Annotated in this window: 44 protein-coding genes and 1 pseudogene (2 of these 45 cut by a window edge); 28 read left to right on the forward strand and 17 right to left on the reverse strand. The window is 36.8% G+C overall.

The window, feature by feature from the left end:
- Both APR43_RS01480 and APR43_RS01485 read right to left on the reverse strand, forming a co-directional pair.
- Positions 1-794, reverse strand: partial view of an NAD(P)H-quinone oxidoreductase gene (locus APR43_RS01480; RefSeq protein ID WP_053471267.1) — the 5' portion only. 181 nt of this gene lie to the left of the window's left edge; only the first 794 of its 975 coding nucleotides appear in the window; its start codon is at positions 792-794; the stop codon falls past the left edge of the window.
- Entirely contained in the window at positions 791-1,363 is a 573-nt protein-coding gene (locus tag APR43_RS01485; RefSeq protein ID WP_053471268.1) for a hypothetical protein, read from the reverse strand. The genes APR43_RS01480 and APR43_RS01485 overlap by 4 nt, the downstream gene beginning before the upstream one ends.
- A 130-nt stretch (positions 1,364-1,493) precedes the next feature.
- On the opposite strand from APR43_RS01485, the gene APR43_RS01490 reads away from it, so the two are divergent.
- Positions 1,494-2,384 carry a LysR substrate-binding domain-containing protein gene (locus tag APR43_RS01490; RefSeq protein WP_053471269.1) on the forward strand — a complete coding sequence of 297 codons (891 nt, stop codon included), beginning with the start codon at positions 1,494-1,496 and terminating at the stop codon, positions 2,382-2,384.
- A gap of 210 nt (positions 2,385-2,594) precedes the next feature.
- On the opposite strand, the gene APR43_RS01495 is transcribed toward APR43_RS01490, so the two are convergent.
- Both APR43_RS01495 and APR43_RS01500 read right to left on the reverse strand, forming a co-directional pair.
- The gene (locus APR43_RS01495) at positions 2,595-3,596 is read right to left on the reverse strand and encodes an NADP-dependent oxidoreductase (protein ID WP_053471270.1); all 1,002 of its coding nucleotides are present in this window, start codon (positions 3,594-3,596) and stop codon (positions 2,595-2,597) included.
- Between the two features lie 5 nt (positions 3,597-3,601).
- A complete protein-coding gene (locus APR43_RS01500) occupies positions 3,602-4,405 on the reverse strand; it encodes an enoyl-CoA hydratase/isomerase family protein (protein ID WP_053471271.1) in 804 nt (267 codons plus the stop codon).
- 78 nt (positions 4,406-4,483) lie between these two features.
- Here APR43_RS01500 and APR43_RS01505 point away from each other — a divergent pair, with 78 nt between their 5' ends.
- The 6 genes from APR43_RS01505 (at position 4,484) to APR43_RS01525 (ending at position 11,711) form a co-directional block, all read left to right on the forward strand.
- Entirely contained in the window at positions 4,484-4,927 is a 444-nt protein-coding gene (locus tag APR43_RS01505; RefSeq protein WP_205720322.1) for a winged helix-turn-helix transcriptional regulator, read from the forward strand.
- Positions 4,928-5,170: 243 nt separating this feature from the next.
- Positions 5,171-5,347 carry a hypothetical protein gene (locus tag APR43_RS24370; RefSeq protein ID WP_165590682.1) on the forward strand — a complete coding sequence of 59 codons (177 nt, stop codon included), beginning with the start codon at positions 5,171-5,173 and terminating at the stop codon, positions 5,345-5,347.
- 202 nt (positions 5,348-5,549) lie between these two features.
- Positions 5,550-6,167, forward strand: a complete 618-nt coding sequence (locus APR43_RS01510; protein ID WP_053471272.1) for a TetR/AcrR family transcriptional regulator — start codon at positions 5,550-5,552, stop codon at positions 6,165-6,167.
- Positions 6,168-6,223: 56 nt separating this feature from the next.
- Entirely contained in the window at positions 6,224-7,555 is a 1,332-nt protein-coding gene (locus APR43_RS01515; RefSeq protein ID WP_053471273.1) for a TolC family protein, read from the forward strand.
- Positions 7,556-7,566: 11 nt separating this feature from the next.
- Positions 7,567-8,652 (forward strand): efflux RND transporter periplasmic adaptor subunit, encoded by a 1,086-nt coding sequence (locus APR43_RS01520; protein WP_053471274.1) that lies wholly within the window; start codon positions 7,567-7,569, stop codon positions 8,650-8,652.
- 8 nt (positions 8,653-8,660) lie between these two features.
- Positions 8,661-11,711: an efflux RND transporter permease subunit gene (locus APR43_RS01525; RefSeq protein WP_053471275.1), complete on the forward strand. Its 3,051-nt coding sequence runs from the start codon at positions 8,661-8,663 to the stop codon at positions 11,709-11,711.
- Positions 11,712-12,149: 438 nt separating this feature from the next.
- On the opposite strand, the gene APR43_RS01530 is transcribed toward APR43_RS01525, so the two are convergent.
- From APR43_RS01530 to APR43_RS01550, 5 genes are all read right to left on the reverse strand, one after another.
- On the reverse strand, positions 12,150-13,001 hold the full coding sequence (locus tag APR43_RS01530) for a hypothetical protein (RefSeq protein ID WP_053471276.1): 852 nt from the start codon (positions 12,999-13,001) through the stop codon (positions 12,150-12,152).
- A gap of 111 nt (positions 13,002-13,112) precedes the next feature.
- Positions 13,113-13,763 (reverse strand): DUF4145 domain-containing protein, encoded by a 651-nt coding sequence (locus APR43_RS01535; RefSeq protein WP_082356396.1) that lies wholly within the window; start codon positions 13,761-13,763, stop codon positions 13,113-13,115.
- A 243-nt stretch (positions 13,764-14,006) separates the two neighbouring features.
- On the reverse strand, positions 14,007-14,825 hold the full coding sequence (locus tag APR43_RS01540) for a DUF4393 domain-containing protein (RefSeq protein ID WP_053471277.1): 819 nt from the start codon (positions 14,823-14,825) through the stop codon (positions 14,007-14,009).
- A 794-nt stretch (positions 14,826-15,619) separates the two neighbouring features.
- Positions 15,620-16,777, reverse strand: coding sequence for a serine hydrolase domain-containing protein (locus APR43_RS01545; RefSeq protein WP_053471278.1), 1,158 nt, complete (start codon positions 16,775-16,777; stop codon positions 15,620-15,622).
- Positions 16,778-18,117: 1,340 nt separating this feature from the next.
- Entirely contained in the window at positions 18,118-19,626 is a 1,509-nt protein-coding gene (locus tag APR43_RS01550) for an ATP-binding protein (RefSeq protein WP_053471279.1), read from the reverse strand.
- 222 nt (positions 19,627-19,848) lie between these two features.
- On the opposite strand from APR43_RS01550, the gene APR43_RS01555 reads away from it, so the two are divergent.
- Together APR43_RS01555 and APR43_RS01560 are read left to right on the forward strand one after the other, a co-directional pair.
- Positions 19,849-20,358 (forward strand): response regulator, encoded by a 510-nt coding sequence (locus APR43_RS01555; RefSeq protein ID WP_053471280.1) that lies wholly within the window; start codon positions 19,849-19,851, stop codon positions 20,356-20,358.
- 147 nt (positions 20,359-20,505) lie between these two features.
- Entirely contained in the window at positions 20,506-20,697 is a 192-nt protein-coding gene (locus tag APR43_RS01560) for a cold-shock protein (RefSeq protein WP_053471281.1), read from the forward strand.
- A gap of 189 nt (positions 20,698-20,886) precedes the next feature.
- Here APR43_RS01560 and APR43_RS01565 read toward each other — a convergent pair whose 3' ends face one another.
- Positions 20,887-22,395 (reverse strand): ATP-binding protein, encoded by a 1,509-nt coding sequence (locus APR43_RS01565; protein ID WP_082356397.1) that lies wholly within the window; start codon positions 22,393-22,395, stop codon positions 20,887-20,889.
- Positions 22,396-24,504: 2,109 nt separating this feature from the next.
- Here APR43_RS01565 and APR43_RS01575 point away from each other — a divergent pair.
- From APR43_RS01575 to APR43_RS01610, 8 genes are all read left to right on the forward strand, one after another.
- A complete protein-coding gene (locus APR43_RS01575) occupies positions 24,505-25,410 on the forward strand; it encodes a helix-turn-helix domain-containing protein (RefSeq protein WP_123924562.1) in 906 nt (301 codons plus the stop codon).
- 202 nt (positions 25,411-25,612) lie between these two features.
- On the forward strand, positions 25,613-26,647 hold the full coding sequence (locus APR43_RS01580) for an efflux RND transporter periplasmic adaptor subunit (RefSeq protein ID WP_082356398.1): 1,035 nt from the start codon (positions 25,613-25,615) through the stop codon (positions 26,645-26,647).
- A 22-nt stretch (positions 26,648-26,669) separates the two neighbouring features.
- Entirely contained in the window at positions 26,670-29,810 is a 3,141-nt protein-coding gene (locus tag APR43_RS01585; protein ID WP_052483761.1) for an efflux RND transporter permease subunit, read from the forward strand.
- A 76-nt stretch (positions 29,811-29,886) separates the two neighbouring features.
- Entirely contained in the window at positions 29,887-31,155 is a 1,269-nt protein-coding gene (locus tag APR43_RS01590) for a TolC family protein (protein WP_053471286.1), read from the forward strand.
- An 85-nt stretch (positions 31,156-31,240) separates the two neighbouring features.
- Positions 31,241-32,074 carry a universal stress protein gene (locus tag APR43_RS01595; RefSeq protein WP_053471287.1) on the forward strand — a complete coding sequence of 278 codons (834 nt, stop codon included), beginning with the start codon at positions 31,241-31,243 and terminating at the stop codon, positions 32,072-32,074.
- A gap of 267 nt (positions 32,075-32,341) precedes the next feature.
- Positions 32,342-33,340, forward strand: a complete 999-nt coding sequence (locus tag APR43_RS01600; protein ID WP_053471288.1) for a beta-ketoacyl-ACP synthase III — start codon at positions 32,342-32,344, stop codon at positions 33,338-33,340.
- 150 nt (positions 33,341-33,490) lie between these two features.
- Positions 33,491-34,357 carry a phospholipase A gene (locus APR43_RS01605; RefSeq protein ID WP_053471289.1) on the forward strand — a complete coding sequence of 289 codons (867 nt, stop codon included), beginning with the start codon at positions 33,491-33,493 and terminating at the stop codon, positions 34,355-34,357.
- A gap of 238 nt (positions 34,358-34,595) precedes the next feature.
- A complete protein-coding gene (locus tag APR43_RS01610; RefSeq protein ID WP_053471290.1) occupies positions 34,596-35,858 on the forward strand; it encodes an NAD(P)/FAD-dependent oxidoreductase in 1,263 nt (420 codons plus the stop codon).
- Positions 35,859-37,231: 1,373 nt separating this feature from the next.
- Here the strand turns inward: APR43_RS01610 and APR43_RS01615 are convergent.
- Positions 37,232-37,684, reverse strand: a complete 453-nt coding sequence (locus APR43_RS01615; RefSeq protein ID WP_053471468.1) for a carboxymuconolactone decarboxylase family protein — start codon at positions 37,682-37,684, stop codon at positions 37,232-37,234.
- 68 nt (positions 37,685-37,752) lie between these two features.
- Positions 37,753-38,328, reverse strand: coding sequence for a Crp/Fnr family transcriptional regulator (locus tag APR43_RS01620; protein ID WP_053471291.1), 576 nt, complete (start codon positions 38,326-38,328; stop codon positions 37,753-37,755).
- Between the two features lie 315 nt (positions 38,329-38,643).
- On the opposite strand from APR43_RS01620, the gene APR43_RS01625 reads away from it, so the two are divergent.
- The 4 genes and pseudogenes from APR43_RS01625 to APR43_RS01640 all read left to right on the forward strand — a co-directional run bounded on the left by APR43_RS01625 (position 38,644) and on the right by APR43_RS01640 (position 42,485).
- Positions 38,644-39,801, forward strand: coding sequence for an OmpA family protein (locus tag APR43_RS01625; protein WP_240514910.1), 1,158 nt, complete (start codon positions 38,644-38,646; stop codon positions 39,799-39,801).
- Positions 39,802-40,001: 200 nt separating this feature from the next.
- Positions 40,002-40,578, forward strand: a pseudogene (locus APR43_RS24770) (carbonic anhydrase); the annotation flags it as partial.
- Between the two features lie 232 nt (positions 40,579-40,810).
- Positions 40,811-41,263, forward strand: coding sequence for an Hsp20/alpha crystallin family protein (locus APR43_RS01635; protein WP_053471293.1), 453 nt, complete (start codon positions 40,811-40,813; stop codon positions 41,261-41,263).
- Between the two features lie 67 nt (positions 41,264-41,330).
- Positions 41,331-42,485 (forward strand): cation:proton antiporter, encoded by a 1,155-nt coding sequence (locus tag APR43_RS01640; protein ID WP_053471294.1) that lies wholly within the window; start codon positions 41,331-41,333, stop codon positions 42,483-42,485.
- 795 nt (positions 42,486-43,280) lie between these two features.
- On the opposite strand, the gene APR43_RS01645 is transcribed toward APR43_RS01640, so the two are convergent.
- Positions 43,281-44,789, reverse strand: a complete 1,509-nt coding sequence (locus APR43_RS01645) for a sensor histidine kinase (RefSeq protein ID WP_053471295.1) — start codon at positions 44,787-44,789, stop codon at positions 43,281-43,283.
- Positions 44,790-45,251: 462 nt separating this feature from the next.
- Between APR43_RS01645 and APR43_RS01650 the strand changes: the two genes are divergently transcribed.
- The 5 genes from APR43_RS01650 (at position 45,252) to APR43_RS01670 (ending at position 47,567) form a co-directional block, all read left to right on the forward strand.
- Positions 45,252-45,917, forward strand: coding sequence for an IS6 family transposase (locus tag APR43_RS01650; protein ID WP_053471296.1), 666 nt, complete (start codon positions 45,252-45,254; stop codon positions 45,915-45,917).
- A gap of 61 nt (positions 45,918-45,978) precedes the next feature.
- Positions 45,979-46,233, forward strand: a complete 255-nt coding sequence (locus APR43_RS01655) for a hypothetical protein (protein WP_053471297.1) — start codon at positions 45,979-45,981, stop codon at positions 46,231-46,233.
- Positions 46,234-46,374: 141 nt separating this feature from the next.
- Positions 46,375-46,812, forward strand: coding sequence for a DUF1810 domain-containing protein (locus APR43_RS01660; protein ID WP_053471298.1), 438 nt, complete (start codon positions 46,375-46,377; stop codon positions 46,810-46,812).
- 152 nt (positions 46,813-46,964) lie between these two features.
- A complete protein-coding gene (locus tag APR43_RS01665) occupies positions 46,965-47,267 on the forward strand; it encodes a hypothetical protein (protein ID WP_053471299.1) in 303 nt (100 codons plus the stop codon).
- A 9-nt stretch (positions 47,268-47,276) separates the two neighbouring features.
- A complete protein-coding gene (locus APR43_RS01670) occupies positions 47,277-47,567 on the forward strand; it encodes a hypothetical protein (protein WP_053471300.1) in 291 nt (96 codons plus the stop codon).
- An 88-nt stretch (positions 47,568-47,655) separates the two neighbouring features.
- Here the strand turns inward: APR43_RS01670 and APR43_RS01675 are convergent, their stop codons facing one another.
- From APR43_RS01675 to APR43_RS01695, 4 genes are all read right to left on the reverse strand, one after another.
- Positions 47,656-48,360, reverse strand: coding sequence for an SOS response-associated peptidase (locus APR43_RS01675; protein WP_240514911.1), 705 nt, complete (start codon positions 48,358-48,360; stop codon positions 47,656-47,658).
- A 212-nt stretch (positions 48,361-48,572) separates the two neighbouring features.
- Complete coding sequence (locus APR43_RS01685; protein WP_053471302.1) at positions 48,573-51,626, reverse strand: DNA polymerase III subunit alpha; 3,054 nt, start codon at positions 51,624-51,626, stop codon at positions 48,573-48,575.
- A gap of 4 nt (positions 51,627-51,630) precedes the next feature.
- Positions 51,631-52,812 carry a DNA polymerase IV gene (gene dinB / locus APR43_RS01690; protein ID WP_053471303.1) on the reverse strand — a complete coding sequence of 394 codons (1,182 nt, stop codon included), beginning with the start codon at positions 52,810-52,812 and terminating at the stop codon, positions 51,631-51,633.
- A gap of 390 nt (positions 52,813-53,202) precedes the next feature.
- Entirely contained in the window at positions 53,203-53,439 is a 237-nt protein-coding gene (locus APR43_RS01695) for a DUF6965 family protein (RefSeq protein ID WP_053471304.1), read from the reverse strand.
- A gap of 934 nt (positions 53,440-54,373) precedes the next feature.
- On the opposite strand from APR43_RS01695, the gene APR43_RS01705 reads away from it, so the two are divergent.
- Both APR43_RS01705 and APR43_RS01710 read left to right on the forward strand, forming a co-directional pair.
- On the forward strand, positions 54,374-55,825 hold the full coding sequence (locus APR43_RS01705) for a DUF1254 domain-containing protein (protein ID WP_082356399.1): 1,452 nt from the start codon (positions 54,374-54,376) through the stop codon (positions 55,823-55,825).
- Between the two features lie 1,756 nt (positions 55,826-57,581).
- Positions 57,582-57,671: the 5' portion of a hypothetical protein gene (locus APR43_RS01710; protein ID WP_123959090.1), read on the forward strand. Its footprint extends 2,172 nt past the window's final position; 90 of the gene's 2,262 nt are visible here — the first part of the coding sequence; its start codon is at positions 57,582-57,584; its stop codon lies off the right edge, out of view.

Below are 57,671 nucleotides of genomic sequence, written 5' to 3' on the forward strand. Positions count from 1 at the left end.
TCTCTTGCGCGTAGTGTACTTCCGGAGATCGTGATTCTTTTTACCATTAACTGCCAAATATCAAGTTCTACGTCTTTTCCATTCTCCGCATTAATATGAATAAGTCTTCCGTCTTCGTTTAAGACGTTGAGATTTTTTTGAAAATAAGGTCCAGCTATCATATCAAGAATTACATCTGCGCCTTTGCCTTTTAAAATTTCTTCGAAATCCTCTGTTTTATAATTAATAGAAAGATCAGATCCCAATGCATCACAATACTTTGCTTTTTCCTCTGAACCAACTGTTGTAAAAACTTTTGACCCTAGAGCATGAGCAATTTGAATAGCTGTAATTCCGATACCGCTGCTACCTCCGTGAACTAATAGGGATTCACCAGCTTTGAGTTTGCCTCGATCAAAAATATTAGACCAAACTGTAAATACCGTTTCAGGCAGACTTGCCGCTTCCACAAAATTTAAACCCTTAGGAATAGGCAGGCACTGACCTTCTTTAACAGCAACATATTCAGCATAGCCACCCCCGGCAAGAAGGGCACAAACACGATCTCCTTTTTTCCATTGCGTAACTTCCGGACCGCATGCTGCAATTATACCAGACACTTCAAGACCCGGAATTTCATTAGAAGTGCTATCTGGAGCCGCATATTTTCCCTTACGCTGGAGAATGTCACTTCGGTTGATACCAGATGCTTTTACTTGAATTAACACTTCATTTTTAGAAGGAATTAAATCAGTAACTTCCGTTAGCTGCAAAACTTCAGGATCTCCAAATTTTGTGATTGTAATAGCTTTCATAGTCTAATTTGTTGAAAAGGTAGATTATATTTTCCAAATAAAGCTTTGTTCTCAATGCTTTTTGCAAACAGAGGTGTTTCTTCGTGGTTGTGGGTGTCAGAGGCTTCTTGTCTTGCTTTTGCAGCTTCCGCTAAAGAAATTCCGTTTTCTTTGATGAAATTTAAAAATTCAGGTGTAGCTGTTGCATGAATGGTGTTGGTGAATTTGGAAGTTTTGTCGTCGATTCTTTCTGCTTTTAATTCCCAAAGAACCTGTACTTTAGATCTTCCGCTCGCTGTAATAGTATCAGAAATAGATAACATGCGGCAATAATCGGCACGATATTCATCAAAAATATAATGCTGTACAACAAGTGCAGTTCCGACGTATTCTACATTGATAGACATTGGTATCCCTTCAAAATTTGAAGTAATTCCCGCTGCAATATGGTTCACAGAACAGCGCTGGTATTCGGCATCTGGCAGATTTAGAAGCCAGTCTGCTATATTGATTTTTTCAATTGGGGCATTCATTATTGCTGAAACAATTGAAGCTGATAATGCATTTTCGGGTGTTTGTACGATTTCCATCTTTTCTATTTTTTAAATTAATTTATGTCAAAGTTCGACAATGTAAACCAATCGTGGAAATGGTATTTTTAGATGTAAACGATCGAAATTTTCGATTTATAATAGTATTTTTATAAAAAAATTAGAAAAGATGGAACTTCGTCAATTAAAATACTTTGTCCGCGCGGCAGAACTTTTAAATTTCACTCAGGCAGCCGATGATCTATATATTACTCAAAGTACATTATCACATCAGATAAAAGAATTAGAAACGTCACTAAATGTTCTTCTTTTTGATAGAATAGGGAGGAGAGTTAAACTGACAGAGTCAGGAGAAATAATGCTTGAATATGCGCGAAGAACGATTCGACAGGCAGAAGAAGCAAAACAGGTTTTAATGGATTTGAATAACCTTAAGACAGGAAAAATAATTATTGGATCCACTTACGGTCTTGTAAATTTACTATTGCAATCAGCGACGGAATTTAATGAGGAATTTCCCGATATTCAGATCCAGATTGTATTGGGTTCTACATCAGATTTAATGCAAAAAATACGCTCGTACGAAATTGACTGTATGCTTTCATTTATGCCTTCGTCTGAGGATAATCAGCTTGATGTGATGCGTCTTTTCTCTGCGAATCTTTCATTGATTCTTCATACATCACATCCGTGGAGTAAGCTTAAAAAAATCACATTTCAAAAAATTGCAGAATTACCTTTAGTGCTGCCTTCGCAAAGTTACAGCATCAGGAATTTTCTGGACGAAACACTTCTAAAAAATAATATGCAATTAAAAGCAAAAATAGAAATCAATGATATTCACAGTTTATTGGATCTGGTTAATTCAAAAAAGTGGTGTACCATATTAATGGATACTTCCTTGTTTCATTTTCCGGAACTTGTTGCGGTCCCAATTGAAAGTAAAAATATTACTCGTGAAGCAACTATTACATTTCCTTCTGGAATTTATCGCAAAGCGTCACTTATATTTTTTCAAAATTTAATCATGAAAAAAATGGTAATGCATAATTTAGTTTAAAAAAACAAATTGCTCCGCCATTAGAGCCTTTTTTAGAAACCCTTTATATTGCTGAGGTACAGGTTTTCTCATTATGATGTGCCATGATTCTGCTACAAAATTTTGACGTATAATATCTTTTTAAAAAACCGGATTAACTTTTTATGGCAAAAAATGGAGGCAACTCCAATTTATAATTGCGTCAAAAACTGAGGCAACTCCATAACACTATTATTTTACTTTTACCACAACCTTTCCTTTTGCATGTCCGCTTTCCAGATAATTAAAAGCATCATTGGTCTGCTCAAAAGGAAAAATTTTATCTACAATTGGTTTAATAATTTCTGAGGCAAGTAAATCAGCAATTTGTTCTAATTGTCTTCCGTTCGCCTTCATGAATAAAAAGGAATAATTAACATTTAAATTTTTAGCCCTATTACAGATTTTCAGGCTGGTCAGCCAAATAATGAATCGTATTATTGCTGATGCGCCTATTGATTTTGCAAACTCTGGAGTTGGAGGTCCAGAAATTGAGATAATACTGCCTCCCGGTTTTAAAATTGTCAATGATTTTTCAAGTGTTTTAACATCCTGGCTGTTAAGTACCACATCATAATCTTTAAGAATATTTTCAAAGTTATCCTTTTTGTAATCTATTATAATATCAGCTCCAAGGGCTTTCAGCATGTCAAAATTCTTTTCGCTGGCTGTCGTGGCGACAAATGCCCCAAGATGTTTGGCAAACTGAATTGCTATTGTACCAACTCCGCCAGAACCTGCTTGAATAAAAACTTTTTGGCCTTTACGAAGTTTCGCTTTTTCGACGAATGCCTGCCATACAGTTAGTCCGACCAATGGAATTGATGCTGCCTGCTCCATTGATATATTTATAGGTTTTACTGCCAGATCATTTTCATTAACAGCAATATATTCCGCGAAGGAACCGATATGAAAATCGGCTGCTCGTCCAAAAATCTGGTCTCCAATTTTAAAGCGACTGACTTTAGAACCGGTTTCTACTACTATTCCTGCAATATCATGACCTAATATTAAAGGTAATTGGTAAGGAAGGATTAGCTTGAAATCCCCGTTTTTTATTTTTAAGTCCAGCTGGTTGATGCTGGCAGCATGAATTTCTACCAATACCTCATAATCTCCAATTTCAGGTATTTTTACTTCGCTGAGTAATAATTTTTCTGTTTTGCCGTATTTAGGTAAGATGTATGCTTTCATATTTTTTAGATGTTATCAGCAAGATTTAGTTCCAGATCACCATTCTGCTGAAGTCCTTTTTCAAATAAGCTTTTAATACGGCCACGCGCTTCAGGCTCCTCGAGTGAAGCAAAGAATTTAACCTGTGTGTCTAAAATTTCTTCGTTTGAAGGAAGTTTGGCTCTTTGGTTCATGATTTGCTTTATGGCAGCAATTGGTTTTTTGTCAAATGAATCTATGCGCTTTGCAAATTTTTCAACATATTCATCCAGTTCAGCGTCTGGAATTGATCGGTTTATCCAGCCGTAGAAAGCGGCCGTATCTGCGTCATAATCGTTACCGCTTAAAATAATTTCAAGAGCTCGGCTGCGTCCTGTAAGCAGATGCAGGCGTTCAAGTCCTCCGCCACCAGGAAATGAACCGATCCCTATTTCTACCTGAGCCAAGAATGCGTTTTCCCTGCTGGCGAAGCGTATATCAAATGCTTGTGCAAATTCACTTCCAAGTCCTCTGGCACGGCCACGGATGGAAGCTATGGTTACAAAAGGGGCAAGTTCCAGTCTGCGTGCAATATCTGGCCAGGCTATAGAAAGGCCTGTTTTTCCGGTTCCTTTTGGAAAGTCTCCAACATTTAGCAACTCGACATGAGCCACAAAAAAGTCTGGATTTTCACTCTCAAATACTACAACTTTTAGGTTTTCATTTGACTCCAGTTCGTCCATCACGGTCATTAACTGTTTAGAAAATTCGGTATCAAACATGTTAATAGGAGGATTGTTGAAACTGATTTTCCAGTATCCATTTGTAATTTTGTGTGTGGTAAAAATCATAATTTAGTTGTTTTGGTTAATTTTTAGTAATTTTACTTGCAAATTGAAAGCACAAATATAATTAAATTTACTTGCAAAATGCAAGTAGTTGAAATAATAATGAAAGAAATTAAAAAAAGGTCGGGCTGTCCAGTGAGCAGTTCACTTGATTTGTTAGGAGATAAATGGTCACTTTTAATTGTTCGAGATCTGATGTATTATAAGAAGTGCACTTATGGTGATTTTCTAAAGTCGGATGAAAAAATTGCGACTAACATCCTTGCCACAAGATTATCAACTCTTGAAGACGCAGGGATCATTGTAAAGCTGGATCACCCCGAAAGCAAAGTGAAATTTTTATATCAACTCTCTGAGAAGGGCATTGATCTGCTTCCGGTATTAATCGAGATGTATATCTGGGGCGAAAAGTATTTTATGCTTTCTGAGCATCACATTGAATTTTTAAAAGAAATCAAGAAAGATAAACAGGCTTTTATAGATAAGCTGACTGACAAAATGAAAAAAGCGATTGTGTCAAAATAATGATAATCAGGCAGATGAGATGGAAACTAAAATTATTTTGGAATTATTGTATTTAGTATAAAAATTACGATAAACCAAAAGAGAAAAAAATCCTATATCCTTAACGGGATTTCGAACCATCGTTCAGCTTCGATTAATTCTCTTATAGCACCACTTTAAGACTGTTTATTTCAAACAGACTAAGAATTTCTTGTGAAAAAATCGAACCACAATTATTAGGCTGTAAAGGCTTGAAAAATCTATATGTTAGCGTATAAAAAAAGAGACAATCATTTACAGATAATTGGAAGCAGAATAAAAATATTTGAATTATTGCCGCCGTTGGTAAAAACAAATATGTCTGAGGGAATGGAAGGTAAATCGATAACACCAGATGTGCTAATTGATGCTTTGATAAAAGGATTAAAAGACAATACGTAAACTATTCGTGTTGGCGATACAAAAGCAATTTATCTGTTAAATAGATTTTTACCAAAGTTAGCTTATAAGTTATTGAATCATAAAGGTATTACGGCCAGATTGCAATCTTAATTGGTATAAAAATATTTAACTGAATAAAAAATGAACATCGTTCATTTTATTTTATATCTTTGTCCGTAGTAAGCCTTGAATAAAAATAAGTATGAGTACAATTGATAGAAAAGCAAAAGAAAAAGAAGCTTTAAAAGCCCTGATATTAAAAGGTGCTAAAAAGCTTTTTGTTGAAAAAGGAATTGAACATACTACAATAAGAAACATTGCTGAAGAAATTAATTACAGTGTAGGCACTGTTTATGTTTATTTTAAAGATAAAAATGATATTCTCCATGATCTTCATACAATAGGTTTTCAGGAATTAGATAGTTATTTTATGGAGTTATATACTATAGAAGATCCGAAGGAAAGATTAAAGAAAATGGGATTTGCCTATATCAAATTTGCCATCGAAAATTCTGAAATGTACGATTTGATGTTTAATCTAAAAGCTCCAATAGAATTCCTGAAAGACTCCGAGAATGAAGATTGGGATGAAGGATGCACAGCATTTGGATTAGTTAAAAAAACTATTGAAGAATGTATTAACAAAGGTTATTTTAAAGGCCATAGTGTAGAGCCGCTGGCATTTATGGTTTGGAGTTTGGTACATGGTATGTGCTGTCTGGAAATTCACCAGAGAATTAAAAATGTAAATTTTACGAATCCGGATACCATTTTGTATGACGGATACAATGAATATTTAAAAATGATAGAAAAGCTTTAAAAATTTTTTTGCTCAAAAAAATGAACAGTGTTCAAATAATAAACAATGTACAATAAATGAAAATTAAACTAACTTTTGCAATACTCTGTCTAGGATATTTAGGGTATGCACAGAACAAGCTGGAAACTTATATACAGACCGGCTTAAAAAATAACGAAGTAATCAGGCAGCATAATTTTGACATTAATAAAAGCATGTATGCCTTAAAAGAAGCACGAGCTTTATTTTATCCAACAGTTTCCCTAAACGGAAGTTACACCAAAGCAGAAGGCGGAAGGACAATCGATATTCCAATTGGAGATATGCTAAATCCGGTGTATAGTACTTTAAATCAGATTACCAATTCTAACGCTTTTCCAATGTTAGAAAATCAGTCGGTCTTGATAAATCCGGATAATTTTTATGATGCTAAAATTCATACCACGATGCCATTGCTGAATTTTGAAATTATTTATAATAAAAGAATAAAAACCCAGCAGACGACGCTTCAAAAAATAGAACTCGAAATCTATCAAAGAGAGTTAGTAAAGGAAATTAAAATTGCTTATTACAAATACCTGCAATCGGTTGAAGGAATTAAGATTTATGAAGATGCCCTGGCTTTGGTAAAAGAAAACCAAAGGGTAAATCAGGCTTTATTTAAAAATGAAAAAATAAACCGGACTGCCGTTTTACGAAGTGAAAATGAGGTAATCCGCATTCAGGCGAATTTAGAAACCGCCCGACAAACCAGTAATAATGCAAGATCATATTTTAATTTTTTATTGAATCAAAAACTTGATACCGCAATAGAAACTGATCAGAGTGAAGCACCGCCAATAGAAGTACTTTCAGAAAATACCCAAAATAGAGAGGAGTTGCAAAAGCTCACTCAGGCAAAAGAAATAAACGAAAATGTAAGCAAACTAAACAAATCGTACTGGCTGCCAAAAGTAAGTGGTTTTGCCGATTTCGGAATTCAGGATTTTGATTTTGAAGCAGATAAAAACTCACGCTACTATTTTGCCGGAGTGGCGCTGGAGTGGAATATCTTTTCGGGCAACAAAAACAAATGGAAGCTGAAACAAGTTGAAGAAGACAGTAAAAAAATCATTTCACAAACTGATAATGTAAAACAGCAGTTACTGCTTCAGTTTCAGGTTTCACAGAACAATCTAAAATCGGCTTTAGAGCAATTCAATGCTGATAAAAATCAAAAACAGTCGGCCAAAAAATACAATGACGACATTACCAAATTATACAAGGAAGGTCAGGCAATATATATAGAACTGCTGGATGCACAGAACCAATGGGTAAATGCGCAGCTTAACACTAATATTTCGCTTTATAACTCCTGGATTGCTTTTGCAGAATTAGAAAGAGCCAACGCAACTTTTACTTTTAACTAAAAATAAAAAACATGAAATTAACGATTCACAATTATCTAAAAAAACATATCGCAGCCTCCAAAAAAGGGTTGATTATATTGCTTGCTTTAACGCTTTTTTACGCCTGTAAAGAAGAAAAAAAGGAAAATTCGCCCTTTGAAAGCGCAGATGTCATCCCGATTAAAACAGCTCCGGTCGAATCTTTTGCTCTTAACAATACCATAAGCGCATCAGGTTTAGTAACAACAGAAAATCAGGCCAATTACGGATTTAAAATAGGAGGGATCATCAGTCGTATTTATGTGGAAGAAGGCCAGTTTTTTAAGAAAGGGCAGCTTTTGGCATCATTAGACGAAACAGAGATTAATGCAGGATTGAACCAAACCGATTTGAATCTCAAAAAGTACGAGCGTGATTATAAACGAGCAAGCAATTTGTACAAAGACAGTGTGTATACATTAGAACAGCTTCAGAATACAAAAACGGGTCTTGACATTGCTAAAAAGCAGAAAGATGCAGTGGCTTTTAATGCACGTTATTCTAAAATTTATGCTGCGGCAGATGGTTTTGTTTCGAAAAAAATAGCAAACGAAGGAGAAGTAGTTGGCGCAGGATCGCCAATTCTAGCTATAAATGAAACCAGCCAGAACAATAATTATCTGCTAAAAGTAGGATTGACAGACAAAGAATGGGCCGCGGTAAAAGTAGGGCAGAAAGCCACTGTGACGCTTGACGGTTATCCTGATGAAAAATTCGATGCCTTTATTTTTAGAAAATCGCAGGCGGCAGATGCGGCATTGGGCTCCTTTCAAGTCGAATTAAAACTGAGCCTTAAAAAAAGCAAACCAGCGGTGGGAATGTTTGGAAAAGCCGAAATAAAGGCAGAACAATCAGAAGATTTCATCATCATTCCGTACAATTCGCTTATTGAAGCTGACGGAAACAAAGCGTTTGTTTTTATCGTGGAAAACAACAAAGTAAGACGCCAGTCCGTGACCATTAATAAATTTGAGAACAATAAAGTATTCATAAAAGAAGGTCTTCAGAAAACAGATCAGATTGTGATCTCCAACAGTGCTTATCTCAACGAACAATCAACTATCAAGATCATTAAATAATCAGTATTATGAAAATAACAAACTTTGCTGTTAAAAATTATCAGTTTACACTGATTATCTTTCTGCTGGTTGCTGTGGTAGGCTATCTTACGCTGTTTACCATGCCCAGGGCGGAAGATCCTTCAACACATCCGCCGCAATATTTAATTACGGTAATTTATCCCGGGACAAGTCCAAAGGATATGGAGGAGCAGGTTGTAAAACCAATCGAGAATAAAATTTACGGACTTGAAAACATCGAAAAAATATTAACCACAGTAGAAGACGGTGTTGCTGCTTTTCAGGTAAAATTTAAATACGGAGTAGATGTTGATAATAAATATCAGGAGATTTCGACGGAAATGAATGCCCTTAAAAACAGCGAACTTCCAAAAGATATTTATCAGATAAAAACCGAAAAAATTGCTTCTTCTGATGTGAAAATCCTTCAGATAGCGTTGGTTTCAGAAAATGCATCAGACAAAAAACTTCGTGATGAAGCGGATAAACTTAAATCTAAAATTGAGAAAATTACCAATCTGAAAGATGTAAAATATGCTGGAATTCCCGAGCAGGAAATTCGTATTGATTTACAGCTTGAAAAGTTGGCCCAATTAAAAATTCCGTTAAATGTAGTCATGGCAAGCCTGCAGAGCGAAGCGGCCGATATTCCAGGAGGAAGCATTGATTTAGGCAGTAAAGTATTTAATGTAAAAACCAGCGGTAAATTTAAAAATGCGGACGATGTATCCAATACAGTAATTTACAATGCTAACGGTAAAATAATCTATATGAAAGATGTAGCCGAAGTAGGCTACAAGTCGCAGGTTGTCGATCATATTACCCGCATCAACGGACACCGATGTGTACTGGTTACAGCAGGTATGAAAGACAATGTAAACATTACAGATGTGCAGAAAGAATTCCTGCCAATTGTAGATGAATTTTCTAAAGAATTACCCTCAAACATCAAATTAGTAAAAAACTTCGATCAGGCGAATATGGTATCGCAGCGTTTGGGACATTTAGGTTTTGATTTTACGCTGGCAATTGTTTTGGTAATTGTGACATTACTTCCATTAGGCTTAAGAGCTTCGGGAATTGTGATGATTTCCATTCCGTTATCGCTCGCATTGGGATTAATTGCAATGAATGCTTTTGGCTTTTCTTTAAATCAGTTAAGTATTGTTGGTCTTGTGGTAGCTTTAGGATTGTTGGTGGATGACAGTATTGTGGTAGTCGAAAACATAGAGCGATGGCTGCGGGAAGGACATTCTAAAATGGATGCAGTCCTTAAAGGTACCAAACAAATCGGAATTGCCGTTGTAGGCTGTACTGCAACACTTATAATTGCATTTTTACCGCTGGCTTTCCTGCCGGATGTTTCGGGAGAATTTATCAGAAGTCTTCCAATGGCAGTTATTACCAGTGTACTGGCATCGATGATTGTAGCTTTAACATTGGTGCCGTTTTTAGGAAGCCGATTTTTAAAAACGCACGATCATGCGGGAGGAAATATTTTTCTTCAGTATCTGCAAAAATTCCTGACCAGAGCGTATCGTGATATTATGCCCAAAGCATTAAAATATCCTAGAACAACTATTGCTATTTCTATAGTTTTAAGCATCACTGCTTTTGGATTGTTTAAAGTAACGGGTTTTAAATTATTTCCGACTTCAGAAAAACCGATGTTTCTTATCAATATAAAAATGCCCCTTCAGGCCAATATTTCAGAAAGTGACCGTGTGACCAAAATTGTAGAAGCAGAGCTTAAAAATCATAAGGAAATTGTGTATTACACTTCGAACGTTGGTAAAGGAAATCCGCAGATTTATTACAATGTGCATCCCCAGGACAGAAAACCCGATTTTGCGCAGATTTTTGTCCAGCTCGAAGATGAAGCTAAACCATCAGAGAAAACAGCCTTGATTGAAGAACTTCGAAATAAATTTAAAACGATGCCTTACGCAAAAGTGGAGGTCAAAGATTTTGAACAGGGAACACCATTAGAAGCTAATATTGTCGTAAGATTATTTGGTGAAGATCAGGAAGTGTTACGCAAGCTTTCCTCACAGGTAGAAACTATTCTGAGAAAGCAGGAAGGAACCGTGTATATCAACAATGAACTGAATACGTATAAAACTGATGTTAAAGTTAAAATCAATAAAGAAAAAGCCAGAACATTGGGCGTATTGACCAGCGATGTAGATAAGGTAATCCGTCTTTCGGTAGCAGGATTAACAGTCGGTGATTATATAGATGATAGGGGAGATGCCAGAAATGTTACGCTGACATTGCCCCGAGATAAATTTTCGAACCTTGACGCTTTGAAAAACTTGTACGTAAATAATCTTCAGGGAACTCCGATTGCCCTAAACCAGATTGCTGAAATTTCGTTTGAAACTTCTCCAACGGCGATTAACCATTTTAATAAATCACGCTTTTCAAAAGTAACCGCTTTATCGGCAAAAGGGTATTATGCCAATGATTTATTGACACACATAGTTCCAAAACTGGATCAATTGAAAATGCCAAAAGGATATTACTATAAATTATCAGGTGAAAAAGAATCCGAAGGCGATGCGCTGGGCGGTAACTTTCTGGCAGTAATTATTTTGAGTACCTTTTTGTTTGTGGCGGTTTTACTGCTACAGTTTAAAACTTTTAAAGGAATTATTATTGTATTATCTATTATTCCGCTTGGGATTTTAGGTGGCGTGCTATTATTGCTTCTCAATGGAAGTCCGATGTCTTTGGTTGCTATAATCGGTTTTATAGGTCTCTCGGGAATTCAGGTAAAGAACTCTTTGCTGCTGGTAGATTTTACCAATCAGCTAAGACAGGAAGGACATTCGATCGATGAAGCTATTTCAATTGCAGGAGAAACGCGTTTTCTGCCTGTAGTGCTGACTTCAATTACTGCAATCTGCGGTTTGATTCCGATTGCATTAAACTCAAATCCTTTGATTGCACCATTGGCAATTGTGTTAATTGGCGGTTTAATCAGTTCTACAATATTATCACGAATTGTAACGCCTGTGATGTATAAATTGATTCCTCCTAGTATTGAAAAGATGTAAGAAGAGAGAAAAGATTTTTTTTGAAATTAAGATAATTTTTAAAGCCGGCAGCGTGTTTTAGACTGCTGGCTTTTTTTCTTGAAAAAGATTGATAAGGGAAGACAGGAAATTATCAAATTTTGAAAATGTAAAACTTAATTTCAGCTCTGTTCTTAGTGTTCGAATCCTGTTAAGTTATCGAACGCTAAAATTTAAATTTATCTTGTTTTTCATATAAATACTGTTTTTCTGAAGTTTGTTTCTTTATGAAGAAAATAAAGCAAAAACGAGTCAAACTCATTTATTGATAAGGGTTAAATAAAAAAATGGCGCCAATTGTCTTCAATTGGCGCCATTTGGCTTTGTGACCTCGACTGGAAACAAACCTTATGTGTAACGTGTTGTAAATCAATGTATGTATTCATGTGTTGGGAAGTTTGTGGGAAGTATAAATCCAAATTACTTTTTTTTCGATGGCACAGTTTTAATTACTTCTTTTACCTTTTTAATACTATTTGTTTTTATTTTTCCTTCAGTTTCTTTTGATGCACTTTTTCTGAATTCTTCACTAGGCCAAATTTTATCAAGTTCCTTTTCTAAAACTTCTGTTAATTGTAAGCAATATTCGTATGACATCAAAAAATACTGCATATCAACTGGTAAGTATTTTCCACTATTAACTCTTGCTAAAACTCCAGCTTTTGTAGTATAAATATCGTTTGCCATACCCATATTATGGATATGAATATCTCTAGTTGCCTTTAATTCAATAAATCTGTGAAAAACTGGGCTTTCTAATAAATTAACTCCAGTGTACGTTTCAAATTCTTTAGCGTAATCTCTAGGCGATTTGTATGCTATTTCATTTAAAATACTATCAACAATATGTATTTTTGCTTCTTCAATCGAATTAGATAATAAAATACTATTTATATCGACTGATTTTTTTGATGGAATTTTATTAGGATATTCTATTAATATCATTCTTAAAATATCATTTAGTAATGCTTCCAAAAGAGTAACTAACTGTAAAATACTATTAAGAGGGAGAGAATTAGTACCTAAATGTCTATATTTTTTGAGAAGTTCTTCCTTTGTATATTCTTTTGGCTTACTCATCATAGGTGTATGATCAGCATTGAAACCTAAGGGATATGCTATCGGAATAGTTTTTCCTTCTTCAAGTTCATTAATCCAGCTTATATTTTGCTCGAATGATAATATTGTTAATTGTGCCATTTCGGCCTGAAGAAATATTAATGCAGTAGCGTTATTAATTAATTCGTTAAGTCTATCACCAAATGTTACCATATTTTTTGTGAGTTTTTAAAATTTATTGTGTGTTAACTATCAACTCAAATTTACTTCTCTTCATAATCTCTTTCAGCCTCCAAACATTTTTTATGTGGTAGTTGAATTAAATTATAAGGGATTATCTCGCTTTTGTATACCATCTAATTTTGATTGTGGTAAAGAATTGTATAGTTCATCTATTTCTTTTGGCTCAGTAATAAGTTTTATGGCTATAAAATTAACTAACTTAAAAAGCTTATTGGCAATCTCTCGATTATCATTCAAATTTAATTCTCCTGGATGAACAGATTCATTACCTATTACCCTTACGCTATCAAGTGCTTCCTGAACCTTTGGCGGTAAACCTTTTGCAACTAAATTTTTGATATCTGTATTTATATCTTTTCCTATTTCACCAAGATGTTTGCAAAGTTTTTGGATACATAGCCTCAATAGTGCAGCTGAACTTCTTGGAGAAAGATTTAACACGTTAGCAGCTTCATTATAATCCTCAATAATATCAGCAGGCAAATCAATATTTGCAGGTTCAACAGTGGAATTTTGAGGATAAATAATTATTTCACCAGCCCACATTGTATTGCCTTTACAGTTTGAACAATATGAGACATGAAAATCTTTAATATCTTGTTGTATATTTCCTCCAATTCTATGTGATATCGTTCCTTTAAAATACGACCAACTTTGATGAGAACATACATGACAATGTGGACAATTAAATGCGGTCAATTTTAACTCTGGTGAAATATATTGAGTTTTCATACTATTTATATTTTTTAATTATTTTGTTGATAATAAGTTTACAATTATGGAAAGTTTTTGATAACAATTTGTTTATGTGTTTTTTATTCTGTCTCTGGCGATATAATATTGCTATACCCTTACTAATAAAAAAGTGTGGGAAGTTAATAAGTTCTGTTCTTTTATTTCTTAATTTAGAATAGTTCTCCATTTCTAAAATTTTCGCCAATATCAAATGATTGTATTGAGAAGTTTTTAGGATATTTATTTTTTTTCAGCGACAACATTATTAATAAAAAGTTGTCCAAAATTTGTTAGTCTAATTAGTTTTCTATTGAAATCTATAAAGCCCTTACCACTTTGTACAATATCTGCTTTTAAGGTAAATAGAGAATTGTCATTTTCTAATCGTTCATAAACTCCCTTTGAAATAATATATTTTCCAACTGGAATTTCTGTAAGCCCAAGTCTGCATATATTATCTATGTAGACTGGTGTTAGATCCGGTTTTTTTAAGTTAGATAATTTCATAAAGTAAGAAAAATTTTTATAGACTACTACTTCTGAATTTGATTCAGGAATTTGGTGTAAAAGATCTATTAGAGGAAATTGGTTTTGAGAGCAAAAAGTTTGTAGAATTAATGCTTCATCACTTGACAAATTTTTGATAATTTCTACGTATCCAGGATGTATTGAATCTGCGGATTTATTATTCATTGCATTAGCTAAAAGATTAGAATATAGTTCCCTTAGATTTAAATCTTCACCAGTGAATCTTAATGCTTCAATTGTAGGGCCTGCTATTGATGGCGAAGGTGTTATTATGTTTTCTTCAGGGACATTTTGTAATTTTTTAGTCACACTTTGAGAAATAAACTCTTCTATTTTTTCATAACCCCATACTAATCCTTTAATTGGTGCTAAGGCAATATTTACTGCTTTTGTGACGGTTTCTAAAGATTTGCCAATTTGTTGAGCAGATGGTTGTAAAGTGTCCTGATATATTGGAATAGCTTTTACTAAACCAGTTACCGCATCAATAGTTGCTTTTACATTTGTTTCTTTATTCTCGTTATCTTCCATTTATAATTTTGATTATAGTTACATGCTAAAATATTGTTGACTAAAATGATTATATTATTTATAAACTTCCCAAATGAAAAATACTGGGAAGTTTGTGGGAAGTAATAATGCAATACATGCTTAATGATTTTTTTATGTTGGATTTAAAGTATTGATATTTAGCTATTTAGTCATTAACTAAAAAATATGTTTGAATCCTGACACAAACAAATAAATCCCTATGTATCAGATACATAGGGATTATTCCATTTTAGAAGTGACAGGGACAGGACAAATTTCAACATCATTTTTGGATGATTTGAAGAAATTGGCTTACTATATGTAATGGTCTGTCTTCCATTGGCTTTGTAAATTTGGTTTAGATGTCCTGTTGGGGATTGATGCAAAAAAATATAAAAACTCAGTTGGTTTATGACAGTAAATTAATATACAATTCTAAAAATATTATAGAGGGTTTGAAAAGAAAGCTTAAGTTGAGATAGGATTGTCTTTCTTTGGCTTTATGAATTACTTGCTAATTGGGGTGTGAACCACCGAAAAAAGATCTTTGAAGATGATATATAAATATTTAAATTTTGTAGAGCCAAACATTGTAAAATTAATGCATCTCAAAAAACGATGATTTTAATTATACGATATATGATTTTTGTATTTAAAAAAGAATTTATCTTTAATTTAGGTCTCTGTTTCTAAATTTTTGAACCTAAGTTTCTTAGGGTTTGCATATATTATGTTTCTGATATTCCAAAATACAAAGTGCCACGATTTTGCCACAAAACTTAATTTACAAGGGTCTACATTTGCTTTGCTTTAATTGTCTTTGCCCAGCTCTGATAGATTGGGAACCAGACACGATCTCCATTAGAACCGTTGCAAAGCATAACGATACCGCTCTTGGTGGGTAGATGTAAAAACATTGCTGCACTCCAGCCTACGTTTTCTCCAGTATGTCCAATTGTTTGAAGATCTTCAAAATTCATGAATCGGTATCCAAGGCCACTTTTTCCTTCGCTCGAATATGGAAAAACAGGTTGCTCCATCAGTTGTATTGTTTTGGGCCTTAAAACTTTATTTAACTTCCGAGAATCAGTTGTAATGGATAGCTCGGCGAAATGTGCTAAGTCCACCACCGTTGTTTGTAATCCAGCAGCTGCTTGTTCTGTAAATATTCTATTTTTTATAGCATTCCCAAGCGTGTCGTACGCGGTTGCACAATTCGCTTTCATGTCTTCCGTCCACTCATAAGAGGTATCAGCTAATCCCAAAGGTAGGAATACATTTTTTTTCATATAGTCGGCAAATTTTTCATTTGTTTTTTCTTCAAGAAATAATTGTGCTAGTGTGTAACCGCCACCAGAATATTCCCACTTTGTTCCTGGCTCATTTATAAGATATACACTTTCACCATTTCTCTTTGTTTTTCCGTTGAGCGATTCTTCTAAGCTTAATAGTTTTGTTCCTTGTTCAAAGCCACCATATCCATGCACAGAAAGACCAGATGTATGGCTGAGAACGCGTCGAAGTGTAACTTTGGATACATCGTATTGGGATTTTGGTAGTTGCCAGCGGGTTAAGGATTGATTAATTGGCTCATCAAGTTGTACCATACCTTTTTCAGTAAGTTGCATAAATCCCCAGGCGGATACAACCTTCGAAATTGAGCCTATGTTAAAAATTGTTTGTGGAGTTATGGGTTTTTTAGTTGCCAAATCAGCATAACCGATGCATTGGATCGATATGATTTTTCCATTTTGGATAATAGCTACGGCTATTCCAGGAACATTGTTCTTTCTGGTAAAATCTAGTGCTAATTTTTGAATCTCTGTAGATAATAAATCTACTTTAATGATTTCATTTTCTTTTGTTGCAGTCTCGGCACGTTTTGTTGAGCAAGAAAAGAGAATTGCAATACAACACGTGATAAGTAAATGATTAAGTTTAGTCATATTCATTCGTGTTAGTTTTTAGATGTGTTACAATATTTATGCATTGGAATATTTCTGGTTTATTGATGATTAAATTTAGGGATAGTCTTGCAATGGTATTAATTAAGCTGACTTAATTTTTCTTCCGCAAAATACATATCTTGACACATTAATTAAAATTACTAGAATTATACATCCAAAATTTAATATATTCAGATTTTAGGAGTTAAATAAATTTCCAAAATGTCTATGTTCGCATCCACTAATAGCCTGCAGATGGATGGCACCTGTTCGCAATTTTCGTATTTGATCTTTATGCATTCTTCCAACTTCAAGATTTCCATCTCAAAGTCAAAAAATAGTCTGGCAGCTTCCCTGTTGCTTTCGGTTCTGACAACTATCCATCTTGGGTCATTTTTGTTTTTTCTCAAAATTAAAGGATTTAAGATTGAATGCTGTATTTGTGGCTCTTCATTGAGGTAGTTTTTACTTCAACCCACTCTGATCTTACAACTTCTGCAAAAAGTAAATTTACTAGATTGGCATGCCATTAAATTGTAAAAAAGCGAATGGACGGCTATTTTTTAAACGAGAGGAAGTAATTCGGTATATTTATCCCTTTCGGAGGAACTTTGGTAAATAATCGCGATGAAATAAACCGATTTTTACCTTACCAGATAAATAATTATAATCGGAAAAAGAAGTAGGAAATACAAATAATTATGAAATATTAAACCATTTTAAAAATAAGATTTGATTATTTTCAACTGCGCAATAATTAGGAAAATTTAGGATGTTTTAAAATAATAATTTTTATTCATTATAGGCGTTTGCATCATGTTGATTTATGCATAATTTTTAACGCTCCACAGGTTTTCGTGTTGATCCCTTGTTTTAGACTGCTGGCTTTTTTACAATTCATTTTTAAGAGTGCGATTCGAAAAAAATAAAAGAAACGAATTAAACTTATGTTGTTAAAAGATATATAACAAAAAAAAGGCGCCAATTGTCTTCAATTGGCGCCTTTTGGCTGTGTAGTGACCTCGACTGGACAAATTTCTATAAATTTTATGGAAGATTTGAAGAGATTGGCTTACTGGATGTAGAGGCTGTCTTTAGGTGGCTTTTGTATTTTGGTTTGGATGTCCCGTTGGGGATTGTTGCCTTATTGTATCAATTTATTTAACGCTTAAGTCAAATACACATCCTGGTAATAATGGAGGTTAAAAAAAATACTTCAAAATTGTAATAATAAAAATCGAAGTGTAATATTTTTAACAAGAACAGATATATCTGGAAATAAAGCCAATAGTTTAGATCGCAATAATATTTCATTGTAATTGTATTCTATGAATCAATAGCTTTTCCTAGATACTTTCGGAAGTCTGTTTAAGAGGAAGGGTAACTATAAATTCGGCACCATTTTCTTTTTCTCCCTTAGCCATTATAGTTCCATTGTGCCTGCTCACTATCTTTTGGCAGAGTGCCAGGCCAATCCCGTTTCCCTCGTATTCATTCTTGGAATGAAGTCTTTCAAAAGCGGCAAATATTTTTTCTGCATCAATAGGATCCAGCCCGATACCATTGTCTCTGAAGGAAATTTCAACAGATTCAACCGAATCGATATTCTTTATAGCCGATGTAATAATAACTCGTGGAGACTGGTTGGTTTTTGTGAATTTGAGCGCATTTTGGATAAGATTGTAGAATAGCTGATGAATAAGAATAGGGGCTCCCTGGATTTCAGGAAGATCACTTACGATTAAAATGGCATTTTTTTCTTTTATTATAAGCTCCAGATCTGTTTTGATGTTCTCCAATAAATCGTTTAGGAAAATCTTTTCAACAGGCTGGGTGCTTTTGTCTATTGTAGAGTAGGCAAGGAGCCCTTCGATAATGCACTGCATACGATTTGCAGAATGGGCAATTTTATTTAAGTGCGTAACAGAGCGGTCCGGCAGCTGTTTTGCGATCTCATTTTTTAACATGTTATTGAAGATCTTAATTTTTCTCACCGGCTCCTGAAGATCATGGCTCACTACATTGGCAAAATGCAGCAGGTCATCATTAGATCGCCGCAGGTCCCGTGTACTTTCCTGAATCTTTCTTTTGAGTTCTGCTTCAATTTCTTTTTGATTATGTATATCCTGAACAATTCCTAGGATTGTTGAGGGATCACCCTTTTCATCTTTTATGATTTTTCCAAAAACCTTAACCCATTTCACCGAGTTGTCTTTTTGTATAATTCTGGCCTCATAGCAGACTACTCCGTTTTCAAGGGCCTCTTTATGGGCTTTTTCCTGAAGGAAGCGATCATCCGGGTGCAGTTTTGATGCCAGTGACTGTACAGTAATTTCAGAGTCGATCGACCATAGTTTTTTAAAATTATCAGAAGTTTTGATCCTGTTTGTTATAATGTCGATTTCATAGCTTCCCATGCCACAGGCTTCTATTGCCATGCTTAGCATTTCATCGGAATTCACTATTTGACTTGTGGCTTCATGTAATTTAGTGACTTCTGTGCAGGTATGTACCACGCCGTAAACAACTCCTTTTTCATTGCGAAGTGGGGTGAAATTATAGTTAAAAAAAAGTGGTGTCCATACTTCATTTATAAGGACATCAATTTTTTTGTCATTGGACTGAAAAGATATTCCCGTTTTCATTACCGTAAGAATTTGTTCGCTAATAGAATCTTTGTAAAAATCCGCAATGATATCGGTAAACTTTTTGCTAATCACGTGCTCCCCTTGATTCCATAAAGTAAGCATGGCGGTATTTGCAAAAGAAATTAGTAAATCGTCACCACAATAAACTGCAGTGGGTATTGGAGTATGTTGTAGTATATCTTGTAGAAAAATTATATTGGTCTGCACATTTATTGGCTTTATGGTTGATACTAAGGTAGTGCGGTGCCCGGCAAGTTATGTTATACAATTTAAGAATAATGATTGTACAACTCCAATATAATTAATGTCCCAGCGGTTATGTTCTGTGAAGGCTAAATCAAAAAATCCCTATATTTTAATATAACTGCTTGTTGAAATTTTTATTAAGCATTTATATAGTACTTTTGGTGATTGTAAAACCGCTTCAATATGACAAGTCCTAAAAATTCTGCCCTAACTTCTGATGATCTGGAAGAAAAAGAGCCGGTAAAAATTATATTGGCCGAGGATGACAAGGATGATCAGGAATTTTTTTTGGAAGCTCTTGATGCAGCAAATATCTCTTCTGAAGTAACTACGGTAGAGAACGGAGAGCAATTATTGAGCACCCTGAGAGATCCGGATGAACCAAATCCTGATATTGTTTTTATAGATATCAATATGCCAGTTAAAGGAGGCAAGGAGGCGCTGGCAGAAATAAAGAGTGATCAAAAGCTAAAGGATATCCCAGCGGTTATGCTTTCGACTTCAAGTCACCCCAATGATATTGAAGAGACTTTCAGCAAAGGGGCAAACCTATATGTGCAGAAACCAAGTTCTTTTACCGGCTTTATTTTGATTCTGAAAAAAGTATTCCTACTGCACTGGACAAAAGTTTTGATAAATCCGGTTAAAAATATATTTTTTGTTTCTGAAAAGAATATTTCCCATAAGGACTAGATAATAGTATTTCTCATTGCGTATTGTAATTATAATACACTTTTATCCTTATTTTTGGGATGCAGAAATAATAGTATAGAATAAAAATCCCAATTTCAGCCAGTTCTAATTTTAATAGGGTACCTTTGGATAATTAAATACATTAAAATGCAAGAAGGTACAGTAAAATTTTTCAATGAAGAAAAAGGGTTCGGATTCATAACTCCTAGCAATGGAGGAAACGAAGTTTTTGTTCATGTTTCAGGTCTATCAGAAAACATTCGTCAAGACGATGAAGTTCGATATGACATTGAAGAAGGCCGCAGAGGTCCAAACGCAGTAAACGTAGTGATAGCATAATATACTATAACAGTTAGCTTATAAAAGGCATCTGCACCCCGCAGATGCCTTTTTTTGTTTTATGGATGTGGTATATTATTAGGATTTATTTTTTAGGAACTCTTCCCGCTGTAAAAGGAAAATTAAAAAACAGAATGTGATTTTTTTCAAAGGATCCATTTTAGTACAAATCTCCTGTATATTTAAATTTTAAATATTAGCTTTGGTCTGTTTCAGAGGTAGTGTAACTGTAAATTCAGCGCCATTATCCTTCTCGCCCGTGGCCGTTATGGTGCCGTTGTGCCTTTTGGCTATTTTTCTGCAAAGTGCTAGTCCCAGACCATTTCCTTCATATTGGTCTTTGGAATTTAATCTCTCAAAGGCTGTGAAAATCCTTTCGGCAAATGCAGGATCCATACCTATTCCATTGTCCTTGATGGTAATTTGCACTGCATCCTCGCCGTTAATAGTGACCAAGGCACTGGTAATAATAACACGCGGAGGCTGGTCTGCTTTGGAGAACTTAAGCGCATTTTGTATCAGGTTATAAAATAGCTGGGTAATGAGAATCGGTGCACCTTGAATTTCAGGGAGCACTGTTGCATTGAGTATGGCGCCTTTCTCCTTGATGATGAGCTCCAGGTCGGTTTTTATGTTTTCGATAACTTCCGACAGGTCAATATCCTCAATAGACTGCTGGGATTTATCGATTGTTGAGTAGCTTAAAATGCCCTCTATGATATTGTTCATCCTTAGCGCTGACTGGTCAATCTTGGTAAGGTATTTTTTGCAGCTCTCATTAAAAACAGTGTCTTTTTCATTTCGAAGCAAGGTATTGAAAATTTTAATTTTTCTGACCGGTTCCCGCAGATCATGGCTCACTACGTTGGCAAAATGCAGCAGATCGTCATTGGATCTTCTGAGCTCCTCGGTACTTTGGGCGACCTGTCTTTTGAGTTCATCCTCAAATTCCCGATGTTCATGGATATCCTGGATAATGCCTATAATGGCCGTATCATTGCCATTCTCATCTTTGATGACCCTGCCGTTAATTTTAATCCAGCGGGAGGTCTTATCCTTGCTTATAATCCTGCTCTCATAAGATACGATCCCTGTACTCAGGGCATCTTGATGTGCTTGTTCGCGTAGGGGTAAATCTGCTGGATGTAGTTTTGCAATTAGCTGCTCATTAGATACTTCCCCCTCAACGCCGACTATGGTGTTGAAATTCCCACATGTCTTTACTTTTCTGGTGGCAAGATCAATTTCATACGTTCCCATGCCCGAGGAGTCTATTGCAATGCGGAGCCTCTCCTGAGCGCTTTGCAGCTGCAGTTTTGCCAGGTGTATATCGGTCACGTCGGCCCCGGTGTTCATTACTCCGTAGATATGGCCATTGCTGTCAGCAAGAGGAATAAAGCTGTAGTTGAAATAGTGTGTTTTAAGTACCCCGTCGATCACAAGGTCTACTTTTTTATCCTTGGCATGAAAGGGTATGCCGGTTTTAAGCGCTGTTGTGGCCTGCTGGAAAAAATCTTCTTTTTTGACCTCCGGAAGTACCTCAAGGTAGTTTTTTCCCAGTACCTGATCGCCTTTTCCCCAGGCTTTGATCATCGCGGTATTAGCCAGTTCTATTTTAAGCTCATCCCCCGAATATACGGCAATTGGCAAAGGGGTATTGTCAACGATATCTTTTAAGAGACTCATATGTCGGTACATGGCAATCGGTTTTTGGTGGTTACGAAGCTAGCGTGTTATTTGGGATTACTATTCATAGAAAATCGGAAAAGTTTTGTACAATTACAACATAGGATTTTTTTGTTGCACTCCATAGAATTTGCTGTCGCTGTATTGCTAAGTTATTAAAAAGCAAATAATTTGTTTAACTTTATTTTGGAAAAAATAAACAAAATCAATCTGTTTAACATCCGGATTACTTTTTATAAATAAATTTAGAATATCGCGCTTGTTTTTTAGTAATCAATATCCGATACAATGAGTAATAGATTGTATTTGGACTATTGCCGCTGTATTCTGGTGTTGTATTTTATCTGGAGAAAATAGTACAGCCATTTTTAATGGGTTGTATAGCTATGATTGACCGATTGGAGCAGCATGTTACTGAATCTTTAATTTATTCTGGTGATTGCATGTTTTTTAATTTTCCCTGATAGCATGGTAACACTTTGATGTAATTGATGCCATTTAAGAAAAAAACCGTTGAAGGGTATTTGATATAATGAAATGGAAAACCCGCCACATACAGTTATGTACATGGCGGGGCGTCCATAAACATAATCTTCCATTTTATGTTTACTTATAATTTTCGTATTCAAAGGTGACCTTTAATAAAGGGATCTTCTTATAGCTTTGATGCTGGTAATTGTATAATACGCATCTGTACTTTCCTGAATTTATAATTTTAAAGAGACTTGAGCGATTAAATAGGTCGAAAATAAAATGATGACTGATTACAAAAAGACACCTGGTGAATCACCTGCGCCTTTATTTTTTTTTATGCTCATCCGTTTATTTTCTCCTTATGGTACTCCCGGAGCCATTTTTCCATTTTCTGCAGTAATTGGATTTCATCTGGATCGCCTAAGGGGTCGGAAAGTCCTGTTATGGTCCTTTGGTAATTGAATTTTTTATTCTCAAAGCAGCAGGTGAATTTTGGGAACTCGTTGTGGGATACCAGCCATTGGTTGCCATCTGCATTTTTTATTTCAAACTTCTTCATTTCTTGTAATCTCCTTTACAGGGGCAGGCCCTGATATGCTCTTGCTGTTATGCGCTTTTTTTGCTGCTGGATTGTAACGGGTAAAAGTAGGGGATTATTGCCCTTATGATGTTATATACTTTACAGGCGGGGTGTTTAATATTATTTTTAGGTTTATTATTGTTTTCTAGGAGCTTTTCCCGCTATGCGTTCCAATCTTTTGTGCCGAAACCCGGCACAAAAGGATTTCCACTGCTATCGGGGCTAAGGGCTGCGGGCCCTATTTTTGCATTTGGAAAAATGTAAATTTGAATTAAATTGTTGAATTTGTAATTTACAGAAGTTTCAAAAATTGAAAGATCTTGACGGCTATAGAAACAGCACTCGATGAACAGCCTAACAAAGGGCCGTTCCTTTTTTACTTATGCTTAATAATATCCTTTTTAGGCTTATCAAACAAGAGATAACGTACTGATTGAGTAATATAAAAATTGAAGGATGTAATATGAAAAATGGCGTCAATTGTCTTCAATTGACGCCATTTGGCTTGTATGTGACAGGAACAGGACAAATTTCAACATCATTTATGGATGATTTGAAGAAATTGGCTTACTACATGTAGCGTCTGTCTTTCATTGGCTTTGTAAATTTGGTTTAGACGTCCTGTTGGGGATTGATGCAAAAAAATATAAAAACTCAATTGGTTTATGGCGGTAAACTAATATACAACTCTACAAATATTATTCGTCTTTGCTTTTTGTGCGAGAAAAAAGATTAAGTCAGAAATAAGCCAATTTCTTGCATGAATTGAACAAGAAGTCAATAGAGCAATCCGTTAAGCTAAAATGCAGTTTAAAAGTAAAAAAAAATAACTTGAGTTCCAGATTTGTTGCATAAAGCTCTAGCATTTATATAGAATGGAACTTGAAGCTTTGAAAAAAATGTACTGTGCCTTTTAATTACCATACATATTAATCAAGCGAAACACCTGTAAAATTCACTTTAATTTTTTGCAGCAAAAAAACATCAACTCCAAATGCTGGATTTTAAAAAATTGCCTTAAGTTTAAAAGTTAATATTTTAACTTTGCTTTGTCATAATTAATAAAAGTGGGCAGATATACAGAAATTCGAAATTACAGCCTGCGGGATATTATTAATATGCTGGGGGAAGAAGCAGCACACGGAACAGAGTTTCATGTGCATTACAATAAAGAGGTTATTGAAGGAAATCCATTTCCTTTTCCTTTTAGAAGCTGCAATACCGCTGTATTGCTCATGCTGGAAGGAAGGATAAAAGTACAGATTGATTTGCAGACCTATATTGTTGGTCCAATGGATACGATGGTACTATCGTCACAGTCGATGATACATATTTTGGAAATTATAGAACCTGTTCAGAATATAGGTTGTGTATTTACGGACGAATTTGCTATGACCAATATGCTTAATTATGAGGATATAAGACTTTTTAGATTAACAGAGCTTAACCAAACCCCAATATTATCACTTACAGAAGATCAGTATAGTATTATTTTCGATATCATGACAAAAATGTATACACTGAATTTGTCACAATCAGAACATAATCTCTATAAGAAGGCAAAAATATTTCACTATTTCAATCTGCTGGCGCTTGAAATGATGGAAATGCACCGAAGCGGAGTAAATCAGGCCAATTTGAAAACCAATAGAAAGAAAGAGATCATTCATGAGTTTTTATCCTTGCTTTCGATTCATGTTCGCAATAATAGAAATGTCAAGTTTTATGCCGATAAACTATTTATAACTGCTGGGCATTTGTCTAAACTAACCAAAGAGGTTACGGGAAACACTTCGCGCGAAATTATTGAGGAAGCAGTAGTCATGGAGGCGCGAAACCTGCTGATGGAAACCTCTCATTCGCTGGCAGAAATTGCTGAAATACTTCATTTCAGTGACCAGTCTTTTTTCGGGAAATTCTTTAAAAAGAAAATGAAAATCACCCCAAAATCATTTCGAGACAAATACAAATAACATTAAAATTAGTGCTGTATTTTTCTTTAAAAACTACCTTTCTTATGCAAGTGAGGCGAAACGCTATTATCTAAAATGATGGTTATAGACCAAAAACGGCTCGGAACAGACCTTTTGTAGACTAAACATTCTATGGAGATTTGCACCATCAGTTGGAATAACTGCATGGACTTTTATTAATCAATATAAAAAAGCAAATTATATGGTAATGTTTAAGAGGAATATCTTATCTATTCTGAGTATTATGTTATTAAGTGCCGGATGCGGTAAAAAGGAAACAGACCAAAACCAGACAGTTGAACCTGTAAAAGTAAGTGTTAGGGAAATTGAACTGTCATCTCAGGCAGAAGTTTTGGATTACAGCGGCACTATTAAAGCAGACAATACTGTTTCTATCGGCTTTAGCATTCCGGGAAGGGTGACTGCTGTTCTGGTACAGGAGGGAGAGCGTGTTGTCAAAGGACAGCTTCTGGCATCAATAGAGCAGAATGCCTGTCAGAACAATCTTATCGTCGCAAATGCAGCCTTGGAACAGGCTCAGGATAATTTCAACCGTCTCGATCAGCTCTATAAAAAAGGAAGCCTTCCCGAACGAGATTATATTTCTGGAAAAACCGGTCTGGCACAAGCAAAAGCCAATAAAGAAACGGCATCAAAAAACATGCACGATACCAAATTGTATGCTTCTTTCTCAGGAATCGTAACCCATAAACTCACCGAGGCAGGTGCCAGCGCAGCGCCTGGAATTCCAGCTTTTACCATTGTAAAAACAGACAAAGTATATGCTGTGGCAGCTATTAATGAAAATGAAATCACTTCATTGAAAATAGGTGCAGACGCCAATATTACAATTCCATCCCTGAATAGGGAAATCAAAGGAAAAATCACCATAATAAATCCGCAGGGCGATGATCTTTCGAAAACTTACACCGTTAAGGTGCGTCTGGAGAATGTCAATGGACAGCTGCTTCCTGGAATGATTGCCGATATCAGCATCAACTCCGGACAGATTCAAAATACAATAATTATTCCTGCGCAAGCCCTAGTGCGAGATCCAGATAATATAAACTACGTGTATATCGCCAAAGAAGGAAATACTGCTTTTAAAAAGAGAGTCAATATATCTAAAATAACCGGAACGAATGATGTTGTGGTAAAAGAAGGACTTCAGGCGGGCGACAAAATCATTGTAAACGGACAAACCAACTTAATAGACGGTACGCCTGTCAAATTCTAATTTTCTAAAATTCAATTAAAAGATGACAAAGCGAAAAATACACTTTTTAGAAGCCGCAATGAAGCACAAGCAGGTTGTCATTGTACTGGTTGTCCTGCTGATGCTGATGGGAATCAATTCCTTAGTGAACATGCCCCGAAGCGAAAACCCTAGAATTGATATGCCTACAGCTCTGGTATATGCTATTTATCCAGGTGCTGATGAACATCAGGTACAAGAAGAAGTGGCAAAGAAAATAGAACAGTACTTATTCTCATTTGAAGAAATCAAAAAGAAGAAAGTAAAGTCAGAAGTTCGTGAAGGACAGGTTTTTATTACTACCGAAATTTACACAAATGTAAAAGACAGAAAGAAATTCTGGCATACTCTGCAACTGGATATGGATGCCAATTTGCGTTCAAAATTGCCTCAGGGTGTTATAGGGCCCTTTATCAACAGTAATTTTGCCGATGTTACGGCAATGATTATTTCTGTATCGTCAAAAGAGCGTTCGTATGCTGAGATCGAAAAATACCTTGACAAACTGGAAGACGGGTTAAAAGTCATTCCGATGGTTTCTAAGATCAATCGTTCGGGGGGGCAAAGACAGCAGATCTATATTAAAATAAACGATAAAAAACTTCAGCAGTATGGCTTGGATGCCGGCGCTTTAATGGGGATCCTGCAACAGCAGAATATTACAGGCTATACTGGAGAAGTATCAGTAGGATCTAATAATATTGTGCCTATTTATGCCAACAGCCGTTACAAGGATGAAAATGATATTGCCAGCCAGATTGTCTACACGACACCATCTGGAACAATTGTCCGTTTAAAAGATGTGGCTGAGATTGAACGCCGTTTCGAAGAAAAATCATCATTTGTACGTGTAGGGGAAGACAAAGCTATGGTCTTGTCTGTCGATATGCTTCCGGGGAACAATATTGTAGCATTTGGTGAAGAAGTTGAAGCAAAAATTGCGGCTATCCAAAAAACATTTCCTCCGGATATTAAAATGAAAACCATTGTGAACCAGCCAAAAGATGTGGAGCACAGTATCAGTCATTTTATGAAAGAATTTGGTCTGGCAATCGGATCGGTGCTTTTGGTGGTCATGCTTTTACTGCCTTTTCGTATAGCAGTAGTGGCTTCCGCGGCAGCTCCGATTTCTATGCTGATTACTTTTGCCTTTATGAGCATGTTCGGGGTGGAGCTTCATCAGGTAACACTGGCCGCTCTTATTATTGTACTAGGAATGGTAGTCGATAATGCCATTGTGGTGGTCGACAATTATATCGAGAAACTCGACGAAGGCGTAGAGCCTTGGACAGGTGCCTGGCAGGCTGCCAAACAATTGATGGTTCCAATATTTACGGCAACACTCGCCATTATATTCGCATTTTTGCCGCTGGCCATTTTTATGGACGGAATTGCTAAGGATTTTATGTTTTATCTTCCGGTAACTGTTGCCATAGCTCTTATTGTTTCCATGCTTATTGCGCTTCTTTTTACCCCGTACACTTGTTATGTGTTTATAAAGAAAGGATTAAAACACAAAATAAGCGACAGACCCATAAAGAAAAACCTGCTGGATCACCTTCAGTCCGCTTTTGACAAAGGAGTAGAAGCAGCTTTTAGAAATCCTAAAACAACTATGGGATTGGGATTGCTTTCTGTTGTTGCAGCTCTCTTTATTGCTACAAAAGTCGATTCTGAATTTTTCCCTTTAAGTGAGCGCAATCAGTTTAATATGGAAGTCTGGATGCCAAACGGCACGTCTTTGGAGAAAACCGAAGCGAAAGTAAAAGAATTGGAAAATATCCTAAAACAAGACAAACGGGTTGTTGACGTAACGAGTTTCATAGGAATGAGTTCACCTCGTTTTCATACGTCATACGCACCGGAAACTCCAAGAAAGCAATTTGCGCAGGTATTTATTACAACAACCGACATTGATGCAACAAATGAAATGGCCAAAGAGTATCTGGACAAGCTAAAAGGTTTTATGCAGGACGGAGCGGTTAAAATCAAACAGCTGAGTTTTCAGGAGGGTGCTCCGATTGATATCAGGGTGGTAAGCGAAAATGAAGCCGATCAGAAACGTACAGCTATAGAAGTCAAAAAAATTCTGGAAAAAGCTGAGGGGGTCAACTATGTCCGATTGAGCAGCGAGTACGATTATATGGGGGTTAAACTCAATATAGATAATGCGAAAGCAAGCCGCTTAGGTATAAGCACACAAGCCATTACGCAGACTTTAGGAGCCGGTTTAAAAGGATATTCTATTTCCACCTTATGGGAAGGAGATAAGACGGTAGACATTTTCCTTCGTTATGACGAAGACAGCCGTAAAGATCTCGTTGCCTTGCAGAATCTTCACATTACAACACGTTACGGGAAGAAAGTGCCGCTTAAAGCTGTAGCAACTCTAGATCCTGAATGGCACACCGGAATGCTACTGAGAAGAAACGGATTAAAGATGCTGAGTGTATATTCAGAGGCGCAGCTGGGTAAAAAACCCTCGCGTATTCTTCAAGAAGTAAAGCCGGAAATAGATGCTCTTAAACTTCCTGCCGGAACTACTATTCAATACGGAGGAGACGCTGAATCAAGCGGGGAGAATGCGCCAAGTATGGGAATATCTTTAGGAGTCAGCCTTATTTTGATTTTCCTGACACTTTTGTTTCAGTTCAAAAGTCTTGGAAAGGCGCTTATCGTATTGTGCACCTTTTTACTGAGTCTTTTTGGAGCCTTCCTAGGACTTCTTGTAACAGGTAATCCACTTGGGATGACTGGGTTTATGGGAATCATAAGTTTGATAGGCATCGTGGTGCGAAATGGAATCATACTGGTCGATTATGCAGATGAGCTTATCAGAGATCATGGATACAAACACAAAGCTGCTGCAATTGCCGCTGCTAAACGTAGAATGAGACCTATCTTCCTGACTTCTGCCGCTGCCGCAGTCGGCGTAGTGCCTATGATTATAGGTAAATCGCCTATGTGGGGTCCGCTGGGAAGCGTGCTAGCTTTTGGTTTGATCTTTTCGATGATCCTAACCCTTTTTGTGGTGCCTGTCATGTACTATAAGTTACTGAAGAACCCTATAATCGAAGATGAAGCGCCTCAAGAGCAGCCTGATGGAGAAGAGGATGTACTGTATAAGCCGGTTCACCAGCATTGATAAATAATAATAATTCTTCAAACCTCCTGTCGATTTGTAATAAAATTTCGGCAGGATTGTTTAAAAATGAATTGACATGAAAAGTAAACAAAACACTATATATTTTTTGTTCCTGATTTTTTTCTCAGGAATTGTTCACGGGCAGCAGACTGTCTCTCTGGATCAGATCAGAAGCATGGCTTTGGAAAACAACAAAAAACTCAAGAAGGCCCAAAGCAGCATTAGTGCAGCCAAAGCGGCCAATCAGGCGGCCAATGCAGCGACAAAACCCACCGTAGAGGCAAGCGTTTTCGGGCTCTATCTCTCGGATCCTTTCAGGACCTTACTGCCGGAATACAGTGCTAATGGATCTGTAGCCGTGACCCAGGTTGTCTATGCAGGAAACAAAATCCAGACGGCAAAAAAAATGACAAGTTCATTGGTTGACCTGCAGAGCGCCCAGAAAAATTTAACCGAAGACGAGGTGCTGCTGAACGCTGAAACTGCGTATTGGCAGGCTGTCAACCTAAAGGAAAAAGTAGTTCTGGCAGAAAAATATCTAAGCCTTTTAGGCGAATTGAAAAAAGACCTTGAGAACTCTTTTAATGCAGGTTTGATCTATAAAAATGATCTGCTTAAAGTGGAAGTGCAGCAAAACGAAGCGATCCTTAACCTGACAAAAGCTAAAGACGGTTTAACGATAACCAAACTGGCTCTGTCTCAGATTACAGGTTTAAGTGCAGCTCAATACGATGTAGCAGGCAATTTTTCAGATGATATGCGGCTGATAAGCAAAGCCGATGTTGCGTCGGCTGTAAATAACCGTCCTGAGATCTATGCGCTCAGCAAGTCAGTCGAGGTCAACGAGTACCAGGCCAAGTTACTGGAAGGAGACCAAAAACCCACTGTTGCCTTAAGTGCAAACGGCCTGGCATCTTACGGTAAAAAGATTAATTTTTCTGACGGGAGCGATGATATGAAGGCATTTGTGGGACTGGTAACAGTTTCTGTTCCTATTCTGGATTGGGGAGCGAGGAAACAGAAGGTAAAAGAACAGCATTTTGTAACCGAAGCGCAAAAGTTGGAACTTGAGGAAACAAAAGAACTTTTGAGCATTGAGGTTCAGAACGCATGGCTGATGCTTAATCAGGCTGCAACACAAATAGATCTGAATAAAAAGTCACTAAAACAGGCTGAGGAAAATCTTCGTTTAAATCAGGATCGTTTTGATGCCGGAACCGTTCTGGGAGAAGACGTTTTGGAAGCCCAGGTGCTTTGGCAGAAAGCCTACGCTGATCTTATCGATGCAAAGGCAGGATACAAAATCAGCGAAGCCAAATACAAAAAAGCAATTGGCGAATACTAAATAATTTTATAAGCAGAAGCATTTTCTCTTCTGCTTATAATCAAAATATCTGATGGCTTGCAAAAGCATCTAAAAACATACAACTATGATCACACCGCTAACCATCATCGCTGCTACAAATTATTCCGATACAGCCAGAAATGCCGTTACCTATGCGGCAGGAATTGCCCAAGCCGCAAATGCGAAACTTGTTCTATTTAACTCTTTTAGCTTAAATGTGCACAGCGCAAATGCGCTTATCAGCGCAGAAGAAATGCAGAAAGAATTAGACAGGGCTATTTTAAGACTGGAAACCCTGGGTAAAGAAATAGCCCATTTGTTTAAAATTGAAGTCCAATGTTGCTGCAGCTATTCCTTTCTGAAAGACGAACTGGCAGCTGTACTTGAAAGCACAGGTGCTGAATTGGTTGTAATGGGTATGGCAGAACGTTCTTTTGAGCAGGATCTGCAGGGCAACACCACAACATCAGTCATTAAAAATATTGATATCCCTGTTTTGGCAGTGCCTCTCAATGCCCGATTTAAAAAATTAAGAAAAGTATTATATGCCTGTGATACGCTGAGTTTTTCGGCCGCTAGGAGATTCAGCTGGATTATCAAGGTAATAGGAAATCCTGATATTGAGATTGAACTTTTCAGTGTCGAGGAAAGTGTTGCTGAAATAAGGAAACGGGATGAGGCAGCAGTAAGGGATGGCACACTGGGAAAAGAGTTTGAGGATGTGAAGTACATTTACAAGACAGTGCGGTCAAATGCCGTTATTAATGAAATAGAAAAAGAAATAAAGCGCTATCAGGCAGATATACTGGTCATGGTGCCCAAAAAATATGGTTTTTGGGATTCTCTGGTCCACAAAAGCAAAACAAGAATAATGGCATCGGGTTTAGATGTCCCTTTATTGTCATTTCCGCAGTATTAAAAAGCGGGGGTGTTTAAAACGGTTATAACCAATGGGCTAGTATTCCATCGTACTTGCTTATTATTCAGGAGGCAATTTCGCTGCCTTTATTTATGATTACTACTTTATCGAAAATATCAAGAAAAACTTCATTAAATAAATATGTTGCCGAGACTTTCGGTGACCATTATTTTAATTGAAAAAAGATTAAAAAACATCTGTTTAATCTTTTTTCGATTAAGTGCATTATAACGATATGAAAAAGCTACGCTTAAAAAAAAATAGACAATGAATGCCGTCATAACAGCTGTCGGTGGCTATGTGCCGCCTTCAATTTTAGATAATAAAAAAATTTCTAAAACAGTAGATACTTCAGAACAATGGATTGAAAAAAGAACAGGAATTAAAGAGCGCAGAATAGCCGACGATGATACTGCTGTATCTGATCTTGCATCTGGTGCGATTAATAATCTTATCGAAAACTATGAGGTTGACCCGTATGAGATTGAAGTCTTGATACTTGCTACTGCTACTCCCGATCATATGCTGGCGCCGGCAGCATCTCTGGTATGTGAAAAAAGCAATTTACAAAATGCCTTTGGACTTGATATCAATGCAGCATGCAGCGGTTTTTTATATGCACTTGAATTAGCGGGCTGCCTGATCGAAAGCGGGCGTTACAAGAAAGTTATGGTGGCAGGGGCAGACAAAATGAGTTCTCTTGTAGATTATGAAGATCGCTCTACCTGTATTTTGTTTGGCGATGGAGCAGGAGCTGTATTGCTTGAAGCATCAGAATCTGATTTTGGATTATTGAAATCGATTCTTCATACTGACGGGAGTGGTACTTCTTCGCTTTTAGTTCCGGCAGGAGGTTCTAAAATACCTGCTGGTATGCAGAGTTTACTTCATAGAGATCATTACATAAAACAGGATGGGGCTTATGTTTTTAAAAAGGCAGTTGCAGCAATGAGTTCTGTAAGTGGGGAAGTTTTAACAAGCTGCGGCTTTAGCACGGATGATATTGACTGGGTAATACCGCATCAGGCCAATCTGCGGATAATTGAGGCGGTGGGTTCAAATTTAGGTATCGATAAATCCAGAATAAAAATTAATATCCAGAAATACGGAAATACGACCTCTGCAACAATTCCTCTTTGTCTTTGGGATTTCAAAGATGATTTTAAGACAGGAGAAAACCTATTAATCACAACCTTCGGGGCTGGCTTCTCTTGGGGAGCAGCTTGTATAAAATGGGGGGGTAATGCGAGACAAAAAAAATGCTGATACAGCAAAAAGAAGTCAAAAAGAAGTAGTGTCAATTTACTGACGACTATTTTATACAATCTTAAATAATCTATTTGTGAGGCGCATAATTTATTGTGATCTCTCTGCAAATAAATTTTTAAATCTGCTATTGAGTTGAATTTAGAATAAATGGCTGATGCTTTACTAATAAAAAATTATATGAAATGCAATCTATTTTCTCGGTACATAAAAAATAACTATTTCTTACTGTTATTAATGTTTTATACCTTCAGCTATGCGCAATTTTCCTTGGATAGAGATTCAATTCATAAAATAATTACCCAGCTTCCTGCCTTTTCGATCTATAAAGATAATTATTTTGTAACGGGTGTGAATTTAGATAAAACACCTACGAGAAACAGCATGGATGCTAAGTTTCAGTTTAGCTTCAAGCAGCGATTATCAGACAAACCTTTGCTGTTTGATTCTTATGCTTATCTAACGTACACACAAAAATCCTTTTGGAAGATATATAAAGCATCAAGCCCTTTTGAGGAAAGCAATTATAATCCGGGATTGATGATGCTCAGGCCTGTATTTAGAAATAATCATTTTGTTGGTGCTCTGACCTATGGAATAGAACACGAATCCAATGGACGCGACAGTATCTATTCAAGAAGCATAAATATGATTTCGATAGGATTTATTAGAGTATTTTCTCCCGAACTTTTTGTTTCGGTCAAGGCATGGCTGCCTTTTTTGATAGATAACAATCCATCTCTTCCAAAATACATCGGATACGGCGAGGGGCAGCTTCAGTGGATCACCTGCAATGACAGATTGTTTTTTGACTTAACGCTAAGAAAAGGCGCCAGCTGGGATTTCAAGGGAAGTTTGAATGCAGGGATCAGCTATAAACTGTCAAAAAAGGCTAATCAGCTCATTACCCTGCAGTGGTGGCAGGGTTATAGTGAGAGTCTGATAGATTTTAAATCTGAAAGGGGAATGCTCCGGGCAGGATTTATTTTGAAACCGACATTTCACCGTTTTTACTGAATCATAAAAATGATATTTCATGCTGATACGGTTTAATTAGAAATTTTGGGATAAATTAATGCTTACGATTTTAAAGTAAAAAAGCTTCATTTAGACCAATTTTGGCTATTTATTGACCTTTTTCTATTGCTTTTGGACAGCTACCTTTGCCCGGAGAATAGTAGTTTTTGTTTCAATAGCTTTATATAAAGCAAATTGAAGGCAGGAGGTTATAATATTTAAAATTAATACCAGTAAAATGGATAATAAAAAAAAGGTTGTTATAGTTGGCGGTGGTTTTGCCGGGATTCGTCTCGCAAAAAAGTTTGCAAATAATCCTAAGCTGGATGTTATAGTGTTAGATCAACACAATTATCATTTTTTTCCGCCGCTTCTATATGAGGTTTCTACTGCTTTTATTGAGCCATCCAATATAATTTATCCTTTTCGCAAGCTTTTTCAAAAGGCATCTAATATCCGTTTCCATATGGGCAAACTAGATAAGGTACTTCCTGAATTTAATAAGCTTGTGACAGACCAGGGTACACTCTCATATGATTACCTGGTACTTGCTATGGGAACAGAACCTAATTATTTTGGAAATGAAAACATAAAGAAAAATGCAATTGCGATGAAGAGTATAGAGGATGCCCTTATGATACGTAATCATATACTTTTTTCTATGGAGAAGAGCATGAGAAGTGTAATTCTAGAAGAAAAGCAAAAATTTTCAACTATTGTAATTGCTGGTGGAGGACCGACTGGGGTCGAGCTTGCTGGAAAGATAGCGGAATTGGGCAGAAACATTGCAGACAAAGATTATCCGGAGGCTTTAGGTCTAAAAGCAAAAATATATCTTATTGAGGGAGCACCAAATCTTCTCAATACGATGAGCATTAATGCACAGCAAGAGGCTTACCGTGTACTTGAAAAACTGGGAGTAATTATTATGCTGAACACTTTGGTCAACGATTACCAAAACAGCGAGGTGAAACTCTCCAGCGGGGAGATAATTATAGCAGAAACTTTGTTATGGACCTCAGGGGTAAAAGCTCGAAAAGTTGATGGTATTGTTGCCGCTTGTATAGGAAGGGGAGACAGGATATTGGTTAATGACATTAATCAGGTAGATGGTTATTCTAATCTTTTCTGTATCGGGGATCAGGCGTTGGCTCTTCATGATACCCGATACCCTCAAGGCCATCCACAATTAGCTCAGGTAGCCATACAGCAGGGAAAACAACTTGCAGAAAACTTACAGCGCGAGATCCTCGGTATTAAGACGAAACCCTTTCTTTACAAGAACAAAGGCAGCATGGCCATAATATCAAAATTTAAGGCAGTTGTTGATTTGCCAAAAATGTATTTTGGGGGATTAGCTGCTTGGCTGGTTTGGCTGCTCGTGCATTTGGTACCTTTAACAGGAGTACGTAACCGACTAAAGTTATTATCGAACTGGTTTTGGAGTTTGATGACAAACGATCCGGCTTTACGCAGCATTATTGGCAAGGTAAAGCAGTAGATAATTTAGGATTTACAAAAGTTATATTAGGAAAGGAAAATTCTTTAGGACATTAAAAGGATTGTCGCTGCATATACTACATCAATACATTTTCAGGAGTTCTTTGACATGTCCTACAATGTTAATAATACATGTCTGTTTAAAACAAAGCGGTTTTTATGAAAAGTAGGGATTTATCAATTTTAACACTGCAGGAACTTAAATGCAGGCGCAGAGGAATATTTTATATAGTGATGGCTATCAGTGTTCTGATGTTTCTGACAATACTGTTTTTAATTCGTTTACTATACAGCACGCACGACTTTATACTGCTCTCTGTAATTGTGCTGTTTACCCATTGCCTTTTGCCGTTAACTTTTAAAATGAACCAGTTGAACGCGGAAATTCAGCGTCGCAAAAAAAAAAGATTTTAAGGCAACAGAAAAACCAATTTCTATCATCAGCTGTGCCAAATGGTTTAGTAATGATAATTAAAAGTGCAGCAACGGTAATCAACCAATTTTTTACCTAAATCTAGCAGCAGATAGGAATCGAAGATATGGACCTTCATAAAATTTCCTGCAATTGAAATGCGATTTGGATTAGCGCAGTTGCTTTTAATATTATTTGTGAGAGCTCTTCCCGCTATACGTTCCAATCGCTTGTGCCGAACACCGGCACAAACGGATCTTACTGCACACGAGCGAAGCGAACTGGCGAAGCAATCGGGCTAAAGAAAGACAGAAGAAAGATAAAAATGATTCAAAGTTAATTTCTTTAGTAGTCCAAATAAAAAAAATGGCGCCAATTGTCTTCAATTGGCGCCATTTGGCGTTGTGACCTCTACGGGACAAATTACAATAAATTTTTTGGAAGATTTGAAGAGATTGGCGTACTACATGTAGTGTCTGTCTTTCATTGGCTATATTATTTTGGTTTAGATGTACCGTTGGGGATTGATGTAAAAATTATACAAACTCAATTGATTCATAGCATTAAACAAATATAAATTTACAAATTTTATCAAGGATTAAAAAAAATGTTTTAGTTAGGGTAGGATTGTTTTTCTTCAGCTTTATGAATTACTCTCAGATTTTTTATATTAATGATTTTTAGGAGCGTTTCCAGCTATCAGTACCAATCTTGTCTCGATGTAAAAGAATTTGTGTTGCTATTAGGACCAAAAAAATTGATGTATGTTTTGTGATAAATAGAGGAATGTCAGCAATTTGCCGTCTTTCGGAAACATTAAAATGTTTGCTAATTGGTTATCCTAAATAAGTTTTTCGTAAAAGCAATAAGCCCGAAACAAATCGGGCCTATCGTCTTCAAATTTAATTGTAATTCTAAAATTTTTGATGCATCGTAATTAAACTATTTTTTTTTTTGCAATGTTATGCAAGACTTTCTCCTATACGGAGATGGGTGCTGAGAACAACCCTGTTCCAAAGATTGATTGTAATTACGGCCGTTATTATATCTGCTATCTGGCTTTCACTGAAATACTGCAAGGCCTTTGTATAGGTTTCATCCGTTAATCCATTCTCATGGATTAATGTTATTTCTTCAGTTACAGCAAGAACTGCTTTTTCCTCTTCTGTAAAAATGTCCCCAGCTTCCTTCCAGGCACTCAAGAGAAAAATACGCTGGTTTGACTCGCCGTTTTTAACGGCGTCCTGGGTGTGGATGTTGATGCAGTATGCACAGCCGTTAATCTGCGAGGCACGTATCTTTATGAGTTCTTTGGCTGTCTTGGATATGGAAATCTTTGAAAGGTAGCTTTCAAGGCCGATCATCGCTTTCAGTGCATCTGGAGCGGCCTGCTTAATGTTAAGTCGTTTTTGCATTGTATTATTATTTTTAAATTGTTCCATGCAAAATTGAACAATAAGGAAAGGAAAAAACTTAAACTGGTTTAAGAAAGAAGCCTTTTGCGTATTTCGCTCAAGTATTCGGGTGTGAATCCTAGATAGGAAGCAATCAGGTATTGGGGAACGCGCTGGATGAATTCGGGGTGGTTTCTGACTGCCTGGAAATAAAACTCTTCCTTAGAGAACGAGAAAAGGAATTTAATGCGTTTTTGGGCCGCCGCATATGCCCTCTGGTAAACAAAACGGAAATAGCGCTCCATTACCGGAAACTCTTCCAGCAACTTCTGCTGCTTCTCCAAAGTGATGTAAAGCAATGTTGATTTCTCTACTGCCTGAATATAAAATTCTGTCGCGAGCTGGTTCTCGTAGGCAAAGTTATCGGTAAGCCACCATGTTTCTATGGCAAATTCCGTGGTTTGTTCGGTACCTTTCTCGTTAATATAAAACTTTCTAAGCAGGCCGTCCAAAACAAAATAATGATGCCGGCAGATCTGTCCCTCCTTTAGAAGGTTCTCTTTTTTATAAGTTTCTTTAATGTCGAAGAATTTTTTGATCTGCTCAAAGTCATTGTCTGAGACCTGTGCAAATTTGGCTATATGGTTTTTGAGTATATTGGACATCTGGCGTAAATGACATATTGGTTTTGACTGTTTGGCCAGCTTTTTAATCGGAATGGCATCGCTGGCAGGCTCTTAAGCAAATATAGCAATAATATGCTTAGATACTTTTTGAAATCAGATTTCATTATTTGTCATTGAATAGTAATTGAAAGCAATTTGGAGATTATATAGAGTCACTTTCTATTATATTCTGGGGGTTCGAATCCTGTTAGGTTATCGAGTGGCAAATCGACTATTTGTGCTGTTTTTTATATAGTATATACTTTGATGCAATTTGGCTATTGTTTGAAATAAAGAAAATAAAAGCAAAAATGATTGAAAGTTAGCGCCGAACTTCCTTTTAACAGCGATAGATACAGTACAGCGCATCCGGCTTTGAGTTTAGACGAAAAGAAATTGTATTTCGCATCAGATATGCCCGGAACTTTAGGTCAGTCAGATTTGTACAGCGTTACGATTAATGCTGACGGAACATTCGCGAAACCGCAAAATTTAGGCCCGTCAATTAATACCGAAGGAAGAGAAACTTTCCCTTTTATTTCTGGAGACAACGAATTGTATTTTGCAACCGACGGACGTCCGGGACTTGGCGGACTTGATATCGTAGTTTCTAAAATTTTAGAAAACGGAACATTTGATCAGGTACAAAATATTGGCGAGCCAATAAACACAAAATTTGATGATTTCGCTTTTATAATAGACAGCCAGACACGAAAAGGATATTTCTCTTCAAATAAAAAAGGCAGTGCTGGCAACGATGATATTTACAAATTCACAGAAACCAAAAAACTGGTTTGCGAAAGAACTTTAACCGGAACTATTTTCGACAGCAGAGCCAACGAAAAAATAGAAGGTGCAAAAGTTATTTTGTTTGATGAAAACCATCAGCAGATTGAAGAAGTAACCACAGCACAAGATGGATCGTATTCTTTTAAAGTAAACTGTAACAAGAAATATTTTGTTAGAGTTGAAAGAAAACAATATCCGGCAAATGAAAGCAGTTTTGCGGTTACAACTAGTATCGATAACAAGTTAGATTTTACTTTAGAAAAAGAAAAAATCGCAGCTATCGAAATTCCGGAAATAAAAGCCATCAAAATTGGAACAGATTTAGGTAAAACCCTAAACATTTCGATGATTTATTTTGATCTTGGAAAATGGAATATTACAGATGCAGCTGCAGCTGAATTAGGAAAGATTTTAGCAGTAATGCAGGAATATCCAAAAATGAGAATCGATATACGTTCGCATACAGACAGCAGATCATCGGCAAAATCAAATATGATTTTATCAGATAAAAGAGCAAAATCTATTATGGCCTGGCTGGTAAGCAAAGGAATCGATGCCAAACGTTTGAGAGGAAAAGGATATGGAGAAAGCCAGTTGCTAAACAGATGTAAGGACGGCGTTACATGTTCTGAAGAAGAACATTTAAAAAACAGAAGAAGCGAATTTATCATTTCATCTATGTGAAATTAGCAGTAAAAAGACAGTAAGAAATCTGTATGGCCAATTGGCTATAAATAATTGGCTGTCTATTGTACATCAAACTCTCAATAGAGGAGAGAAAAAGCAGGGAAATAACCCCTGCTTTTTTTATTGGTAATAATTAATGCGCCTATTTTTTAGGTTAAAGTTAGATTCTAAACAGCCGATATTAATTGTAATTTTTATTGTTTTTTAATGTTTTATACTTTTTTAAAGAAGGAGGCAAGAGGTTTGTAAGCCTGAAAATAAACCGTAATCTTCTGCAGCAGGCCAATGAAACTTCATCGGACAGCATCCTTTTGCTGTGATTCTAAGCTGTATTGACAGCCGGACTTCTGCCGAATTAATTTTCGGCCGGGAATTGATCATATTTTCAGTCTGCGCATTTCGGGAAACATTATCAATGAGGACATTTTAGGCAGCATGGAGTTTGGCTGTAAAGCGGCAGGTTCAAAAATAACTGCAGTATAAGGTCATACAAAATGCAGCGCTGTAAAAGGTGCCTGCAGCCATGCTGAAATGGGTAAACTTACAGGGGGGCTGACCAAAATAATACCAGAAGTTGATGATTAAACCCATACATAAGAAAACCGCAGTTCGTGCAATGCTGCTTTTGTAGAGAATGTGTCTGTCATTAATGTTAAACGTACTTTTTAATGGATAATGCATCGCAGTCCGATATTGAAAGAAATGATTGAAAACGGAGAAATTCGAATTGCTGGAGGATCACACGACATTCCTACAGCTGAAGTGACATTTTTCCTGAAAGTATTAAATTCAGATCGTAAAAAGCAAGGACAGCAGATTCTCTCACTATTGAAAATAAGCAGTACAGAAAAAAAGCATTCGTATTAGAATGAAAATGACATTTTTTCATAGTGAATAATGAAAAAATGTCAGAATTAACCCCTGGCATATTTTTTGTTTTTTTCTTTACGCACACCTTTGTGCAAGTTCAAAAATTTATTGTATAACAATTTTAAAAATTACTGTTATGAATCTTATTAAAAGAAACGGAGCCCATGTGCCGGCTTTCCAACGCTTGTTTTTTGATGATGTTTTTGGCCGCGATCTTTTCAATTGGGAAAACAACAATTTTTCAACCACAAGCACCACACTGCCTTCAGTGAATATTAAGGAAACTGACGAGAATTATGAAGTCGAGGTTGCGGCTCCCGGCATGAGCAGGGATGACTTTAAGGTTACCCTTGATAATGGACAGCTGCTTATTTCTTCCTTTAAGCAGGAACACGTAAATAAACAAGAAGAAAATTACACCCGCAGAGAGTTCAGCTACCAGTCTTTCCAGAGAAGTTTTGTACTTCCTAAAAATGTAGTGGACGAAGATAGAATTCGTGCCCGATACGAAAATGGAATTTTACTGCTGTCGATTCCAAAACTGGAACAGGCCAGACAAAAGTCACCAAGGATGATAGAGATTTCTTAAAAACTTTTATGAATTTTTTATTGAAAGCTGCCCCATAAAGGCAGCTTTCTTGATAATAATTTAAAATATGCTCTCACAATTATTCTCGGGTATAGCTGTGCTTTCCCTTATTGTCCTATTGCTGATTTTATTGCTGCGTCGTTTAAAGCAGCCTTACTTTATCGCCTACATAGCGGCCGGCGTTCTTTTAGGTCCTCAGGTATTTAATATTATCCACAAACCTGATGTAATATCAGAACTTGGTGAGATAGGGATCATTATTATGATGTTTTCTATAGGAAGCGACATTGACCTTCAATATCTCACGCGTAATTTTTACAAGCCCCTGTTGATTTCAGTTGTTCAGATCGTGCTTAGTTTTATCTGTATGTATTTTGTTGGATCATATGCGGGATGGGAAATGACAACAATTGTACTGACTGCTTTTACAATCAGCATCAGCAGTTCGGCTATTGTGTTTCAGTATCTGGCCAGAACAGGCCAAATTAAAAGTCAGCTCGGCATGATTACCTGCGGTGTATTATTAATGCAGGATATATTGGTTATACCTATGATGCTGGCTTTGAATTTTATGTCAGGTGCCGCTGTATCAGCACTTCAATTGATAAAAGTATGCGCAGGAGGTGTACTAATGATTCTTTTTTTGAAAGCGACTCTGACAAAAAAACTTTTTAAAATTCCGATGCGCAAAGAGATTACTGCTGACCATGAACTGCAGGTTTTTATCGGCTTTAGTATCTGTTTCACAATGGCCTGGATCAGCGGATGGTTTGGCTTGTCTACTGCCTTTGGTGCTTTTGCTTCAGGAATATTAATCGGGCATGATAAGGCAACCCGCTGGCTGGGCAGTTCCCTTATTCCTTTCAGGGTATTTTTTATGGCTTTCTTTTTCTTAGCTGTAGGACTGCAGTTAGATATTAATTTTTTTATTCAAAATACAGGTACAATAATATTGATTTCATTTTCAGTACTCTTTATAAACAGCCTGATCAATACGGTTCTTTTTAAACTGACTAAGAACTCCTGGCGGGACAGTTTATATGCAGGGGCACTCTTATCGCAGATAGGGGAATTCAGTTTTATTTTAATGACCATGGCAGCTTCTTTAAAATTAGTGGAAAATTATACGTATCAAATAACATTGGCTGTAATTACTTCAACTATGATGCTCACTGCAATCTGGCTTATGATTATCCAGCGGCTGATTTTCAGGCTGAAATAGAAAGGAAAGATTATTTTTTTTTGACCGGCAGGGCTGTAATTTCTTTTTCTTGGAATTGGTTTTTAAAAGCTCCCTAAGAATAAATATGCCAGTGATAAATTGATTGCGAGCGGCCTGTCTAAGATAATATGAATTGCTGTCAGCATCATAAAATATACTATGATTGACAGTGCTTATTTCTTAGGAGCTCTTCCCGTTGTGCGCTGCAATCTTTGCGGTGAACCCCCCAATAAAAGATTTTACTGCTATCGGTGCCGAGGATCCTCAGACGTGTTTTTTGTCTTAGAAAACTGCACTTCAAACCCGCTTTTTGCACTTTTAATCAACAGCCAATCCCGTATTTATACTGATGCAGTAAAACATAGCATGCGGCGGGGCTTTAGATTAATAAAAAACAGAAGGTTATAATAAAAAGGAGCCAATTGTCTTCAATCGGTGCCTTTTGGCTGCGGTGAGAGTAACAGGACAAATTTCTGTAAAATTTTTAGACGATTTAAAAAGATTGTCATACTACATTTAGTGTCTGTTTTTGATTGGCTTTAAGAATTTGGTTTGGATGTCCTGTTGGGGATTGGTATAAAAATCTATTTGATTTTTTTAAGACAGCTTACACAGAATCCGCCTTAGTCTTCTGCGGCTCTTTTAATGGAAACTCCAAAAGTCGATGTGCCGCGGTTTTGCCGCAAAACTTTGCCTTGTGAAATATCTTTATCAACCGCCTTAGCTTTTTGCCGCAAAATTAAGGGAAGTCCACTATTGTACAGTTTTGCCATTTGACCAACTGAATCAATATAATTAAATTGCAGATCTGCTCTGTCTTAATGGAAGAGTAACTGTAAATTCTGCACCATTATCTTTTTTTCCGGAAGCGCTGATTGTTCCATTATGCCTTTTTGCTATTTTTCTGCAGAGCGAAAGCCCCAGACCGTTTCCTTCGTACTCATCTTTGGAATGCAGCCTTTCAAAGTCATTAAAAATTCTTTCAGCGTATACTGGGTCCAGCCCGATTCCATTATCCTTAATGATGATCCTTAAAAAGTCCGAACCGTTATCCATTATAATCGACGATTTTATGGTAACACGCGGGGGCTGGTCCGGTTTTGAAAACTTTAGGGCATTTTGAATAAGGTTGTAAAAGAGCTGGTGTATTAGAATTGGTGCCCCTTCTATATCAGGAAGTTCTCTGGTAATCAGTATGGCTCCTTTTTCTTTTATGATAAGCTCGAGATCGGTCTTAATATTTTCAAAAATCTCATTGAGATTTATTTTTTCAACAGTCTGTATGGATTTGTTAATAGTGGAGTAGGCTAAAATCCCTTCAATAATACTCTGCATTCTCTGTGCGCTCTGATCCAGTTTATCAAAATATTTTTTAGATTTTTCTTTTATAAAATCCTGCGCCTCATTTTTTAATAGATTATTGAAAAACTTAATTTTCCTTACAGGCTCTTTAAGATCATGGCTGACAATACGGGCAAAATGCAGAAGATCATCATTGGAGCGGCGAAGCTCTTCTGTGTTTTGTGCAACCTGTTTTTTTAATTCTTCCTGAAACTTCTTCTGCTCATTAATATCCAGAATAGTTCCTATAATGGTCTGTGGCGATCCATTTAAATCACGAATAATCTTTCCGGTTATTTTTACCCACTTCTCCGATTGGACGCTGCTGATTATTCTTGCTTCATAAGATATCAGCCCTGTAATTTCGGCTTCTCTATGTGCATTCTCCCGGACAGCAAGATCTTCGGGATGTATTTTTGAAATCAAAGTATCAATATCTTTGAGTTCATCAACTGCTAGAATCTGCTTAAAGTTTCCGCATGCAGTAACTTCTCTGGTTATTAGATTTATCTCGTATGTTCCTATGCCGGAAGCATCAATTGCCATTTTAAGCCTTTCATCTGCCTTAAGGGTCTTCTCTCTGGATTCATGAAGTTCTGTAACATCTGCAGCGGTATTAAGCACGCCGTAGATATTTTTATCTGGATCGTAAAGCGGAATAAAACTATAGTTGAAGTAATAGGATAAAATAACACCATTTCTGCTGACTTCTACTTTTTCATCCCGGGCCTGAATTGGTATTCCCGTTTTTAAAACGCTCAGAGCCTGATTAGATAAATATTCTTTTTTAGAATCTGGAAGCACTTCGCTAAATGTTCTGCCCAGCACCTGCTTTCCTCTTCCCCAGGTTTCGGTCATAGCTTGGTTAGCAAATACAATCATAAGATTATCACCAGTATAGACGGCCGTAGGCAGAAGGGTATTGTCCGCTATGTCTTGCAGAAGAATCGTATTTGGATGCATGGATTATGTTTTTGGTCCTGTAAAGTTATCCTAATGAGGTATTAACTGTATTATGCCTGCTTATCAGGATTTTTCATAATTCCCATGTTTAAGGTGGAAATTGTGTAAATTTCTATTGCAGCTAAATTTGATAATCAAGCAATAAGAATGATTAACATAGATATTGCTGCAATATTCTCTCTGAGATAGATTTTAGATTACGAGGAACATGGATTGATGCAGATATTAGACGGGCATCTTTTGTTTTATAGTTAATTAATGTAAAATGAGATGCCTTCCTGCTTAATTTTAAAACTCTTGAGATATGTTATATATAAGTTGTGATACTTCTGATGAAAATGGTAAACCCGCCATATACAATAAGTATACGACGGGCGTCCATAATAAACATAATCTTCCATTTTATGGGTTCTGTCGCATCTAGATACGTTTTAACTTTGCCTTTTTTAAATTCTTAAACTCATGAATACGAAAGGGCATTGCTATCCGAAATCTATTATACTGCAGGCAGTATATTTTAAGCTTAGGTTTACATTAAGCTATCGGGATGTTGAAGAGATCATGAAAATGCGAGGAGTTCATGTTGATCATGCTACCATTCAGCGCTGGGTTTTTAAGTTTACACCTTTGCTTGAGTCAGAGATGAAGAAGAGAAAAAGTAAAGTAGGTAAAAGTTGGAGATTGGATGAAACTTATATCAAAATAAAAGGTATTTGGTGTTATTTATATAGAGCAGTAGATAAACTAGGCAATACAGTAGACTTTCTTTTGACAAGAAGAAGACAAAGAATGAGTGCTCAGTCATTTCTAATTAAAGCAATTGCTAATAATTACCGTCCAAGAGTAATAAATATTGATAAAAGCGGTTCTAATACCGCAGCGATCCAAGTCTATAACAAGCGTTCGTTCTCAAAGATTAAAATTCGGCAGTGTAAATATCTCAACAATATTGTAGAACAGGACCATCGATTTATAAAATGGAGAATACAAAACGGGTTAGGCTTTAAAAACTTTGAATCAGCAAGACGAACATTGAGTGGAATTGAAGTTGTGCATATGCTTAGAAAGAATCAGATGATTAGACCAGGGATATCTATGTTTAAATCATTCTGTAAATTAGCAGGCTAACTTTTAAATTACTTAAATTCTTATATTTGATTCTGACAGATGCGACAGAACCAAATCTGGAGTGGAAAGATACGAGCAGGATAATAATAATGATTTTCCAATGCTCAAATCCTTTATCAATACCGAGAGAAATTTACGGACAGTATTGGATGAAAGCCAACTTGGGGATTATACGACACTTTTAGAGCGGTCCTTTGACAATCAGAAAACAGATGCCACAGCGGCAGCGGTCAGCCGATTTTTCTTAGCAACACCGATACTAAATACTTATATCTTTCAAGTTGAAAAAGTATTTGGAAAAGGTATTCTTGATTGATTTTAATGATTATTTAAATTCTTGCGGCAGATATTCTGCTGTTTTTCAATCTCATAATTGATCCTATTATGGAGCTATTAACAGTCCTATTCACCTCTAAAGTGGATACCGTAATACGTATTAATCTTTATACAATTAGTTATGAATCCAGATGATGGTATAGAAAGATTTGTCATAGCACAGCAGAATGTTTACCACAGGGCTTTATATGAAATTAAAAATGGAAGCAAACAAAGTCATTGGATGTGGTTTATTTTTCCTCAAATCAGGGGGCTTGGTTTTACCGATTATAATCAGTATTATGGAATAAAGGACCTGAAGGAAGCCGAGCAATACCTTAATGATCCAATACTGGGAAAGCGCTTAATTGAAATTTCAGAAGCAGTTTTATCCCAACAAGGAAAAACAGCCCTTGAAATTTTCGGTAAACCCGACGATAGGAAGCTAAAATCCTGTATGACACTTTTTAACCAAATCGAAAATACAAATCCTATTTTCCTCAGAGTATTAGATAAATATTACCTGGGATTAATGGATGATAAAACAGTCTCAGTACTTAGATCTCAAGAAAATAAATAGTGAAGCTTTTATTACATTAGGCAGGTAAATTTTGGTACTATTTATAGCCTTTTATTGGCCAATAGCTATCCACATGTATATTTATTGCAATTTTTATTTTAAATTAGTAGTACAGAACCTTACTATTAAGATAAAATTTAAACACAAAAGATATGTATCAGCACACAACAATATATAAAACAGGGCAGCTGCTCTTACCTGAAAAAGTTGACAGTCATTTTATTGCTGACTTACTGCATGTAGGCCAACTGAAACTGGATTATTTTGGGATAGAGATTGACAACCATAATGAAACTCCCGAAGAAGAATCGCTGCTTGAACTGCATTTTGATACGGACCAGAAAATAGATTACAGCATGCAGGAATCGGAAATAAAGCATCTATTGTCTGAATTGCTTACCAACCGTAGAGCTGAAATCAGGACTGAAGATAATGACATTTCTGTTTATCTATAATAAAGGCGTATGAAGAAGGAGCAGATTAAAAAGGAGTATATACTGGAACTTGAAACTTTGATCAAAGAGAAAAGGAAGAAATTTGAAAAGTTGAGCGGTGTTGAAAAGGACGTGGCAAAATATCATTATCTGGAGGAATTTAATGATTTTGTTGCCCTTTGTAACAGACGCCTAAATGAAATAATGGACAAGCACGGTTTTATAATTCAAAATGATAAGGAGTTTGAAGATTTCACAAGTTTTATAAAGCCAGTTGTTGAGAATCTGCATAAGAAGTACTACGAGGGTTTGGGTGGGTAAATGATAATTTACAAATCTACAAAATTCAGTTTTGCGAGCTATAGGCTCACAGCTTTTGAAATGTTCCCAGGTTTGGGAAATGAATAATTTATACTGGAAATGCGACAAGGTTCCCTTCATAGGGAAATGCAAAATCTTCAATTTTAACAGACTGGTCCAGCCATGCCGATTCATCATTTCTTTTAAGCATTATAGGCATTCGGTATTTATGGTTGTGTACATAGGACATTATTTTATTTGCCTTTGTGGTAACCATTGTATAGGTGTTTTTTATTTCGTTAGAAACAGGATCTGTCCACGAGGAATATAACCCTGCGAAGGTGAAGATTTCATCATCTTGCGAGTTGATCTGGTATTTATCCTTGCTTTTTCCTTTTTCATCGTTCCAATGCCACTCGTAGTAAGCAGAAGCGATTATCAGACAGCGGTTGTGTGTTATATTTTTAAACGATGCTTTTTCGTCTATGGATTCAATCCTCGCATTGAGTGTGTTTTTCCTGAATTCAATATCTTTTGCCCATGATGGAAGCAGTCCCCACGTATAGTCCGTTGTAATTAAACCGGGTGAGGAATTGAGGATTATTGGGATATTTGGATGCGCGAACCCATTTATAAAATCAGACTGAAGATAGTTTTCCTCGTTGTCCACTTCTGCATTAAAACGTCGTTTTACATTTTCAATTGCCGCGGACTGCTGAACATAGTAACACATAATTTTTTGATTATTATAGTATATAAAATACCTTATTTTAATAATATTAAACTTTTTGTGGGCAGTTTGGTCAATTGCCATGTGATAGATTTGCCACCAAAATGTAGTGAAGAATCGGTATCAATTTGACGTAAGGCGCATTGAAAAACTGCTTTTGGAAAATGAACATAGGAAAGATAATCTTCATCAGAAAAACAGCAATAAACTGTTTGCCTTTTTGATTATTATCATTTTTATATTTTTCACATTCTATCAAAATTAGTTCATAATTGGGACTTTACATAAATAAAAAATCAAAATTTCATCCGATGGCGTGGCAGGTTAATTTCATGTTCCTGCGGATAGGGTTTCCGGTCCGTACTGCTGATATCCTGTTTAATCTGGTTCTGCGTGACAAACCGTTTGTCTGAATCCATATATCTCGGATCGGGAACAAATGGCATTTTGGCCATTTTGTTTATCGTTATAGTTGGAAAATGATAATCAATTTCTACGGTTCCCAAAAGCAGGTAACACCCGCCCCCCTGAAAAGGATATTGGACAAGACTGTCAGGAAAATGCGCCGTGTCAAAATAGGCACCTTCAACATCAATCCATGTTCCGAAATACATATTTCCTCTTTTTGTCGGCACCTGTTTTGTGGAGATTAAATAGGCAAGCATCCTTACCTGCTTTTTATAATGTTTCAAAAGATCTTTAACCAGTACGTCACCACGATGCCGGGTCTGCAAGAGATCAAAAACAGTACAGGAAACTGGAAAGTTCAAAAGTTCAATCTCATCAAAGGCATCTTCAAAAACGGAGCGTTCCAAAACGGGGAGCTTAAATTCCTTGGCTGGCTCCTGAAGCAGCATCAAACCACGATTGGCGGGTTTAAAATTATTTAACAGCAAACTTACGAGTACCAAAAGCTGGTTTTTGGTTTGACCTGTAAAGCGGAAAGCACCGATAAAAATCAGCACTTTAATATTCTCAATTCCCATTGGGACCCTGTTTATGAAATCTTCCAGAGAAAGGTAGTCACCGTTTTTAGTACGCTCAAGGGAAATAAACTGAGCGAGCTTTGAATCAATGTTTAATAGATGCATAAACCCCAGATAGATATCACTGCCATACAAAGCTGTTTCATACTCGCTTTTATTTACGCAAGGGTTATGAATAACTGCGCCGGCCATTCTTGCCTCGTGGATGTAAATTTCTGTCCTGTAAAATCCTCCCTGATTATTTATTACCGCCACCATAAATTCAATAGGGTAGTGGACTTTTAAATAAAGGCTCTGATAACTCTCCACCGCATAAGATGCCGAGTGCGCCTTACAGAACGAGTATCCGGCAAAGGATTCAATCTGCCGGTAAATTTCCTGACTTAGCGCCTCGGGATGCCCTTTTGCGGCGCAGGAAATAAAGAAATCATCTTTCACTTTTTGCAAAGCTGCCTTGGATCTTCCTTTTCCGGACATTGCCCTGCGCAGGATATCTCCGTCAGCGGCTGATAGCCCGCCGTAATGAAGTGCAATTTTTATGACATCCTCCTGATAAACCATAATGCCGTATGTTTCCCCAAGTTGCTCCTGGAAGACGGGATGAAAATATTCAAATTTTGAAGGGTTATTGTGCCGGAAGATATATTCTTTCATCATACCGGATTGTGCAACACCTGGTCGTATAATAGAAGATGCCGCTACGAGCGTTTTATAATTATCGCATTTCAAACGTCGCAGAAGCCCGCGCATTGCCGGACTTTCAATATAAAAGCATCCAATTGTCTTTCCTTCTGCCAGGAATTTGTTGGCTGACTGCTCGTTTTTTGATAATGATGTATCGCGGATATTGATTCGAAGCCCTCTGTTTTTCTCAATTAGTTTCACTGTATCGTCAATATGGCCAATCCCTCTCTGGCTCAGGATGTCAAATTTTTCAAAGCCGATATCTTCTGCTGTATGCATATCAAAAAGCACGATCGGAAAACCCTTTGGTGGCATTTCCAGCGGCGTATAATTGGTGAGTGGCTCTTCGGAAATTAAAATACCGCAGGAGTGCATGCTTCTCATATTAGGGTATTTTTCTAGCATCATCCCATATTGCTGTACCAATTTTACAATTTCATTGGTCTGGTGCATTTTCATTGGGTTTTTGGCCAGCAGGTCCAATTCATCCTTTGGAAGCCCGAAAACTTTTCCGACTTCGCGAAAAATTGACCGGTATTTGAATTCGACATTTGTACCACAGAATGCCACATGCTCATATCCATAGCGGTCAAAGATGTATTTTAGGATTACGTCACGCTCTTTCCACGACCAGTCAATATCAAAATCAGGCGGACTTTTGCGATTTTCATTCAGGAAACGCTCGAAATACAGATCAAGCTCCAAAGGGCAAATATCTGTTATACCAAGGCAGTAGGCAATAATGCTATTGGCACCGCTTCCTCGTCCAATATGCAGAAATCCCCGGCTGTTACTGTAGCGGATGATATCCCAGGTAATAAGGAAATATCCGCTGAAATCAAGATCGTTGATTACTTTGAGCTCTTTTTCAACCCTGGCTTTTGCTGCCTTGTTTTGAGGACCGTATCTCCAAATGAGACCCTCATGTGCAAGTGTGGTAAGTAAATTAATATCGCCTTTCTTGTCTTTGGTATAATACTTTTTATTCCTTGGGGTCTGGAATTCATAATTAAAATTGCAGTCCTGGATTATTCTTTCTGTATTTTGAATAATGTGGGGATAGTCTTTGTACCATTCGATTAGCTGATCGGGAGGTATCATAAGGTCGCTTTTTTTGCAAAAATCATCCGAAGTCAGTTTTGACAAAAGCTCATTGAGGTCCACAGCTCTAAGTATCCTATGCAGATTGTATTCCCTTTTAGTTCGGAAAACCACTGGCTGCAGGACAACCATTTTTAGCTGCCTGTCTTTCCAATTGGATAACACCAATTTTTGCAGCTGGTCAGGACGAATGCCGATATACTCATTTTCTTTTAGAACGGATGGAGCATTTTCCAAAGGATAAATGATAAAAACATGCTCAAAATCAGGTGAAAATTGCGGCAAAACAATATTTTGAAAGTTATGCTGTGTTAGAAAATAGTTCATTTCGGCAAGCCCCTTAGCATTTTTGGCCAGTGCAATATAACGAAGCTGATGCTCCGAGCGGAATTCCATACCTACAAGGGGTTTTATACCTGCTGCAAGGCAGAGTTTTATAAACTCATAAATTCCGGTAACGGTGTTGATATCGGTAAGGGCCATAGCCTTAACACCAAAAGATAATGCCTGCTGTACCAGCTCTTCAACCGGAATAGTGCCATAACGGAGGGAGTGAAAGGAATGGCAGTTGAGATACATGGGATTACGATTTACGTTTTAAAATTTCATTTTTGTTGTTGGGCTTAAAGGAAGCTCCGGCGCAGCGCATTACCGCGTCAAATCCATAGCGGTTTTTCATCCGGTCCATGGCCTGATAGAGTGCCAGCATTTCTTCGGTATCCTGAAAAATATCAATCTGGTAGGTTCCCCTTACCAGTCCGCTAAAGCGCACCCCGATAAGGCGCAGCCTCATTCTTCTCTGATATAATTTATCGAACAAATCCGTTACAGTCTTGGTAAGTATATGATCGGCCGATGTGTAGGCAACCCTGCATTGTTTGGTTTCAGTATCAAAGTTGGCGTAGCGGATCTTGACTGTGACAGTGGAAGTCAGCCACTCTTCAGAGCGGAGCTGGTAAGCCAGTTTCTCCACCATCCCCTGAAGCAGCCTGTTTAATTTCGCTACATCAATTGTATCCTGGGAAAAGGTATGTTCGGTGGATATTGACTTTCTCTCGGTATAGGGTTCTACGGGATTATTATCAATGCCGTTGGCCTTTTTCCAGAGCTCTATTCCGTTTTTTCCTATCATCTGCTGAAGCGGCTCCACCGGCATTTCTGAAAGGGTTTTGATGGTCCTGATCCCAATGCGCGAAAGCAGCTGAAAGGTCTTTTCGCCTACCATTGGAATTTTCTGGATTGATAGTGGATTTAAAAAAGACTGCACCAGATGCTCGGGTATTTCAAGGTTTTGCTTCTGCTTTCCTTCACCGGTGCCGATTTTGGAAACGGTCTTATTGACCGAAAGGGCAAAGGTGAGTGGAAGCCCGGTTTGCTCGGTGATCCGATGTGCGAGTTCATTAGTCCATTTATAGCTTCCATGGAATCTATCCATTCCTGTAATGTCAAGGTAAAATTCATCAATGCTGGCTTTTTCAACGACGGGAGCTTTCTCCTGAATAATTTCGGTGATGTCATGTGAAAGCCTTGAGTATAATTCCATATCACCTTTCATAACCTTTGCCTGAGGACAAAGTTTCATCGCCATATGAATGGGCATGGCCGAGCGCACCCCAAAACGTCGTGCTTCATAAGAACAAGAAGCCACTACGCCTCTTTCGCCTCCTCCAATAATGAGCGGAATGCCATGAAGCTCAGAATTGGTAAGCCTTTCGCACGAAACGAAAAACGTATTCATATCTATGTGTACAATTGCCCTTGTCATAATCTTCTCTTTATACAGGTCAAAATTAGTATAGATTAGAACAATTTGTAAAATCAATTATGTTATAAATGATAACAAAATTAAAAATATCTTATTTTATGGGGGATTTCAAAATAGAGAAAAATGGACTTTTTATAGTTTATTCAGAATTTACGGCGGATTGAATTATGGAAATATAACGCAGAGACGATTTGTAAAAATTTATATAATGGATTCGAAAAGCAACAGGATCAGGAAGAGAAAATTAGAATAAAATTATTTCAATTGCTTAGGTATATGCCTGAACCGCCCCATAAGAGGCGGCAGCAAAATAATATAACAGTGTAAAAAGTAAAAATTAAGAGGAAAAAAATGTAGTAGTGAACTTAAAGTAAAAAAGAAATTTTGAGCTTATTCAGATTGATTTTCACCTTTAGATTCCTGTGAAGTTCGTCTAACAAGTAAGTAAAAATCTTTTAAATGCCACCATGCAGGGCACATATCAAGGCTTCCTTTGTAATTGTTTATAGTGGAGTAGCAGCTTTTGAGAAAAACCTGGGAATCTGTGATTTTCGCCCATGGTTTCCAATCCACTTTCTGAGGCGGGGGCGTGGCTTCAAAGTAGCGTTTTATTTCATCTGGAGTCATGGGACAAAATTAGGCAAAAAGTGTAAGCCTGTCAAGGGCTCAGGGGTTTTGTTGGCTTAAAATTTAAGTTGTCTTCTCTGCTTTTGTTCCAACTATACTGGCAGTCATCAAATTGCTATGCCTAATTTATTTTTACTTTTTACAATACGTTTCAAACCCCTTAGAAGGGGCATTCTCTATAAGGTCCTTTTTCTATGTCCTTCCCCTTATGTCTTTGGGGCCGCTTTGGGGTTCCTTTTAAGGGTTCTGCGGGTCATAGGGGCTGGGTGTTTTTGGCTGCGTGTTTTGGGGCTTTGATTTGGTTTTGGGAATTACGGTCTTCATGATCGTAATTTTTGGTTGTATGGGAAGTTGTAATTTTATTTTTTGAATTTAATTATTGCTGTTGTTTTTTTTAAAGGGGTGTCCGGGGTAGGTTGGGTGGCATATTTTTTTTTGGTTTAATGTTTTTTTGGAGCTTTTTCCCGCTATTCGTTGCAATCTTTTATGCCGAACACCGGCACAAAAGGATTTCCACTGCTATCGGGGCTAGGGAAGTTGAACCCGTTTTTAGTGGCTGCCATTTTAATTAAGGATATTTTCTTCTTTACGTCTTTTGTCCATTTTTGTAAGATGTCATTAGATAGTGCTACTGCGCTGGCAACTGTGAAAACTCTTTTGAAAATTAACTAAGACTTCATTAGAAGGTTATAATAGCAGAGGAGATAATATTCTTTAATTCACCTGGCTTTATATAAAAAACAAACAAAACTAATATATTATTTACTAATGACTTGTGTTTTTTGTATGCGAATTTTTCCTACTTTTATGTAGCTGGCTTACGAAAAATTAATTAGTTAACATCTCTGTAGCCAGAGTTAAATAATTTACTCCTTAGTTGATCTGAAATTTAATTGCGAATCATTATCCATCTTAAGAAACAAACCTAAAAGACATGAAATCAAAAATTTTAGCACTTGCATTAGTTTGCTTTTTAGTATCCTGTACTAAATCGACAAAAACAAATGGGACCACAGCTGTTGCTGATACTACAGCAACAGCGGCATTCAAACCTGCAGATTTTGAGGAACAGCTGGTTTACAATCGCGCAGTTGAAGCTGTCATCTGGGGAATGCCCGCCGTAAATTCTGAACTCATGCATGAAAGCCTGATAAAAGTTAAAGGAGACTATAATCAGGTGGTGTACTGGTCAGGATTAATTAGTTCCAAAAACCAGACTTTAACCCCAAATCCGGATGTCATTTACATTAATCCGTTTTTTGATACCAGACAAGGCCCGGTGGTGCTGGAAATTCCGGCAGCCGAAGGGGTTTCCTCACTTACCGGAAGTTTGGATGATGCCTGGCAGACCGCTATAGAAGATATTGGCCCGGCGGGTGTCGACAAGGGAAAAGGGGGCAAATATCTTATTTTGCCGCCCAATTATACGGGGGCAGTACCATTTGGATATATCCCAATGCCCTCGGCAACCTATACCGGTTATGCTATACTTCGCTCTAACCTGACTGACGGAAGCCCTAATGATGTTAAAAGGGCAGTGGAATACGGAAGAAAAGTAAAAATTTATCCCTTTGCAGAAGCGGACAGCCCTTCAGAAACAACATTTGTGGATTTAATAGATGCCTCCTTTGGAAATACAATCCCTTATAACTTTCATTTTTTTGAAGTGTTAAACCAGTTTGTGCAGCGCGAACCCTGGCTGCAGAGAGATTTGGTTATGATTGATCAGTTAAAAACCATCGGTATTGAGAAAGGGAAAGTTTTCCAGGCAGATGCCAGAAGACAGGAAATCCTGAATGCCGCCATAAAAGACGCGCATAACTGGATTGACAAGAAGTACGAAAAAATCTTTACACCTGCTTTTTATGAAGGCACAAACTGGGCATTACCTGCATCGCAGGATGTGGTGAAAGCTATTATGTCCAATTATACGGCTCCCAATATTTATCCTGTTGATGAAAGGGCCATAAGCTATTCCATGGCCTATTTCAGTGCCAAAAAACTGGGAACGGGGCAGTTTTATTTAATGTCGGTTAAGGATAAAAACGGCCAGCAGTTTGATGGCTCGAAGCTGTATAAACTCCATTTGCCGGCCAAAGTTCCCGTAAAACTATATTGGTCTGTAACGGCTTATGATCGCGAAACCCATGCCCTGATTCCCGGCATGAAATATTCCAGCCGGGCTTCTACAAGTCCGGGCTTAAAGAAAAATCCAGACGGTTCTGTGGATATTTATTTTGGTGCTACTGCTCCTGAGGGAAAACAATCCAATTGGGTTCCGACAGATCCGAAAAGGAAATTCGAACTGCTGGCGCGTTTTTACGGTCCTGAAAAAGGATTTTTCGATAAGACATGGAAGATGGGGAATGTGGAAGAAGTGAAATAAATACAAACCGGAATTCAGGAAATTAAAGTATCAGCATTTAATTATCCTGAAATGTGCATAACAAATATTTTTAAGGGGTCCTATAAAAGTTTTTTTAATAAACCGGTAAATTTGAATTACCGGGTGAAAAAAGTACTCAAAAGGATATTACCGCTAAAGTATAGAAGGAATAAAAAAACCGTTATTATTTTTAACGGTTTTTTTATACGTCAAATTTAGTAATCAAAATCTTCGCCGGGAAGATTTGGTATTGCCCGGTGCACCACCAGTTTCATCTCTGACCAGTTCATCTTCTTTTAGCTCCTCACGGTCAAGCTGCCCAATTTCGAATTCCTTGTTCACTTGATTATCATGATCCGGTTCTATGGTCTCAAAGGGATCATTTTCAGCCTGATTGTTCTTTTTAGTATCAATGTCTGTTTCAAACCCCTTAGATGGGTTATTCTCTATAAGGTCCTTTTCTATGTCCTTCCCCCTTATGTCTTTGGGGCCGCTTTGGGGTTCCTTATAAGGGTTCTGCGGGTCATAGGGGCTGGGTGTTTTTGGCTGCGTGTTTTGGGGCTTTGGTCGGGTTTTGGGAATTACGGTCGCCTTGTGGTAATTTTTGGTTGTATCTTTTTTGGTTTGATATTGTTTTTTTGGAGCTTTTTCCCGCTATCCGTTCCACCCGAGCGCTAGCGAACTGGCGAAGCAATCTTTTGTGCCGAACCCCGGCACAAAAGGATTTCTCTTCTATCGGGGCTAGGGCTGCTGAGGAGCCCGGCTCTTTAGACTAATAAAAATAAGTGAGATTATAAAAAAATGGCGCCCATTGTCTTCAATTGGCGCCATTTGGCGTGTTTGTGCTCCCTACGGGACAAATTTCGACATTTTTTTTAGATGATTTGAAGAAATTGGCTTACTATGTGTAGTGTCTGTCTTTCAATGGCTTCAAGAATTTGGTTTGGATGTCCTGTCGGGGATCGATAGAAAATTTATCTATTTTTTTAATATGAGTTATAAAGTTTGGAATCTACATTAAAAAAAAACTTGACTTTCTAGATTTGTAATTCTTTAAAATGGATGTCCTGTTGGGGATTATTGTAAGTCAGTATCTTTTTTTATGAAATACCAATAATTTAATATCTATTATAATGTTTTAAATATATCTAGTTAAGTTATAAAAGTTGTTGCAAATTATAATCTGCAACAACTTGTATAACTTATTTTCGTTTTTCAGAGCAATAATAATTTTAATTTTGACTCAACTTAATGACATAGATCTAGGCCTTAAACCTAAAATAATTTTGAACTGTCCATTCAATTCCAAGTAAGCAATATAAAAAAGTTATTCATTTAAATATTTATCATTACAATCTTGAATGTTTTAATGTATTAAGTATTATTTAAAAACAACCAATATTCTTGTTAATATTTTTTAAATTGTAATAAAATATTTGTTACTTTGTACTTTGTGATTATATAAGCACTTGTTATATAAATAATTATACTCCTTCAACCTTTATTAAATAACATTTTAATTTAATAATTCTACACACTTTTCTAAAGAATTGAATTCGGCAAAATGTATATACAATTTTGTTAAATCATTATAAAATCATGTTTAATTAAATTTTGATTGATTATGAAAAGAAAAATATTTTTAATGAGTTTGTTATTTCTGTTACACTTGAAAGTTAATGCTCAGGTTGGAATAGGTACTTCATCCCCCAATGCATCCTCGCAATTAGATGTCCTTGCTAATAACAAAGGAATATTGATTCCACGGGTAGCATTAACTAGTACTACAGATGTGACAACAATTTCAAATGGAAATGTAAACAGCCTTTTGGTATTTAATACTCAA

The sequence above is a fragment of the Flavobacterium sp. NLM genome, from assembly GCF_002210235.1.
GTDB lineage: Bacteria > Bacteroidota > Bacteroidia > Flavobacteriales > Flavobacteriaceae > Flavobacterium > Flavobacterium panici.

Excerpts from the sequence above, each read along its gene's own strand:
- APR43_RS24370 (WP_165590682.1), top strand. The coding sequence starts at position 5,171 with ATGTTAGCGTATAAAAAAAGAGACAATCATTTACAGATAATTGGAAGC.
- APR43_RS01515 (WP_053471273.1), top strand. The coding sequence starts at position 6,224 with ATGAAAATTAAACTAACTTTTGCAATACTCTGTCTAGGATATTTAGGG.
- APR43_RS01525 (WP_053471275.1), top strand. The coding sequence starts at position 8,661 with ATGAAAATAACAAACTTTGCTGTTAAAAATTATCAGTTTACACTGATT.
- APR43_RS01520 (WP_053471274.1), top strand. The coding sequence starts at position 7,567 with ATGAAATTAACGATTCACAATTATCTAAAAAAACATATCGCAGCCTCC.
- APR43_RS01545 (WP_053471278.1), bottom strand. The coding sequence starts at position 16,777 with ATGAATATGACTAAACTTAATCATTTACTTATCACGTGTTGTATTGCA.
- APR43_RS01560 (WP_053471281.1), top strand. The coding sequence starts at position 20,506 with ATGCAAGAAGGTACAGTAAAATTTTTCAATGAAGAAAAAGGGTTCGGA.
- APR43_RS01505 (WP_205720322.1), top strand. The coding sequence starts at position 4,484 with ATGCAAGTAGTTGAAATAATAATGAAAGAAATTAAAAAAAGGTCGGGC.
- APR43_RS01665 (WP_053471299.1), top strand. The coding sequence starts at position 46,965 with ATGTATCAGCACACAACAATATATAAAACAGGGCAGCTGCTCTTACCT.
- APR43_RS01535 (WP_082356396.1), bottom strand. The coding sequence starts at position 13,763 with ATGAAAACTCAATATATTTCACCAGAGTTAAAATTGACCGCATTTAAT.
- APR43_RS01565 (WP_082356397.1), bottom strand. The coding sequence starts at position 22,395 with ATGTACCGACATATGAGTCTCTTAAAAGATATCGTTGACAATACCCCT.
- APR43_RS01670 (WP_053471300.1), top strand. The coding sequence starts at position 47,277 with ATGAAGAAGGAGCAGATTAAAAAGGAGTATATACTGGAACTTGAAACT.
- APR43_RS01590 (WP_053471286.1), top strand. The coding sequence starts at position 29,887 with ATGAAAAGTAAACAAAACACTATATATTTTTTGTTCCTGATTTTTTTC.
- APR43_RS01580 (WP_082356398.1), top strand. The coding sequence starts at position 25,613 with ATGGTAATGTTTAAGAGGAATATCTTATCTATTCTGAGTATTATGTTA.
- APR43_RS01530 (WP_053471276.1), bottom strand. The coding sequence starts at position 13,001 with ATGGTAACATTTGGTGATAGACTTAACGAATTAATTAATAACGCTACT.
- APR43_RS01610 (WP_053471290.1), top strand. The coding sequence starts at position 34,596 with ATGGATAATAAAAAAAAGGTTGTTATAGTTGGCGGTGGTTTTGCCGGG.
- APR43_RS01685 (WP_053471302.1), bottom strand. The coding sequence starts at position 51,626 with ATGTATCTCAACTGCCATTCCTTTCACTCCCTCCGTTATGGCACTATT.
- APR43_RS01695 (WP_053471304.1), bottom strand. The coding sequence starts at position 53,439 with ATGACTCCAGATGAAATAAAACGCTACTTTGAAGCCACGCCCCCGCCT.
- APR43_RS01650 (WP_053471296.1), top strand. The coding sequence starts at position 45,252 with ATGAATACGAAAGGGCATTGCTATCCGAAATCTATTATACTGCAGGCA.
- APR43_RS01485 (WP_053471268.1), bottom strand. The coding sequence starts at position 1,363 with ATGGAAATCGTACAAACACCCGAAAATGCATTATCAGCTTCAATTGTT.
- APR43_RS01635 (WP_053471293.1), top strand. The coding sequence starts at position 40,811 with ATGAATCTTATTAAAAGAAACGGAGCCCATGTGCCGGCTTTCCAACGC.
- APR43_RS01615 (WP_053471468.1), bottom strand. The coding sequence starts at position 37,684 with ATGCAAAAACGACTTAACATTAAGCAGGCCGCTCCAGATGCACTGAAA.
- APR43_RS01640 (WP_053471294.1), top strand. The coding sequence starts at position 41,331 with ATGCTCTCACAATTATTCTCGGGTATAGCTGTGCTTTCCCTTATTGTC.
- APR43_RS01605 (WP_053471289.1), top strand. The coding sequence starts at position 33,491 with ATGGCTGATGCTTTACTAATAAAAAATTATATGAAATGCAATCTATTT.
- dinB (WP_053471303.1), bottom strand. The coding sequence starts at position 52,812 with ATGACAAGGGCAATTGTACACATAGATATGAATACGTTTTTCGTTTCG.
- APR43_RS01490 (WP_053471269.1), top strand. The coding sequence starts at position 1,494 with ATGGAACTTCGTCAATTAAAATACTTTGTCCGCGCGGCAGAACTTTTA.
- APR43_RS01555 (WP_053471280.1), top strand. The coding sequence starts at position 19,849 with ATGACAAGTCCTAAAAATTCTGCCCTAACTTCTGATGATCTGGAAGAA.
- APR43_RS01510 (WP_053471272.1), top strand. The coding sequence starts at position 5,550 with ATGAGTACAATTGATAGAAAAGCAAAAGAAAAAGAAGCTTTAAAAGCC.
- APR43_RS01600 (WP_053471288.1), top strand. The coding sequence starts at position 32,342 with ATGAATGCCGTCATAACAGCTGTCGGTGGCTATGTGCCGCCTTCAATT.
- APR43_RS01540 (WP_053471277.1), bottom strand. The coding sequence starts at position 14,825 with ATGGAAGATAACGAGAATAAAGAAACAAATGTAAAAGCAACTATTGAT.
- APR43_RS01660 (WP_053471298.1), top strand. The coding sequence starts at position 46,375 with ATGAATCCAGATGATGGTATAGAAAGATTTGTCATAGCACAGCAGAAT.
- APR43_RS01620 (WP_053471291.1), bottom strand. The coding sequence starts at position 38,328 with ATGTCCAATATACTCAAAAACCATATAGCCAAATTTGCACAGGTCTCA.
- APR43_RS01585 (WP_052483761.1), top strand. The coding sequence starts at position 26,670 with ATGACAAAGCGAAAAATACACTTTTTAGAAGCCGCAATGAAGCACAAG.
- APR43_RS01495 (WP_053471270.1), bottom strand. The coding sequence starts at position 3,596 with ATGAAAGCATACATCTTACCTAAATACGGCAAAACAGAAAAATTATTA.
- APR43_RS01500 (WP_053471271.1), bottom strand. The coding sequence starts at position 4,405 with ATGATTTTTACCACACACAAAATTACAAATGGATACTGGAAAATCAGT.
- APR43_RS01675 (WP_240514911.1), bottom strand. The coding sequence starts at position 48,360 with ATGGCAATTGACCAAACTGCCCACAAAAAGTTTAATATTATTAAAATA.
- APR43_RS01645 (WP_053471295.1), bottom strand. The coding sequence starts at position 44,789 with ATGCATCCAAATACGATTCTTCTGCAAGACATAGCGGACAATACCCTT.
- APR43_RS01595 (WP_053471287.1), top strand. The coding sequence starts at position 31,241 with ATGATCACACCGCTAACCATCATCGCTGCTACAAATTATTCCGATACA.
- APR43_RS01705 (WP_082356399.1), top strand. The coding sequence starts at position 54,374 with ATGAAATCAAAAATTTTAGCACTTGCATTAGTTTGCTTTTTAGTATCC.